The sequence below is a fragment of the Streptomyces sp. NPDC006372 genome, from assembly GCF_040612515.1.
Taxonomy (GTDB): Bacteria; Actinomycetota; Actinomycetes; order Streptomycetales; family Streptomycetaceae; genus Streptomyces.
Genome location: NZ_JBEXQJ010000035.1, coordinates 1 through 54,924 on the forward strand (window position 1 = coordinate 1; position 54,924 = coordinate 54,924).

General features: G+C 71.8%; 55 protein-coding genes (1 of these 55 only partly in view). 22 read left to right on the forward strand and 33 right to left on the reverse strand.

Annotated elements, in window-relative coordinates; genetic code table 11:
• Positions 1–106: 106 nt before the first annotated feature.
• From ABZ016_RS34900 to ABZ016_RS34930, 7 genes are all read right to left on the reverse strand, one after another.
• Entirely contained in the window at positions 107–1,687 is a 1,581-nt protein-coding gene (locus ABZ016_RS34900) for an ABC transporter ATP-binding protein (protein WP_356920722.1), read from the reverse strand.
• Positions 1,684–2,682: an ABC transporter permease gene (locus ABZ016_RS34905; protein ID WP_356920723.1), complete on the reverse strand. Its 999-nt coding sequence runs from the start codon at positions 2,680–2,682 to the stop codon at positions 1,684–1,686. The genes ABZ016_RS34900 and ABZ016_RS34905 overlap by 4 nt, the downstream gene beginning before the upstream one ends.
• On the reverse strand, positions 2,679–3,692 hold the full coding sequence (locus tag ABZ016_RS34910; RefSeq protein ID WP_356920724.1) for an ABC transporter permease: 1,014 nt from the start codon (positions 3,690–3,692) through the stop codon (positions 2,679–2,681). The genes ABZ016_RS34905 and ABZ016_RS34910 overlap by 4 nt, the downstream gene beginning before the upstream one ends.
• A 23-nt stretch (positions 3,693–3,715) precedes the next feature.
• Positions 3,716–5,434, reverse strand: coding sequence for an ABC transporter substrate-binding protein (locus ABZ016_RS34915; RefSeq protein ID WP_356920725.1), 1,719 nt, complete (start codon positions 5,432–5,434; stop codon positions 3,716–3,718).
• 184 nt (positions 5,435–5,618) lie between these two features.
• Positions 5,619–5,711, reverse strand: coding sequence for an Ms4533A family Cys-rich leader peptide (locus ABZ016_RS34920; RefSeq protein WP_311774658.1), 93 nt, complete (start codon positions 5,709–5,711; stop codon positions 5,619–5,621).
• A gap of 80 nt (positions 5,712–5,791) precedes the next feature.
• Positions 5,792–7,318: a DUF3152 domain-containing protein gene (locus tag ABZ016_RS34925; RefSeq protein ID WP_356920726.1), complete on the reverse strand. Its 1,527-nt coding sequence runs from the start codon at positions 7,316–7,318 to the stop codon at positions 5,792–5,794.
• Between the two features lie 8 nt (positions 7,319–7,326).
• Positions 7,327–8,367 (reverse strand): alpha/beta hydrolase, encoded by a 1,041-nt coding sequence (locus ABZ016_RS34930; RefSeq protein ID WP_356920727.1) that lies wholly within the window; start codon positions 8,365–8,367, stop codon positions 7,327–7,329.
• Between the two features lie 232 nt (positions 8,368–8,599).
• Between ABZ016_RS34930 and ABZ016_RS34935 the strand changes: the two genes are divergently transcribed.
• From ABZ016_RS34935 to ABZ016_RS34950, 4 genes are all read left to right on the forward strand, one after another.
• Complete coding sequence (locus ABZ016_RS34935) at positions 8,600–8,824, forward strand: hypothetical protein (RefSeq protein WP_356920728.1); 225 nt, start codon at positions 8,600–8,602, stop codon at positions 8,822–8,824.
• Between the two features lie 204 nt (positions 8,825–9,028).
• Positions 9,029–9,676: a TetR/AcrR family transcriptional regulator gene (locus ABZ016_RS34940; protein WP_356920729.1), complete on the forward strand. Its 648-nt coding sequence runs from the start codon at positions 9,029–9,031 to the stop codon at positions 9,674–9,676.
• Positions 9,677–9,811: 135 nt separating this feature from the next.
• A complete protein-coding gene (locus ABZ016_RS34945; RefSeq protein ID WP_030232462.1) occupies positions 9,812–10,039 on the forward strand; it encodes a DUF3107 domain-containing protein in 228 nt (75 codons plus the stop codon).
• A 206-nt stretch (positions 10,040–10,245) separates the two neighbouring features.
• On the forward strand, positions 10,246–10,515 hold the full coding sequence (locus ABZ016_RS34950; protein WP_356920730.1) for a hypothetical protein: 270 nt from the start codon (positions 10,246–10,248) through the stop codon (positions 10,513–10,515).
• Between the two features lie 112 nt (positions 10,516–10,627).
• Here ABZ016_RS34950 and ABZ016_RS34955 read toward each other — a convergent pair whose 3' ends face one another.
• The gene (locus ABZ016_RS34955) at positions 10,628–11,377 is read right to left on the reverse strand and encodes a ferritin-like fold-containing protein (RefSeq protein WP_356920731.1); all 750 of its coding nucleotides are present in this window, start codon (positions 11,375–11,377) and stop codon (positions 10,628–10,630) included.
• 475 nt (positions 11,378–11,852) lie between these two features.
• Between ABZ016_RS34955 and ABZ016_RS34960 the strand changes: the two genes are divergently transcribed.
• Together ABZ016_RS34960 and ABZ016_RS34965 are read left to right on the forward strand one after the other, a co-directional pair.
• Positions 11,853–14,498 (forward strand): DEAD/DEAH box helicase, encoded by a 2,646-nt coding sequence (locus ABZ016_RS34960; protein ID WP_356920806.1) that lies wholly within the window; start codon positions 11,853–11,855, stop codon positions 14,496–14,498.
• A gap of 121 nt (positions 14,499–14,619) precedes the next feature.
• Positions 14,620–15,492, forward strand: coding sequence for an alpha/beta hydrolase (locus ABZ016_RS34965; RefSeq protein WP_356920732.1), 873 nt, complete (start codon positions 14,620–14,622; stop codon positions 15,490–15,492).
• Here ABZ016_RS34965 and ABZ016_RS34970 read toward each other — a convergent pair.
• Positions 15,489–16,382 (reverse strand): NYN domain-containing protein, encoded by an 894-nt coding sequence (locus ABZ016_RS34970; protein ID WP_356920733.1) that lies wholly within the window; start codon positions 16,380–16,382, stop codon positions 15,489–15,491. The genes ABZ016_RS34965 and ABZ016_RS34970 overlap by 4 nt on opposite strands.
• A gap of 205 nt (positions 16,383–16,587) precedes the next feature.
• Here ABZ016_RS34970 and ABZ016_RS34975 point away from each other — a divergent pair, with 205 nt between their 5' ends.
• Together ABZ016_RS34975 and ABZ016_RS34980 are read left to right on the forward strand one after the other, a co-directional pair.
• The gene (locus ABZ016_RS34975) at positions 16,588–16,764 is read left to right on the forward strand and encodes a hypothetical protein (RefSeq protein ID WP_167545766.1); all 177 of its coding nucleotides are present in this window, start codon (positions 16,588–16,590) and stop codon (positions 16,762–16,764) included.
• Positions 16,765–16,899: 135 nt separating this feature from the next.
• Complete coding sequence (locus tag ABZ016_RS34980) at positions 16,900–19,017, forward strand: serine protease (protein WP_356920734.1); 2,118 nt, start codon at positions 16,900–16,902, stop codon at positions 19,015–19,017.
• Here the strand turns inward: ABZ016_RS34980 and ABZ016_RS34985 are convergent.
• The 3 genes from ABZ016_RS34985 to ABZ016_RS34995 form a co-directional block, all read right to left on the reverse strand.
• Positions 18,992–19,597 (reverse strand): MarC family protein, encoded by a 606-nt coding sequence (locus ABZ016_RS34985; protein ID WP_356920735.1) that lies wholly within the window; start codon positions 19,595–19,597, stop codon positions 18,992–18,994. The genes ABZ016_RS34980 and ABZ016_RS34985 overlap by 26 nt on opposite strands.
• Positions 19,598–19,739: 142 nt before the next feature.
• Complete coding sequence (locus tag ABZ016_RS34990) at positions 19,740–20,600, reverse strand: PHP domain-containing protein (protein WP_356920736.1); 861 nt, start codon at positions 20,598–20,600, stop codon at positions 19,740–19,742.
• A gap of 191 nt (positions 20,601–20,791) precedes the next feature.
• Positions 20,792–21,433, reverse strand: a complete 642-nt coding sequence (locus ABZ016_RS34995; RefSeq protein WP_356920737.1) for a DUF6758 family protein — start codon at positions 21,431–21,433, stop codon at positions 20,792–20,794.
• A gap of 158 nt (positions 21,434–21,591) precedes the next feature.
• Between ABZ016_RS34995 and ABZ016_RS35000 the strand changes: the two genes are divergently transcribed.
• Entirely contained in the window at positions 21,592–22,815 is a 1,224-nt protein-coding gene (locus ABZ016_RS35000) for an MFS transporter (RefSeq protein ID WP_356920738.1), read from the forward strand.
• A 30-nt stretch (positions 22,816–22,845) separates the two neighbouring features.
• On the opposite strand, the gene ABZ016_RS35005 is transcribed toward ABZ016_RS35000, so the two are convergent.
• The gene (locus tag ABZ016_RS35005; RefSeq protein ID WP_356920739.1) at positions 22,846–23,430 is read right to left on the reverse strand and encodes a suppressor of fused domain protein; all 585 of its coding nucleotides are present in this window, start codon (positions 23,428–23,430) and stop codon (positions 22,846–22,848) included.
• Positions 23,431–23,888: 458 nt separating this feature from the next.
• On the opposite strand from ABZ016_RS35005, the gene ABZ016_RS35010 reads away from it, so the two are divergent.
• Positions 23,889–25,007 carry a magnesium and cobalt transport protein CorA gene (locus ABZ016_RS35010; RefSeq protein WP_356920740.1) on the forward strand — a complete coding sequence of 373 codons (1,119 nt, stop codon included), beginning with the start codon at positions 23,889–23,891 and terminating at the stop codon, positions 25,005–25,007.
• A gap of 23 nt (positions 25,008–25,030) precedes the next feature.
• Positions 25,031–25,543 (forward strand): hypothetical protein, encoded by a 513-nt coding sequence (locus tag ABZ016_RS35015; protein WP_356920741.1) that lies wholly within the window; start codon positions 25,031–25,033, stop codon positions 25,541–25,543.
• Positions 25,544–25,584: 41 nt separating this feature from the next.
• Here ABZ016_RS35015 and ABZ016_RS35020 read toward each other — a convergent pair whose 3' ends face one another.
• Positions 25,585–26,340: a hypothetical protein gene (locus ABZ016_RS35020; RefSeq protein ID WP_356920742.1), complete on the reverse strand. Its 756-nt coding sequence runs from the start codon at positions 26,338–26,340 to the stop codon at positions 25,585–25,587.
• Between the two features lie 225 nt (positions 26,341–26,565).
• On the opposite strand from ABZ016_RS35020, the gene ABZ016_RS35025 reads away from it, so the two are divergent.
• Genes ABZ016_RS35025 through ABZ016_RS35035 form a run of 3 tightly spaced genes read left to right on the forward strand, consistent with a single transcriptional unit; the run spans position 26,566 to position 29,611 of the window.
• Positions 26,566–27,849: a CBS domain-containing protein gene (locus ABZ016_RS35025; protein WP_356920743.1), complete on the forward strand. Its 1,284-nt coding sequence runs from the start codon at positions 26,566–26,568 to the stop codon at positions 27,847–27,849.
• Positions 27,839–28,435 carry a DUF1003 domain-containing protein gene (locus tag ABZ016_RS35030; RefSeq protein ID WP_356920744.1) on the forward strand — a complete coding sequence of 199 codons (597 nt, stop codon included), beginning with the start codon at positions 27,839–27,841 and terminating at the stop codon, positions 28,433–28,435. Before ABZ016_RS35025 ends, ABZ016_RS35030 begins: the two co-directional genes overlap by 11 nt.
• A gap of 42 nt (positions 28,436–28,477) precedes the next feature.
• Complete coding sequence (locus ABZ016_RS35035; RefSeq protein ID WP_356920745.1) at positions 28,478–29,611, forward strand: Mrp/NBP35 family ATP-binding protein; 1,134 nt, start codon at positions 28,478–28,480, stop codon at positions 29,609–29,611.
• A 135-nt stretch (positions 29,612–29,746) separates the two neighbouring features.
• On the opposite strand, the gene ABZ016_RS35040 is transcribed toward ABZ016_RS35035, so the two are convergent.
• From ABZ016_RS35040 to sigE, 5 genes are all read right to left on the reverse strand, one after another.
• A complete protein-coding gene (locus ABZ016_RS35040; protein ID WP_356920746.1) occupies positions 29,747–30,418 on the reverse strand; it encodes a hypothetical protein in 672 nt (223 codons plus the stop codon).
• Positions 30,419–30,667: 249 nt separating this feature from the next.
• On the reverse strand, positions 30,668–31,117 hold the full coding sequence (locus ABZ016_RS35045) for a sec-independent translocase (protein ID WP_356920747.1): 450 nt from the start codon (positions 31,115–31,117) through the stop codon (positions 30,668–30,670).
• Between the two features lie 192 nt (positions 31,118–31,309).
• Positions 31,310–33,199, reverse strand: a complete 1,890-nt coding sequence (locus tag ABZ016_RS35050) for a trypsin-like peptidase domain-containing protein (protein ID WP_356920748.1) — start codon at positions 33,197–33,199, stop codon at positions 31,310–31,312.
• Positions 33,200–33,329: 130 nt separating this feature from the next.
• On the reverse strand, positions 33,330–34,355 hold the full coding sequence (locus tag ABZ016_RS35055) for a zf-HC2 domain-containing protein (protein WP_356920749.1): 1,026 nt from the start codon (positions 34,353–34,355) through the stop codon (positions 33,330–33,332).
• Complete coding sequence (sigE, locus tag ABZ016_RS35060; protein ID WP_356920807.1) at positions 34,352–35,053, reverse strand: RNA polymerase sigma factor SigE; 702 nt, start codon at positions 35,051–35,053, stop codon at positions 34,352–34,354. Before sigE ends, ABZ016_RS35055 begins: the two co-directional genes overlap by 4 nt.
• Before the next feature lie 235 nt (positions 35,054–35,288).
• Here sigE and ABZ016_RS35065 point away from each other — a divergent pair, with 235 nt between their 5' ends.
• Positions 35,289–35,987: an O-methyltransferase gene (locus tag ABZ016_RS35065; RefSeq protein ID WP_356920808.1), complete on the forward strand. Its 699-nt coding sequence runs from the start codon at positions 35,289–35,291 to the stop codon at positions 35,985–35,987.
• A gap of 118 nt (positions 35,988–36,105) precedes the next feature.
• On the opposite strand, the gene ABZ016_RS35070 is transcribed toward ABZ016_RS35065, so the two are convergent.
• On the reverse strand, positions 36,106–36,273 hold the full coding sequence (locus ABZ016_RS35070; protein ID WP_003966491.1) for a DUF3117 domain-containing protein: 168 nt from the start codon (positions 36,271–36,273) through the stop codon (positions 36,106–36,108).
• A gap of 380 nt (positions 36,274–36,653) precedes the next feature.
• On the opposite strand from ABZ016_RS35070, the gene ABZ016_RS35075 reads away from it, so the two are divergent.
• The gene (locus tag ABZ016_RS35075) at positions 36,654–37,457 is read left to right on the forward strand and encodes an enoyl-CoA hydratase-related protein (protein WP_356920750.1); all 804 of its coding nucleotides are present in this window, start codon (positions 36,654–36,656) and stop codon (positions 37,455–37,457) included.
• Positions 37,458–37,525: 68 nt separating this feature from the next.
• Here ABZ016_RS35075 and ABZ016_RS35080 read toward each other — a convergent pair whose 3' ends face one another.
• Both ABZ016_RS35080 and ABZ016_RS35085 read right to left on the reverse strand, forming a co-directional pair.
• Positions 37,526–38,113 (reverse strand): DNA-3-methyladenine glycosylase I, encoded by a 588-nt coding sequence (locus ABZ016_RS35080; RefSeq protein ID WP_356920751.1) that lies wholly within the window; start codon positions 38,111–38,113, stop codon positions 37,526–37,528.
• Positions 38,110–38,484: a DivIVA domain-containing protein gene (locus ABZ016_RS35085; RefSeq protein ID WP_356920752.1), complete on the reverse strand. Its 375-nt coding sequence runs from the start codon at positions 38,482–38,484 to the stop codon at positions 38,110–38,112. Before ABZ016_RS35085 ends, ABZ016_RS35080 begins: the two co-directional genes overlap by 4 nt.
• Positions 38,485–38,652: 168 nt before the next feature.
• On the opposite strand from ABZ016_RS35085, the gene folP reads away from it, so the two are divergent.
• Positions 38,653–39,513: a dihydropteroate synthase gene (gene folP, locus ABZ016_RS35090; RefSeq protein WP_356920753.1), complete on the forward strand. Its 861-nt coding sequence runs from the start codon at positions 38,653–38,655 to the stop codon at positions 39,511–39,513.
• 45 nt (positions 39,514–39,558) lie between these two features.
• Here folP and ABZ016_RS35095 read toward each other — a convergent pair whose 3' ends face one another.
• Entirely contained in the window at positions 39,559–40,317 is a 759-nt protein-coding gene (locus ABZ016_RS35095) for a TIGR00730 family Rossman fold protein (RefSeq protein ID WP_356920754.1), read from the reverse strand.
• A gap of 131 nt (positions 40,318–40,448) precedes the next feature.
• Positions 40,449–41,528, reverse strand: a complete 1,080-nt coding sequence (gene dapE / locus ABZ016_RS35100) for a succinyl-diaminopimelate desuccinylase (RefSeq protein WP_356920755.1) — start codon at positions 41,526–41,528, stop codon at positions 40,449–40,451.
• 86 nt (positions 41,529–41,614) lie between these two features.
• Here dapE and ABZ016_RS35105 point away from each other — a divergent pair, with 86 nt between their 5' ends.
• Both ABZ016_RS35105 and ABZ016_RS35110 read left to right on the forward strand, forming a co-directional pair.
• Entirely contained in the window at positions 41,615–42,598 is a 984-nt protein-coding gene (locus tag ABZ016_RS35105) for a heavy metal transporter (RefSeq protein WP_356920756.1), read from the forward strand.
• Positions 42,599–42,940: 342 nt separating this feature from the next.
• Positions 42,941–43,387: an ATP-binding protein gene (locus ABZ016_RS35110; protein WP_356920757.1), complete on the forward strand. Its 447-nt coding sequence runs from the start codon at positions 42,941–42,943 to the stop codon at positions 43,385–43,387.
• Positions 43,388–43,491: 104 nt separating this feature from the next.
• Here the strand turns inward: ABZ016_RS35110 and ABZ016_RS35115 are convergent, their stop codons facing one another.
• On the reverse strand, positions 43,492–44,583 hold the full coding sequence (locus ABZ016_RS35115; protein WP_356920758.1) for a bifunctional succinyldiaminopimelate transaminase/glutamate-prephenate aminotransferase: 1,092 nt from the start codon (positions 44,581–44,583) through the stop codon (positions 43,492–43,494).
• A gap of 122 nt (positions 44,584–44,705) precedes the next feature.
• Positions 44,706–45,026 (reverse strand): ferredoxin, encoded by a 321-nt coding sequence (gene fdxA, locus ABZ016_RS35120; protein WP_018089397.1) that lies wholly within the window; start codon positions 45,024–45,026, stop codon positions 44,706–44,708.
• A 140-nt stretch (positions 45,027–45,166) separates the two neighbouring features.
• Between fdxA and ABZ016_RS35125 the strand changes: the two genes are divergently transcribed.
• Together ABZ016_RS35125 and ABZ016_RS35130 are read left to right on the forward strand one after the other, a co-directional pair.
• Positions 45,167–46,186 (forward strand): GNAT family N-acetyltransferase, encoded by a 1,020-nt coding sequence (locus ABZ016_RS35125; RefSeq protein ID WP_356920759.1) that lies wholly within the window; start codon positions 45,167–45,169, stop codon positions 46,184–46,186.
• A gap of 171 nt (positions 46,187–46,357) precedes the next feature.
• Entirely contained in the window at positions 46,358–47,209 is an 852-nt protein-coding gene (locus ABZ016_RS35130; RefSeq protein WP_356920760.1) for a transglutaminase-like domain-containing protein, read from the forward strand.
• A 92-nt stretch (positions 47,210–47,301) separates the two neighbouring features.
• On the opposite strand, the gene ABZ016_RS35135 is transcribed toward ABZ016_RS35130, so the two are convergent.
• The 4 genes from ABZ016_RS35135 to ABZ016_RS35150 are packed head-to-tail and all read right to left on the reverse strand — an operon-like array spanning position 47,302 to position 50,727.
• Complete coding sequence (locus ABZ016_RS35135) at positions 47,302–47,916, reverse strand: response regulator transcription factor (protein WP_356920761.1); 615 nt, start codon at positions 47,914–47,916, stop codon at positions 47,302–47,304.
• Complete coding sequence (locus ABZ016_RS35140) at positions 47,913–49,082, reverse strand: histidine kinase (protein WP_356920762.1); 1,170 nt, start codon at positions 49,080–49,082, stop codon at positions 47,913–47,915. Before ABZ016_RS35140 ends, ABZ016_RS35135 begins: the two co-directional genes overlap by 4 nt.
• Positions 49,079–49,819, reverse strand: a complete 741-nt coding sequence (locus ABZ016_RS35145; protein ID WP_356920763.1) for an ABC transporter permease — start codon at positions 49,817–49,819, stop codon at positions 49,079–49,081. Before ABZ016_RS35145 ends, ABZ016_RS35140 begins: the two co-directional genes overlap by 4 nt.
• Entirely contained in the window at positions 49,816–50,727 is a 912-nt protein-coding gene (locus ABZ016_RS35150; protein WP_356920764.1) for an ABC transporter ATP-binding protein, read from the reverse strand. Before ABZ016_RS35150 ends, ABZ016_RS35145 begins: the two co-directional genes overlap by 4 nt.
• A 78-nt stretch (positions 50,728–50,805) precedes the next feature.
• Between ABZ016_RS35150 and ABZ016_RS35155 the strand changes: the two genes are divergently transcribed.
• Entirely contained in the window at positions 50,806–51,135 is a 330-nt protein-coding gene (locus ABZ016_RS35155; RefSeq protein WP_356920765.1) for a hypothetical protein, read from the forward strand.
• A gap of 69 nt (positions 51,136–51,204) precedes the next feature.
• On the opposite strand, the gene ABZ016_RS35160 is transcribed toward ABZ016_RS35155, so the two are convergent.
• The 3 genes from ABZ016_RS35160 to mshB all read right to left on the reverse strand — a co-directional run.
• The gene (locus ABZ016_RS35160) at positions 51,205–53,700 is read right to left on the reverse strand and encodes a hypothetical protein (protein WP_356920766.1); all 2,496 of its coding nucleotides are present in this window, start codon (positions 53,698–53,700) and stop codon (positions 51,205–51,207) included.
• 156 nt (positions 53,701–53,856) lie between these two features.
• The gene (locus ABZ016_RS35165) at positions 53,857–54,267 is read right to left on the reverse strand and encodes a DUF6113 family protein (protein WP_356920767.1); all 411 of its coding nucleotides are present in this window, start codon (positions 54,265–54,267) and stop codon (positions 53,857–53,859) included.
• Positions 54,264–54,924 carry the 3' portion of an N-acetyl-1-D-myo-inositol-2-amino-2-deoxy-alpha-D-glucopyranoside deacetylase gene (mshB, locus tag ABZ016_RS35170; RefSeq protein WP_356920768.1) on the reverse strand. Its footprint extends 200 nt past the window's final position, so the window shows 661 of its 861 coding nt (coding positions 201–861); its start codon lies off the right edge, out of view — the gene reads right to left on this strand; its stop codon occupies positions 54,264–54,266. The genes ABZ016_RS35165 and mshB overlap by 4 nt, the downstream gene beginning before the upstream one ends.

The following is a 54,924-nucleotide window of genomic DNA, read 5'->3' on the forward strand; positions in this document are numbered from 1 at the left end:
GTGCGACGGACGGTTGTCCGTCGCACCACCAAAAGGGGTGAACGGTCGTAACTTTCCCGTGCGGGTCGCGTTTTGTCGCGCTAGGGGATCAACCGGACACGGCTCGTCACACCGCGGCCAACTCCCGCCGGGCGGCCCGCCGCCGTGCCGCGAGCTCCGGGTCGAGCGCCGGTACGGCGGCCAGGAGCTGCTTGGTGTACGGGTCCTGGGGCTCCTCGTAAACCTGGTCGGCGGGGCCGGACTCGACGATCCGGCCGCGGCGCATCACCGCGACCCGGTCGCTGACCTGGCGTACGACGGCCAGGTCGTGTGCCACGAAGACCAGCGCCAGCCCCAGCTCGCGCTGCAACTCCCCGAGGAGGGCGACCACCTGCGCCTGGGTGGTGACGTCGAGCGCGGAGACGGGCTCGTCGCAGACGATGACGCGCGGGTCGGCGGCGAGCGCCCGCGCGATGCCGACGCGCTGGCGCTGACCGCCGCTGAACTCGTGCGGGTAGCGGTCGTGGTGTGCCGCTTCGAGCCCCACGCGCTCCAGCAGTTCCCGTACGCGCTCCCGGACGCGCCCCTCGTCCCGCTCCCCGCGCGCCCGCAGCGGGTCCGCGATGGACTCGCCCACGCTGCGGCGGGGGTTGAGGGAGGAGGCCGGGTCCTGGAAGACCATCTGCACGTCGGGGCGTACGCCTCCGCCCGGCTCGATCCGCCCCGCCGTGGGCTCCAGCAGCCCCACCAGCATGCGGCCCAGGGTCGTCTTGCCGCTGCCGCTCTCGCCGACGACACCGAGGGTCTCACCGCGGTGCAGGGTCAGGGACACGTCGTCCACGGCCGTGAACGCCCGTTTCCCGCGCCCGAACTCGCGCCGCAGACCGGTGGCCCGCAGGACCACCTCACCGGACACCTCGGAGGGGGTGCGCGGCGCGTCCACGCGCGGGACCGAGGCGAGCAGGTCCCGGGTGTACGGCTCCGAGGGCGCGCCCAGGACGGCGGTGACCGGCCCGTGCTCCACCGCCCGGCCGTGCCGCATGACCAGCACCTCGTCGACGCTCTCGGCGGCGACGCCCACGTCGTGCGTGACGAGGAGCAGGCCCATGCCGGTCTCCTCGCGCAGGGTGTGCAGCAGGTCGAGGATCTGGGCCTGCACGGTCACGTCCAGGGCCGTGGTCGGCTCGTCGGCGATCAGCAGGTCGGGCCGGCAGGCGAGCGCCATGGCGATCAGGGCCCGCTGCCGCATGCCGCCGCTGAACTCGTGCGGGCGCGAGCGGGAACGCCGCCGGGCGTCCGGGATGCCGACCCGGTCGAGGACCTCGACCGCACGTGCGCGGGCCTCGCGGCGCGAAGCGCGCGCGTGGGCGCGGTACACCTCGGCGATCTGGTCGCCGATCGCGTAGTACGGGTCCAGGGAGGACAGCGGATCCTGGAAGACCATCGCGGCCTTCCCGCCGCGCAGCCGCCGCAGTTCCTCGTCGGAGGCCCGCCGGACGTCGGTGCCGGCGACCTCGACCGAGCCGCCGACCCGCGCCCCGGTGCCCCGGTGCAGGCCCAGCAGGGCGGAGGCGACCGTGGACTTGCCGGAGCCGGACTCGCCGACCAGGGCCAGGGCGGCGCCCTGTTCCAGGCGGAAGGAGAGCCCGTCGACGGCGCGCAGCTCGCCGAACTCGACAGTGAGGTCGGTCACTTCGACAAGACTCATGTCAGCACCACCCGTCGGTCGGCCACCGCGTACAGCACGTCGGCGACGGCGCCCGCGAGGACCACGAAGAAGCCGGTCACCAGGACCATGCCGATGACCACCGGCAGGTCGACGACCTTGACCGCCTGGACCATCGCCTGTCCGATCCCCGGCAGCCCGAAGAGCGTCTCGGTGAGGACGGCCCCGCCGAAGAGCACCCCGAGGTTGTTGGCGTTCACCGCGATGAGCGGCGCCACCGCGCCCCGCAGCGCGTGCCGCCGGATGATCGTCCGCTCGGCGATGCCGTAGGCCCGGAAGGTCCGTACGTGGTCCTCGGCGAGGGTCTCCAGCATCGAGGCCCGGGTCAGCCGGGCGTACGTGGCGGACTCGATCAGCGCGAGCGACAGCCAGGGCAGCAGCAGGTTCCAGGCCCACTGCTCGGGGTCGTCGGTGAAGGCGACGTACTCCGGAAAGGGCAGCAGTCGCAGCTGTCCGCAGACGACGATCATCAGGACCAGGCCGATGACGAACACGGGTGTGGCCGTGCCGGCGAGCGTGAGGCCGGTCAGCAGCCGTTCGGTGAGCCGGCCGCGCCGCCACACCGACAGCACTCCGGTGCCGATGCCGATGATCAGCCACAGCACCATGGCGCCGGCCGCGAGGGAGGCGGTGACCGGCAGCTTCGTCAGGATCAGGTCCATCACCGGCTGGTCGCTCTGGTAGGACAGGCCGAGGCAGGGCGCCGGGCAGTGCAGCACCGACGTACCGGTCGAGTAGTCCTGGCCGGCGAGGATTCCCGCCAGGAAGTGCAGGTAGCGCTCGTACAGCGGGTCGTCGAGCCGTAGTTGCTGGGCGACCTGCTGGACCTGTTCCGGTGAGCAGCGGGGCCCGCAGGTGATCTGGGCGACGTTGCCGGGCGTCACGTAGAAGACGACGTAGATGATCACGGAGAGGGCGAACAGCGTGACCAGGGCGCCGAGAGCGCGGCGCAGCACGAATCCTCCGAAGCCGGTCATGAGGCACCTCCCTTGTCCGCCTCGGCCTCCCGCTTGCGGCCCGTTCCGACGCGCAGCCGCGAGGCCGCACGCGGGTCGAGGGCCGTGCGCACCCCGTCGCCGAGGACGGTCAGCGCGAGCACGGTGGCGAAGAGCGCCGCCGCGGGCAGCAGCAGGTACTGCGGGGCCGCCTGGTACCAGACGTTGGCGGCGGTGAGCATCTGCCCCCAGGAGGGAGTCGGAGGTTTCACACCGACTCCGAGGAAGGACAGGGCCGCCTCGACGGTGATGTTCGTCGGGACGAGCAGCGCCGAGTAGGTGATGACGGGTGCCGCCAGGCCGGGCAGCAGCTCGCGGCGGGCGATCCGGGCCGTGCCCCAGCCGCTCAGCCGTGCCGCGGAGACGTAGTCCAGCTGCTTGAGGGTGAGTGTCTGGGCGCGCACCATCTTGGCGAGCGTGCCCCAGCCGGAGACCAGGCCGACGACGAGGGCGACCAGGACCGGGCGCGGGAAACCGGCGGGCACGATGGCGAGCAGGGCCAGCGCGATGACCATCAGGGGCATGGACACGAAGATGTCGGCGATCCGGGTCACCACCAGGTCCACCCAGCGGTTGCCGAGCCCGGCGACGATGCCCAGGACGACGCCGAGCAGCAACTGCACCACGGTGGCCGCGAGGGCGACGCCCAGCGACACCCGGGCGCCGTACACCAGCCGGGCGAACAGGTCGCGCCCGGTCTGCGGTTCGACGCCGAGCCAGTGGTCACCGCTGACGCCGCCGAACGAGCCGATGGGCACGCCGCCGCGCGCGGAGTCGACGAGCGACGGGTGGTACGTGGTCGGGTCCTGGCCCTCGAAGGCGGTGAGCAGCGGTGCGGCGAGCGCGACCAGGACGAGCAGCGCGACGACGGCCGCCGCGACGAGGGCAGCGCGCTGCGTCCGCAGCCGCCGCCAGAACGGACGGGCCCCCGAGGCCGCCGGGACGGACGGGTCCGTCCCGGCGGCCTGGGAGGCCAACAGGGCCTCACTCATGATTGCTTGACCAGACCCGTCGACTACTTGACCGCGACCTGCGAGATGTCCAGCACCCCGGTCCAGTCGCTGATCACGATGTTCTTGACGTCCTTGCCGTACAGGCGCTTGTAGACGGGGTGGAACAGCGGGACGGTGAGGGCCTTCTCGCCGATCTTCTTGTCCAGCGCACCCCACCTCTTGGCGGCCTGGTCAAGATCCGTCAGCTTGTTGATCGCGTCGATCTCGGCATTGACCGACTTGTCGTTCAGCAGGCCGGTGTTGAAGTTCGCGCCGTCCTTGACGATCTGCCGCCCGTCGAAGATCGGAGCGAGGAAGGGACCGCCCGAGGGCCAGTCGGCTCCCCAGTGGGCGAGGAAGAGGCCCGGCTCCGTCTTCACGCTGTGGATCTTGTCGGAGTAGTCGTTGTCCTCGAGACCCTGCAGCTTGACCGTGATGCCGGCCTTCTTGAGCGCGTCCTGGATCGCGGTCGCGATCTCCGGGCTGGTCTCGAAGTCCTTGGCGTTGGAATGCGTCAGCGTGATGGTGAGCCCGTCGGGGTGACCGGCCTCCTTCAGGAGCTCCCTGGCCTTGGCCGGGTCACCGGTCTTGCCCGCCGGGAAGAGGTCGTACGGCGTGTACCCGAAGGACTTCTGGTCCGGCAGGAAGGTGGTGGCGGGCTCGGCGAGCGCGGAACCCCCGGCGGCGTTGACCACGGACGACCGGTCGATGGCGTACGAGATCGCCTGCCGGACCTTGACGTCGTCGAACGGCTTGACGGTCGGATTGAACGCGAGGTAGTTGGTGTAGCCGAAGTGCCCGGTGCCGACGCGCGAGGCGAGGTCCTTGTCACCGGTCACCTTGGCCAGCTCGGCGGGGCCGAGATTGGTGTCCGTGGTGACCGCGGCGGCGTCCGCTCCCTGGGACGCGGACAGCCGCTGGTTGATCACGGCCGAGTCCAGGCCGGACCGTACGTCGATCTTGTCCGGGTAGGCCTTGCGTTCGGCGTCCGTCGAGGCGGACCAGTGCGTGTTGCGCTCCAGGACGACGCGCTCACCGTCGTTCTCGTTCCGCACGACCTTGTACGGCCCGGACGAGACGGGGTGCTCCTCGTACTTCGTGCCCGTGTCCTTGCTCTTCGGGACGGGCGTGAACTGCGTCTGCGTGGCGAGGTAGGGGAACTCGCCCTCGGGCTTGTTCAGATGGAAGACGATGGTCCGCTCGTCCGGCGTCTCGATGGCATCGAGGCCCTTCTTGTCCTTGTACGGACCCTGGTAGCCGGCGGCCCCGACCAGCCAGTCCCGCAGGTAGGGGGCGCCGCCGGAGAGCTCGGGGGCGAAGGAGCGCTCGATGCCGTACTTGATGTCGGCCGAGGTGATCGGGGTGCCGTCCTCGTAGGTGAGGCCCTTCTTCAGGGTGTACGTCCACACGGTCGCGTTCTTGCTGGGGCGCCCGGTGTCGGTGGCGAGGTCGGGGACGACCTCGGTGCCGGCGGCGCCGTTCTCGCGGTTGCGGGTGGTGAGCGTGCGGAAGACGAGGGACGGGACGTTGCCGCCGCCGGAGGTGTACAGCCGGGCCGGGTCGAAGTCCTCCTGGGGGGTGGCGTTCAGCACCGTGAGGGTGCCGCCCTTGTGGGGCGTGGAGTCGCCGCCGGCGCCCTTGGCATCGTTGTCCTTCGGCCCGCAGGCGGCGGCGCCCGCTGCCAGGACCAGGCTGACGGATGCCGCGGCCACGCGGCGCGCTGTGACGGACGGTTGGCGCATCGGAATGACGACCTCTCGGATGACGTCTCGGATCGCGAGACGAAGAGACGAAGGGTGAGACGGAGTTGGGCAGACGTCTCCCCGGGCGCCGGGTCGTCGAAGGTGCCGCGACCGAGGTCACGGAGAAGCCGTGACGGAGGTCACAGCGAGGGGGTGCGTTCGCGACGCGCGCCTGGGGCGGGCGTCAGCAACAGTGGATGTCGGCCACGCAGAGCGGGGTCACGCCGATGAGCGCCAGCTCGATGGCGGCGCGAACGGAGACGTGACGGGGCGACATGCCCAGAAATATGAACGAACTTTCGGCCCCTGTCAACGCGCGAGGCAGCGCCCGGCGTGGGCCGATCCCTGTGACGCCTGTCAACTCCTGGGATACGGCCAGGGATTGGCCCGGCAGTGGATGCCGTCGTGGTCGAGGAACTTGGTCTGCTGCTGCATGACCGGGGCGAGGTCGCCGTCCTTGTCGCAGGTGACGTGGTTGTAGCCGAGGCGATGGCCGACCTCGTGATTGATCAGCATCTGCCGGTAGGCGTGGATCTTGTCACCGTACGTCTCCGAGCCCTGCGCCCAACGGTAGGCGTTGATCATCACGCGCTCGGTGGCGAGCGAGTCGCAGGAGACGTTGTCCTCGGTGGTGTCCAGGCCGGACTTGGCGCACCAGTCGGCGGTCGTGCCGGGGCTGGCGAGAGTGATCACGAAGTCGGGCTTGCCGGAGTGGATGCGCTCGAAGGTGCGGGCGCCGTTGTGGGCCCAGCTGCGCTGGTCGTTGAGCGTCTTCTGCACGGCCTCGGCGAAGAGCGCGGCGTCGAGCCCGAGCCCCTGCTCCACGTCCACCCGGTAGGTGAACTTCTGCCCCGAGCCCGGCGCCTTGGCGATGCCGGGGACGGCGTCGAACGTCCCCGAGCCCTTGAGCTTGGCGCCGAGCGGGTACGTCCTGGCCATCGCCTCGCCGTACGTCAGCGTCGTGCCGGCCTCCGGGGCGGGCGCGCGACCGTCCGCCCGGGACGCGGAGTCCCGTACGTCGCCGCGGCTCTGGTCGGTGGCGGAATGCGACTGCACGCCGGTCCCGCTGTCGCCGTCGGCGACCTGACCGGCGACGATCACGGCCAGCACGGTGGTGACGGCGGCGGCCGCGATGCCGGTGAAGGTACGGCCCTTGGCGCCCTTGCCCGGCGCGGGTGTCCCCGTCGGCTCCGCGTCGTCGTGGTCGTCACGGCCGTCGGAGCCACCGCCCACCGGGGTGCTCGCGTTCCAGTCCGTGACGGAGGCGTAGGCGTCCGCCGCGTGCGCGGAGGCGGGCGTGCCGGGCGCGAAGACGTCGCCGCCCTCGGCGAAGGCGTCATCACCCTCGACGAAGGCGTCGAGGTACTCCTGCCGCGGCCCCGGCACGGGCGCGCGCCGCTGCCGGGGTATCGGTGGACCGTCAGCCCTCAACTCGCCCCAGCCGCCCCCGGCCTCCCGCTGCTCGGGGTGGCCTCCGCGCGCGTGGGGGAAGCCGTGCGGAGGCGTGCCGCCGGACAGCCGGGGCACGCCGCGCGCGGGGGTGCCGTCCGGAAGCCGCGGACCGCCCTGCGCGGGCCTCCCGTCGGGCAGACGGGGTACGCCTCGCGCCGGCGTACCGTCGTCCGGTTGCCGGCCTCCCTGCGGACGCGGCATGCCCTGCGCGGGCGTCCCGCTCCCCGGGGCGGGGCGTGGCCCAGGCGTGCGCCGAGGGGCCGGGCCCTGTGGGGGCCGGCCGGTCGGTCCGGAGGGTGGCGGTGCCGTGCGGTCCCCCCGGCCCGTGTCCGGCGCCTGGCCCTGTCCCGGCCCGCTCCGGCCGTCCCGTACTGCGGTTGTGTCCGCGGTGTCGCCCTTGGCGACGGGCCCGCGACGGCTGTGGCGTCCCACCTCGCGCCTCAGCCCCCCATGCTCTCGTCCGTGTGTTCCTCGTCGGCGGCCCGATCCGCCCGGGCATCCGCCCGCCGCGCCCGCCGCTCAGCCAACTCTCCCGCATCTTCGAGAAGTTCGCGAAACGCCAGGGCCACCGTCTCCGGGTACTCCATCATGGCCACGTGTCCCGCGTCCGGCAACGTCACGAGACGTGAGTCACGGAAGGCCCGGGCCGCCCGCTGCGCCATGCGGAAGCCTACGAGCTGGTCCCGGCCGCCGTAGACGAGGAGCGTCGGCGCGAGGACCCGTTCGGCCTGGCGCCACAGCCCCTGCTGGCCACCCAGCGTGTACGCGTTGACGATGCCGCGCGCGGAACGCGCCATCGCGTCCCAGAAGTACGGCAGCCGCAGCCGCCGCTCCATCTCCTGAACGGCGTTGCGGAATCCTTCCGGCGTCACCCGGCCCGGATCGCCGTAACACAGCGCCATCACACCGCGGACCCGCTGCTCCGCCGTCCACCCCCGGGTCAGCCGGGTGAAGAGCAGGGCGACACCGGGCACCGCGAGCAGCCCCGTCGGAACGGCGGAGCGCTGCACACGGATCTCGGGCAGAGCGGGCGACACGAGCGTGAGCGTACGGACGAGATCGGGACGTACCGCCGCGACACGAGTGGTGACGGCGCCGCCGAGCGAATTCCCGAACAGGTGCACGGGGCCGCGCCCCGTGGCGTCGAGGTAGCGGATCACCGCGCGCGCGTGCCCGGTGACGGAGTAGTCGCCGTCGTCCGGTGGCGGGGAGTCACCGAAGCCCGGCAGATCGAGAGCCTCGCTGTCCACGATGTCGTCCAGCAGCGGCATGAGCGCCGACCAGTTCTGCGAGGAACCCCCGAGCCCGTGCACGTACAGCGCGGGAGGCAGCCCCTCGCGCGCGGGGCGTCGCGACCGCACGGACAGGGTGACCCCGGCAAGCTCGACCGACCTGAGCCGCTCGCCCTCGGCGACCCTGATGGCCCCCACCTTCGGCAGCACATTGGCAGGCGGCACGAACGGCAGCTCGGTCGAAGACATGCGGCAATGTTACGAGACGATCACGTAGTGGCTCATGTGTTCGCCGTCACAGGAATCGGCCATTGAGGAGCGCGGAGTGGGCATACGAGAAGCAGCCGACGGGATGCGCACCGCGTCACGCCCCGGACGCGCATCGCATAGCGTCCGGATCGGGTGTCTCCTAGGCTCGTACAGAGGGCACCCGCGTGTGGCCCCTGTATTCCCAGGGACGTTCGTAGGAAGGGAGCCCAGCATGGCCGTCGACCCCACCGACCCGGAGACGTTCGAGGCCGAGAACGCGCCGGAAACGCCGGAGTACGACGTCGAGGCCCCGGAGGTCGACGCGGCCGAGCAGCACGCGGACATCGCGCCGGACCGCGACGACCCGCTGACCGGCGTCGACCCGGACCGCGCCAACGAGGCCGATCTGGTCGAGCAGGCCCGGGTCGTCTCGCTCGACGAGGACGACTATCGCTGACGCATGCCGCCGGAGGGCGACACGGAGCACCAGTGAGCAGGAAGGGAGCCGCATTTTGCCCGCTCTATCCCTGTTTGAAACCTTCTCAACCACTTTCGTAACCGTCCGGTCCGTGAAATTCTGCGCTCTCACCGCGCACACCACGGTTACCGAAAAGTACGATGGCGACGCGGCCAGATCCGCAGGACGACTATGGGAGGCGGCGTGACAGCCATCGAGCAGACAGAGGCGGTTCGCCCACGGGGCACACGCCTGCCACGCCGTGCCCGACGGAACCAGCTCCTGGGCGCCGCCCAGGAGGTCTTCGTGGCCCAGGGCTACCACGCGGCCGCGATGGACGACATCGCCGAGCGTGCCGGTGTCAGCAAGCCCGTGCTCTACCAGCACTTCCCGGGCAAGCTCGACCTCTATCTCGCGCTGCTGGACCAGCACTGCGAGTCGCTCATCCAGTCGGTACGGAGCGCGCTGGCGTCGACGACCGACAACAAGCAGCGCGTGCGCGCCACGATGGACGCCTACTTCGCGTACGTCGAGGACGACGGCGGCGCCTTCCGCCTCGTCTTCGAGTCGGACCTGACGAACGAGCCCGCCGTGCGCGAGCGCGTCGACAAGGTCACCAACGAGTGCGCGGAGGCGATCTGTGACGTGATCGCCGAGGACACCGGCCTCTCGCGCGCGGAGTCGATGCTGCTCGCCTCGGGCCTGGGCGGTCTCGCCCAGGTGGTGGCGCGGTCCTGGCTGCACAGCGACCGCAGCGTGCCGCGCGACCAGGCCGTGCAGCTGCTCACCTCGCTGGCCTGGCGCGGTATCGCGGGCTTCCCGCTGCACGGGACCGACCAGCAGCACCACTGACGGCTCCTTTGTTCCCGCCCGATGTTCGCTCGTGGCGTTCTCGGGCGGAGCATGCGGATCCCCTCACCGGGCTAATGTGTGCTGCGTACGGCGCGGAAGGTCGCGCACATCACTGACCGTCGGAGGGACATAGCCGTGGAGGTCAAGATCGGCGTGCAGCACGCGCCCCGCGAGATCGTTCTGGAGAGCGGTCAGAGCCCGGAGGAGGTCGAGCGCGTGGTGGCCGAGGCACTGGCCGGGAAGTCGCAGCTGCTCAGCCTCGTGGACGAGCACGGCCGCAAGGTCCTCGTTCCGGCCGACCGTCTCGCCTACGTCGAGATCGGCGAGCCGGCCCCGCGCAAGGTGGGCTTCGGCGCGCTGTAAGGCGCACCGTGCGGTACGGGGCGGGGCGGCTTGTGGGCCGCCCCGCCCCGTTTCGCGTTCTCCCCACCCGCCCTCCAGCGCGGCACACGGGTTCCTCCACGGATGGAGCACAGGTTGCCCACAGGGGTGGATTGGATTCCGCAGGTCAGGGGTAAGACGGGCTACGACCGATTTGGGCAGGCCGGCCATGTGGGAGGGACCCCGACATGCTCCTGGAAGCGCTGAGCTCCGCGATCCTCGGCCTGGCTCTGGCGTGGGCGGCGTCGTACCGCCTGCCGCACCGTCTCCCGGCGCGCCCGCTGGTGCTGTCGACCGGCGTCGCCGGCGCGCTCTTCGGCGCGTTCGTCATGCACAGCGCGCTGGAGGCCGGGCACCTGCTGGTGGTCCTGCTCGGCGCTGTGATCGTCTCGGTGGCCTCGCTGTCGCTGCTGCTGCGCCCCGCGGGGCGCCTGCGCCGACGATCAGCGACGGCGTAGCCGGAGCTGTCAGGGGCGCGTGGCTGCGACCGCCGTGCGGCCGCGCCGCGTGCGCGTCCGCCCGACTGCATCCGGCGGACGCGCCCCGGCCGGGGCCACCCGGTGACGAGCGCTACGCGGCCAGGCCCAGCGCGGCCATCCGCTTGGTGTGGGCCTCGGTGATCCGCGAGAACATCTTGCCGACCTCCGCCAGGTCGAAGCCGTCGGCGACGCCGCCCACCAGCATGGTCGACAGCGCGTCCCGGTCGGCGACCACGCGCTGGGACTGCGACAGGGCCTCGCCCATCAGACGCCGTGCCCACAGCGCGAGCCGGCCGCCCACCCGGGGGTCGGCGTCGATCGCGGCCCGCACCTTCTCCACGGCGAAGCCGCCGTGCCCGGTGTCGTCGAGGACCGCCAGCACCAGGGAGCGGGAGTCGGAGTCCAGCCGCGCGGCCACCTCACGGTAGAAGTCGCTGGCGATCGAGTCGCCGACGTACGCCTTGACGAGCCCCTCCAGCCAGTCCGAGGGGGCCGTCTGCTTGTGGAACCCGTCGTACGCGGCGACGAACGGCTCCATTGCCCGCGTCGGCTCCTCACCGATCTCCGCGAGCCGGTCGCGCAGCCTCTCGAAGTGGTGGAACTCGGCCGACGCCATCTTCGCCAGCTCCGCCTTGTCCGCCAGCGTCGGGGCCAGCTTGGCGTCCTCCGCGAGCCGCTCGAACGCCGCCAGCTCCCCGTACGCGAGCGCACCGAGCAGGTCCACGACCGCGGCGCGGTACTGAGGGTCGGCGGAGGCCGTCGCCCAGTCCCGGGCGGCGACTCCGGTGTGTTCTGCGGGGGTGGTTTCCGAGGCGTTCGCAGGCTTGTCAGAGCTCGTCATGAAGCGCACAATAGCCCGCTTGCCGGGAGGCGTAAGGACCTGGTCATTCACTGTGACGACGACTACGTGACCAAATCGGCCATCGCATGTGCGGGATTCCGGGGTATGGTGGTAATGCGCCTGCTGGTACGTCGACGTACCTCGACAGGCCGCACGTATGAGGATGCCCGGTCGGTGGCCCGATCGGCTCCGACCCGACAGCCCTCCCCGGCCGTCCGCCCCAGTGCGTACGAGCTCCGGAGGGGGACACCCTCAGCGGCATGAGCGCTAGAGCGTCGGCGCGGTCCCGTGCTCTACGGCCCGCCCGTAGGCAGCCGACGTCCCCGGCACGGTCTGACACGACCCCGCGCTCGCCTCGCGCCGCCCACACAGAAGAGGCAGCACCCTGACTACGTTCCGAGAGCTCGGAATCCTCCCCGAGACGGCCGAGGCCCTGGAGGCCGTCGGCATCATGACCCCCTTCCCCATCCAGGAGATGACGCTTCCCGTCGCCCTGTCGGGCAAGGACGTCATCGGCCAGGCCAAGACCGGCACCGGCAAGACGCTGGGCTTCGGCCTCCCGCTCCTCGAGCGCGTCACCGTCCCCGCCGACGTCGAGGCCGGACGCGCCAAGCCCGAGGACCTCACCGACGCCCCGCAGGCACTCATCGTCGTCCCCACGCGCGAGCTGTGCACGCAGGTCACCAACGACCTGCAGACCGCGGGCAAGGCACGCAACGTGCGCGTCCTCGCCATCTACGGCGGCCGGGCCTACGAGCCCCAGGTCGAGGCCCTGAAGAAGGGCATCGACGTGGTCGTCGGCACCCCGGGCCGGCTGCTCGACCTCGCCGGGCAGAAGAAGCTGAACCTGAAGCACGTGAAGTGCCTGGTCCTCGACGAGGCCGACGAGATGCTCGACCTGGGCTTCCTGCCCGACGTCGAGAAGATCATCAACATGCTTCCGGTGCGGCGTCAGACGATGCTGTTCTCGGCCACCATGCCCGGCGCGGTCATCGGACTGGCGCGCCGCTACATGTCGCAGCCCACGCACATCTCCGCCACCTCGCCGGACGACGCGGGCGCGACGGTCGCGAACACGAAGCAGTTCGTCTACCGCGCGCACAACATGGACAAGCCCGAGATGGTGGCGCGCATACTGCAGGCCGACGGCCGGGGACTGGTCATGGTCTTCTGCCGTACCAAGCGCACGGCGGCCGACCTGGCCGACCAGCTCAAGCAGCGCGGCTTCGCCTCCGGCGCGGTCCACGGCGACCTCGGCCAGGGCGCGCGCGAGCAGGCCCTGCGCGCCTTCCGCAACGGCAAGGTGGACGTGCTCGTCTGCACCGACGTCGCCGCCCGCGGTATCGACGTCGAGGGCGTGACCCACGTCATCAACTACCAGTCGCCGGAAGAGGAGAAGACGTACCTGCACCGCATCGGCCGGACCGGCCGCGCGGGCGCGAAGGGTACGGCGATCACCCTGGTCGACTGGGACGACATCCCGCGCTGGCAGCTGATCAACAAGGCGCTGGACCTGGGCTTCAGCGACCCGCCGGAGACGTACTCCACCTCTCCGCACTTCTACACGGACCTCGGCATCCCCGAGGGCACGAAGGGCGTCCTGCCGCGCTCGGAGCGCACGCGCGCCGGGCTGGACGCGGAGGAGCTGGAGGACCTGGGCGAGCCGGGCGGCCGGGGGCCGCGCGGGCGCGGAGACCGGAGCCGTGGTGGTCGGGACGAGTCCCGCTCGGCCGACCGCGAGCGTGCGTCGCGTACCCCGCGTCGTCGCCGCCGCACCCGCGGCGGTTCGCCGCTGGAGGGGGCGCCGGAGTCCGCCGGCACCACCACGCCGGAGACCACGGTCACGGACGGCGCCGCCGAGGCGGAGGCCGTCACGGCACCTCGCACCCCGCGTCGTCGTCGCCGCACCCGCGGCGGCGCCCCGTCCGGGTCCGCGCCGGTCACGGCGGTCGAGACGCCCGCGTCCGAGCCGGCGGAGAACGCCGTGGCGACCGCGGAGGGCACGGGCGCGGAGGCCCCCGAGGCGGCGACCAAGCCGCGCCGGCGCCGTACGCGCAGGTCGGAGCCGCTGGTGGAGACGCCGGTGGTGGAGACCGAGGCCGCGGTGACGCCGTCGGCCACGGAGCCGACGGCCGCGACGGAGGCCCCGGCGGACGCGGATGCCGCGTCGGTCGCGACCGCCGCCAAGCCGCGCCGCCGCACTCGCAAGACCACCGCGGCGTCCGCGGCCGAGGCCGCGGTCGACACGGCCGAGGGCACGGAGGCCGCTCCGGAGCCGGCGGAGACGAAGCCGCGGCGCACCCGCAAGGCCGCGGCGAAGTCCGTGGCCCCCGCCGCCCCGGCCGAGGCCACGGAGACCAAGCCGCGCCGCACCCGTAAGGCCGCCGCCGCGGCGGAGGACGCCGTGGACACGGCCGAGACCACCGAGGCCAAGCCCAAGCGCACCCGCAAGGCGACGGCAGCGACGCCGGCAGCGGCCGAGACCGCCGTCGACACCGCCGAAGCCACGGAGACCAAGCCCCGCCGCACGCGCAAGGCGACGGCAGCGGCGACGGCAGCGGCCGAGAGCGCCGTCGACACCGCCGAGGGCACGGAGGCCAAGCCCCGCCGCCGCACCCGCAAGGCCACCGAGAGCGCCGCGACCACCGCCGAGATCCCGGCCCAGGCGGCCCAGGAGCCGGAGGCCGCCGAGGCCAAGCCGCGGCGCACCCGCAAGGCGACGGCCAAGGCCGAGGCGAGTGTCGACACGGTTGAGGCGACCGAGGCCAAGCCGCGCCGCACGCGGAAGACGGCTGCCGCGGCTCCGGACGCGGAGGCCGCCGAGGCCAAGCCCCGCCGCACGCGGAAGACCGCCGCAGCGGCCGAGGCCGCGGTCGACTCGGCCGAGGGCACGGAGGCCAAGCCGCGCCGCCGCACCCACAAGGCCACCGACAGCGCCGCGACCACCGCCGAGATCCCGGCCCAGGCGGCCCAGGAGCCGGAGGCGGCCAAGGAGACGAAGCCGCGCCGCACGAGGAAGTCCACGGCGTCCGCCGAGGTCTCCGAAGACGCGGCCGAGGCGAAGCCGAAGGCCCGCCGCACCCGCAAGGCCACGGCCACCGCGGAGCCCACGGAGGGCTGACACGCACGCCGACGGCCCGGTCCCACCCAGCGTGGGTCCGGGCCGTCGGCATTCCCCGCGGCGCGGGCCGGTGCGAACGGCGCACACCCCCGACCACGCCCCCACCCGTTACCCTCACCCCGTGACCAGGCAACCCACCTTCACCCCGCCCCCGGGCGCCCGCGCGTACCCCCTGCGCACGACCCGCGGCGAGTTCGCCGTCGTCGACTCGTCGCCGAGGGCGGGCGCGGAGGTCAGGGGCGTCGCCCTCATGCTGCCCGGATTCACCGGGAGCAAGGAGGACTTCGGGCTGCTGCACGAGCCGCTCGGAGCGCGTGGGTACCGGGTCGTCGCCGTGGACGGGCGGGGACAGTACGAGTCGGACGGTCCGGCGGACGACGAAACGGCCTACGCCCAGCGGGAACTGGCGCGGGACGTGCTCGCGCAGGCCGCGGCGCTGGGCGTGCCCGTGCATCTCGTCGGCCATTCGCTCGGCGGACAGATCGCCCGTGCGGCCGTACTGCTCGACCACTCCCCCTTCCTCTCCCTCACCCTCGTCTCGTCCGGCCCGGCGGAGATCTCCCTCTCGCAGCGGCAGCGCGTGAAGCTGCTGCGGGACGCACTCGCCGTGATGTCGATGGAGAAGGTGTGGGAGGCCATCGAGGCGATGGGCCCTCCGGAGGAGGTCGGCGGGCCCGCCCGCGGCCTCGGCGACCAGGCGCAGTTGCGCCGCCGCTGGCTGGGCCACAAGCCCGCCCAACTCCTCGCGACGGGGCGCCAGTTGTGCACCGAGCCGGACCGTGTCGCCGAACTGGCGGCCGTGCCGCTGCCGTTCCACGTCCTGTCGGGGGCGCACGACGACACCTGGCCGGTGGCGATCCTCGACGACATGGCCGCACGGCTGTCCGCGCACCGCACGGTCGTCATGGGCGCCGAGCACTCCCCCAACGCCGACCAGCCCCTGCCCACGGCCCGGGCCCTGGCCGACTTCTGGGACAGCACTCGCGTGGCCTAGTACAGGGTCTGCAGATGCTCCCAGAAGCCGTCCCGTAGCGCACGCCGCAGGTCCGCCTGCCCGCGCAGCGAGTACTGCAACAGCCCCTCCGCCTCCACCAGCAGATCCTGGTCGACCGAACCGGGCAGGTAGGGGTGGCCGGGCAGCAGCTCCACCAGCGTGTCCCGGCCGCGCGCCGCCATCCACTTCGCGGCGATCTGCGCACCCACGAACCGCACGTCCTCGCGGGTGGGCCGGCCCGTGGTCGCCTCGTAGGCGGCGGCCGTGCGGCGGGAGACGTACGGCTTGAAGAAGTCGAGGTCCAGGGTGCGCTGGCTGTCGACCTCCCACAGCAGCGGCTCGGCCTGGTTGCGGCCTTCGGGCGCCTCGATGCCCCAGAGGTGGACGCGGGCGCCGTACCCCTGGGCCGCCTCCACCGCCGACACCAGGTCCTCGTCGCCGCCGAGCAGGGCGGCGTCGCTGATGGCGCGGTGCCGGGCGAGTGACTCCAGGTCGGTGCGGATGAGCGAGTCGACGCCCTTCTGCTGGTTGTTGGCGTTCAGGTTGCCCAGCCGTACCTTCACGTCGGGCAGCTCGGCGATGCTCTGCTGCTCCGCCGTGTGGATGCGGCGGCGGGCACCGTCGTACCAGTAGACCCGCAGCAGCCTGCTGTCGGCGAAGATCGTGCGGGCTCTGTCGATGAGCGCGTCGATCAGGCCCTCGGCGTCCAGGTCGAAGGCGCGGCGGTCCTCCGTACCGGCGACGAGCCGTCCCGCGGCGGCGTAGAGGTACCCGGCATCGACGAAGATCGCATGGGTCGAGGGTGTCTTCGCCACCTCGGCGAGCATGCGCTGGAGCAGCTCGTTGGTGTGGTCGATGCGGGCGCCGAGGGCCGCGAGGTCGTCGTTCATCCCCTCCATTGTCCCGGTGGTCACGCTGCGAACACAACCGGTCCCGGTCGGTCCTGTAACGACACTCTTACGGCTCAGTAATTAGCCGATCGAAAAATTTCCTTAGCGTAGGGAATGTTTGAACCATCCAGCCCTGTTGACCCATATGGAACACCGAGCGCCGCAGCCTGGTGGGCCACTCACTCAAGTAGTTCTCCTCAGGAGGATGACCAGACGAAGGGAGAAGCCCTTGCGCTTCGAAATCATGCGACTCGACGACGTCGACGGCACGCCTGTGGACTCGACCGTTGTGGACGCCGCCTCCGTCAACCGCATCGTTCAGCAGGCCGCCGCCATCGGACAGCGCCTGTGGATCCGCCCGGCCGAGACCACGGCCTCATAACAGCGCGGCTCTCCCCACACCTCGAAGCCCCCGCCCGGCATCGGCCGAGCGGGGGCTTTGCTGTTGCGGACCACCGTGACCGGGGGCGTACTGGCCGAGAGGCACGGCGAGAGCGGGAAGAGGACGGTGGGCCACATGTCGGTGACGGGCCGGTCGCACGCGGAGCTGCACGAGCAGGCCGCCGCCGAGGCCGCGCGACGGTACGAGGACTCGGCCGCCGAGCGCGAGCGGGTCGAGGGCCGGCTGGCTTCCGGCGTGCGCTTCCCGGACACCCCGGACGCGCTCGCCGTGCGCGCAGACCGGATCCTGGGCCTCGGCGGTCTGTCGCCCTCGGCGGTCGTGGCGGACATCCACCGCGAGGCCATGGGCCTGCCGGACGCCAACGAACGCATCATCGACCTGTCCAACGAGCTCCAGGCCTGGAGCTTCCTGCCGCGCGGGGTCAGGGCCGGGGCCACGGTCGCCCGGATCACCCTGCGCCGCGACGGCCGTGAGCTTCCGCACGGCACCGGCTTCCTGGTCTCGCCCCGGCTGCTGATGACCAACCACCACGTGCTGCCCGACGAGGGCTTCGCCCGCGGCTGCTTCGCGGAGTTCAACGCCCAGGTCACCGCCGACAACCTGCCCGACACCGTCGTCCGGATGGAGTTCGACCCCGGAACCTTCTTCACCGCCGACAGACGGCTCGACTTCGCCCTGGTGGCGGTCGCGCCCGCCGTGGACGGCCGCCCGCCGGGGGAGATCTTCGGATGGAACCGGCTGAGCGTGCAGACCGGCAAGCTGGTGCTCGGCGAGAAGGTCAACATCATCGGTCATCCACTGGGACGGCTGAAGGAGATCGCCCTGCGCGACAACCAGGTGCTGGTCCGGCTCGACGACTTCGTCCACTACACGACCGACACCGAACCGGGCAACTCGGGCTCCCCCGTCTTCAACGACCAGTGGGAGGTCGTGGCCCTGCACCACAGCGGTGTACCCAAGAAGGACGACCAGGGCCGCGTCCTGCGCAAGGACGGCAGTCCCTGGACCGAGGGCGACGGCGACGACGCCATCGAATGGATCGCCAACGAGGGCGTGCGGATCAGCTCGATCCTGAAACACCTGTCCCAGCTGGAGACCGACCCGGGCCGACGCGCGCTGCTGACCGAGATGGGGCCGGACTCGGGCCTGGACCAGAGCACGGCGGCACCCGCGCCGCAGCCGGGGACAGCCACACCGGCCGTACCCGTCGTCACGACACCGTCGGCCCCCGCCACCCCGGCAACGGTGACCAGGGCCGAAGCCGAGGCCGGGACCGGGACCGGAACCGGGACCCGGAGACCCAAGACCGGACTCCGAGCCCGCGCCACCGCCTTCGGCGGCCGCCGCCACCTGGTCTTCCTGCACGGCCGGGACCAGCAGAGCAAGGAGCCCGACGACCTCCGCCGGACCTGGACATCCGGCCTCAACCGCGGACTCACCCTCGCCGCACTGCCCACCCTCGACCCGGAGGACGTGTGGTTCCCGTTCTACGGAACCCGACTGGCCGATCTCGTCAGCGGACGGGAGACCACGGCCGAGGCCGTCGGCCTCGACCAGGTGAGCGCCGCCACCGCCGCGGAGGTCTTCGCCGCCGCATCACCCACCGGGTCCTACGAGCGACTGCTCCACGAGGCGGCCGTCCGGGCCGGCATGCCGCAGGACGGGCCGGCGGCCACCGAGGGCTTCGGGGCGGGACTGGTCGGCGCCCTGCACCGGCCGCTGAGCTGGCTCGCCGCCCGGTCCGACCTGGACGAGTGGACCATCGCCACGTTCCTGCGGGACGTCGACCGGTACCTCGACGACGGTGCCGTGCGGCAGGCCGTGCTGGACAGCGTCCTGGAGACCATGCCCACCACCGGCGAACTGGTGCTGGTGACCCACAGCCTCGGCACCGTGGTGGGCATGGACCTTCTGACCCGGCTCCCGGACGGCCTCGACCCCGTACTGCTGGTCACCGCCGGCAGCCCGCTCGGGCTGGACGGCGTCAACGAGCGGCTCCTCGCCCACGGCCCGCACCGGCCCCCCAAGGTGCGTGACTGGGTCAACGTCTGGTGCCCCACCGACGCGGTCGCCATCGGCTGCCCCCTGGAGGACGAGCGCTGGGGGAAGCTCACCCAACTGGCCGTCGCCAACAGTCGCGACCACGTGCACAAGATGGACGAGTACCTCGGCCACACGGGTCCGGCCAAGGAGATCGGCTCGGTGCTCAGCTCCCCTGGATCACCTGCGTGACCCCGTTGATGATCTGCTGCACGGCGATCGCGGAGAGCATCATGCCCGCGAGCCGCGTCACCAGGACCACGCCGCCGTCCTTGATGATCCGGATGATCACGAGTGAGTAGCGCATCACCAGCCACAGCACGACATGGATGGCGAGGATCGCCGTCCACACCGATACCTGCGCGGCGACGCTGTGCGCCTTCTGCACGGCGAGGATGACCGACACGATCGCCCCCGGCCCGGCCAGCAACGGCATGCCCAACGGCACGAGGGCGACGTTGACGTCCTTGGTCTGCTTCGGCTCGTCGGTCTTGCCGGTCAGCAGATCGAGCGCGATCAGCAGGAGCAGCAACCCACCCGCGATCATGAGCGCGGGCACGGAGACGTGCAGGTAGTTCAGGATCTGATGCCCGAGCAGCCCGAACACGGCGATCACCCCACCGGCGACACAGACGGCCTGAAAAGCCATCCGCTTCTGCACCTTGCCGGGCCGCCCGGCGGTGAGCGCGAGGAAGATCGGGGTGATCCCGGGGGGATCCATGATGACGAAGAGGGTGAGGAAGAGGGAGCCGAAGACGGCGAGGTCGAACATGAGTGAGCCTTGCGGGAGTACTGAAACGCGCGGTGGGCAGCAGCGAGCCGCAACCGCTGTGGGCAGACGTTCCGCTTGGCGGAACGGGTGGGCACAGCGGGCAACGCCGAGTGCCTGGGAAGAGACCTGAAGGAGAGGAACCTCAGACAGCCCCGCCGGCCCCCGGCACGGGAAACGCCCCGAAGGCCCGCCGCGTGATCTCCCCGTACACCTCGGGATCCGTCGTGTACTCCCCGAGCACACACGTCTTCCGACTGCCGTGGTAGTCCGAGGACCCGGTCACGAGAAGCCCCAGCTCCTTCGCCAGCCCCCGCAGCCGCGCACGCGTGTCCGCGTCATGGTCCATGTGGTCGACCTCGATGCCGTCCAGCCCGGCCACGGCCATCTCGGCGATCGCGGCCTCCGGCACCGTACGCCCCCGCTTGCTCGCCCCGGGGTGGGCGAACACCGCGACCCCGCCCGCGCCCTTGATCAGCCGGATCGCCTCGAAGGGGTCGGTCTCGTGCTTCTCCACGTAGGCGCGGCCGCCGTCGGCCAGCCAGTCCTGCGTGAAGGCGTCGTTCACGCTCGGTACGACCCCCAGCTCGACGAGCGCGCTCGCCACGTGCGGACGCCCGACGGACCCGTCACCGGCGATTCGCGCCACCTGCTCCCAGGTCACCGGCACACCCAGCTCCCGCAGCTTGGCGATCATGCCCTTGGCCCGGGGCACCCGGTCGTCCCGGACGAGCTCACGCTCGGCGAGCAGCGCCGGTTCCTCGGCGTCGAAGAGGTAGGCCAGCATGTGCATGCTGATCCCGTCGAGGCGGCAGGAGAGCTCGGCCCCGGTGACCAGCGTGAGCCCCTCGGGCAGCGCGGCGATCGCCTCGGCGTGCCCACGGGTCGTGTCGTGATCGGTCAGCGCGACGACGTCCAGCCCGGCCGCCGCGGCCTTGCGCACCAGCTCGGCAGGCGCGTCTGTACCGTCGCTGGCAGTGGAGTGGGTGTGCAGATCGATACGCACGACACGAACTCCAGACACAGACGACACGACAGGGCCGTCCTAGGGTAACCGGTTTTTCAACGCCTACTGTCACACCCGAACCAGGGATTCGCCCCCTACAGCAACGCCCCTCAAGGGGCGCGGGGAACTGCGCGCCCAGCCACAACGCACCCGCAGCCGCCGGACACACCGAACCCACCCGCTCAGAGGCGCTACGGCTCAAGCAAGCGCGGCGACAACGCCCCGCACGGCACCAGCTCCACCTCGGCCCCCGCCTCCCGCAGGTCCGCCAGCACGAGCTCGTCGTACATCAACAACCCCGACTGCTCCGGCCACACCACGGCCCACAGCCACATCCCCAGCGCCTCTCCGGCGAAAACGGCCCGGTCGTCCGGCGCCCCCGACACATGCCACAACGGCGTCGGCCGCCCCGCGGCGAGCACCTTCGCCTGAGCCGGCTTCCCGACGTCCATGTAGGGCCCGGGATCAGGCCCGTCCGTCCCCGCGTACCGCGCACCGAGGCCGACGCCCAACTCCTCCGCGACCAGGATCAGCTCGCCCATCCCGCCGAGCGGACCGGGCCCGGTGCAGGCCACCGCCGTCGCGCGTCCGCCCGTACGGTCGTCCCCCGCGCAGGCCACACCGGTGAACAGCCAGCCGACCGGCAGCGGCCAGGGCATCCACACCGGCACCTGGGTGCGGTGCACCACGACGTTGAGGGCGTCGACGCTGGGCGGTATCACGGGCTGCACCGGATGGACGGTGCCGTGCACATCGCACTGCCAGGAGTCGGAGAAGAGGCCGGGAGCCCTGACCCGGCCACCGCACTTCGGGCAACTGGGTTCGCCCCTCATAGGGCCCCACGGTCCTACCCCCGCCCCGTCGCGTCAAGGACGATCACCCAACCGGACGGAAGCCTTCACCCAGGGACTAGATGTAACTTGCATTAATTAGCCAGACTAACTTAGTATGTGTATACACCAACTAACTCGACTCGGAAAAGGGAGCAAGCATGGACCCCTTCGACGCCGGAGCGGGCGGCCTTCTGAAGCAGCCCAAGTCCGTCTGGGCGACCGCCGGGGCGTCGGTCGTCGCCTTCATGGGCATCGGGCTCGTCGACCCGATCCTGCCGTCCATCGCCCAGGGCCTGCACGCCACCGCGAGCCAGGTCTCCCTGCTCTTCACCTCGTACTTCCTCATCACCGCCGTCGCGATGCTGGTGACGGGCTTCGTCTCCAGCCGGATCGGCGGGAAGAAGACTCTGCTGCTCGGCCTCGCGTTCGTCGTGGTGTTCGCCGGTCTCGCCGGCACCTCCGGATCCGTCGGTGAACTGGTCGGCTTCCGGGCCGGCTGGGGCCTCGGCAACGCGCTGTTCGTCTCGACGGCCCTCGCGGTGATCGTCGGCGCGGCGGCCGGCGGCAGTGCGGCGGCGATCCTGCTGTACGAGTCGGCCCTCGGCCTCGGCATGGCGTGCGGCCCGCTGCTGGGCGCCCTGCTCGGGGACGCCAGCTGGCGCTACCCGTTCTTCGGTACGGCTTTCCTGATGGCCGTCGGCTTCCTGTGCATCACGGTGTTCCTGAAGGAGCAGCCGAAGCCGGCCCGCAAGACCTCGCTGCTGGACCCGATCAAGGCCCTCGGCCACGGCGGTCTGGCATCCGCGGCGGTCTCGGCGTTCTTCTACAACTACACGTTCTTCACCGTGCTGGCCTTCACCCCGTTCGTGCTGAACATGAGCCCGTACCGGTCGGGCGCGGTGTTCTTCGCCTGGGGCGTGCTGCTCGCCGTCTTCTCGGTGATCGTGGCACCCCGGCTGCAGAAGCGGTTCGGATCGCTGAAGGTACTCGGCGGGTCGCTGGTGCTGCTCGCGGCCGACGTGCTCGTGCTCGGCTACGGCTCCCACACCACGGCCGTCGTCTGCACGATCCTGTCCGGTGCCTTCATCGGCGTGAACAACACCGTCTACACCGAGCTGGCCCTCGGCGTCTCGGACGCGCCCCGGCCGGTGGCGAGCGCGGGCTACAACTTCGTCCGCTGGTTCGCGGCCGCGGCCGCCCCGTACTTCGCGCCGAAGATCGAGGAGTGGACCGACCTCCACATCCCGTTCGTGGTGGCGGCGGTCACCGCGCTCGTGGGCGCCGGCGTGGTCGTCGTACGGCGCAAGGCCCTCACACACGAGGCAGAGGAGCTGGAGCCGCGGCACGCGACCGAGGACAGCGTCACCGTCTTCGCCAACTGAGGCTTTCCAGCCCGGGGTTGGTGAGCTTCCTCACTCCAGCGGGACGGACTTCCGGGACGGGTCCCGGAGGTCCGTCCCCTGGTTCAGCCACCGTTCCTGGAGCGCCTGGGCGCCGTGCACGCGCTTCCAGGCGGCCTCGTTCGGGGTCATGGGAAGCAGCGGCAGGAACCGTACGGGGTCGAGGGGCTCGTCGAGCTCCAGGTCCTCGACCAGGCCGCCCGGCTCGGCCACCAGGACCGAGGTGAAGGGCGCGCCGGGCCACAGCGGCTCACCGACGTCGAGGGAGGCGCCGGGAGCCACGACCAGACCCTCCACCTGCGGAGACGCGGCGAGCACGGCGAGCGGGCGGAGCACCTTGCCGGTGTCGGCGTGGCCGGTGCGGACGGAGAGGACCAGCTCGGCGCGCGGGCCCTTGACCGGGTCGGCGACGACCGCCGTGGGGTCCGTCATGGGGTGCGCGGACATGCCGAGCGTGGCGTAGCGGACGATGTCGCCCTCCTGGAAACGGAGCACCTCGATGCGGTCCGTGCCCAGGAAGGTGACCGCGGCGCGCGCGTCCGGTTCGCCCAGCGCGGTACGCAACCGGGCCTCGACCAGAGGAAGAACATCTGCCATGCGGCGAGCATAGAACTCGTCAGTAGCGGGCAAACAAGCGCCTTGACACGTCGGGCGGCTGATACTCTTGCCCGGTGGTTCGGGGCAGCACGCAGCAGCGTCGCGATCAGGCCCCGACGCCGATGGAACTCCCTTACGAGGGACCGGCCGGAGGAGGTGGGACTGCAATGGATCGAAGTCGACCGTGCAGTAGCACCACGCTCTTCCCGCCGCTGACGTAGCTGTTCTGGCTCTGGCCGGCTGCCACCTCTCGCACTCGCTCCACCGCGGAAGAGCGCCTCGTTTCGCTTTGCCTGATCTGCCTCAGTAGCTGAATCAGTAACGAGACTCGCCACCTCGACGGTGCGGTGCTCCCCGCTTTGTGGACGTGCCAAACATCATCACTCCCGACGTCCTCATTCCGGGTAGTTCCACCCGTCGCCGGCGCCTTTCGTTGCCCGCCCGCGAAGGAGCCCGCCATGTCGATGATCCGCGACCTGCGCGCCGTCGTCCGCCCGTCCCGTGTGTCGCTGCGCAAGGACGGCGGGACCTACGACGCCACCCGCAGCCCCGCGACGCCCTCGGCCGTCGTCGACTGCGCCGTCTACCGGGACGGCCGCCGCGTCGAGACCGGGACCCCGCTGACCCCGCACGAGGCGGTGCTTCTGGCGCGCCGCGACGGGGGCTTCGTGTGGATCGGCCTGCATGAGCCGACCGAGGCCGAATTCGCCGGGATCGCCGGGGAGTTCGGGCTGCACCCGCTGGCCGTGGAGGACGCCGTCCAGGCCCACCAGCGCCCCAAGCTGGAGCGGTACGACGACTCCCTGTTCACGGTCTTCAAGACCATCCACTACGTCGAGCACGACCACCTGGACGCCAACAGCGAGGTCGTCGAGTCCGGCGAGGTCATGTGCTTCACCGGACGGGACTTCTTCATCACCGTCCGGCACGGCGGAAAAGGCTCCCTGCGGGCGCTCAGGCACCGCCTCCAGGACGACCCCGAGCTGCTGGCCAAGGGCCCCTCGGCCGTGCTGCACGCCATCGCCGACCACGTGGTCGACGGGTACATCGCGGTCGCCGACGCGGTGCAGGACGACATCGACGAGGTGGAGACCGAGGTGTTCTCCCCGGGCCGCCGCAAGGGCACACCGCGCGGCACGGACGCCGGCCGGATCTACCAACTCAAGCGCGAGGTACTGGAGTTCAAGCGGGCCGTGTCGCCGCTGCTGCGGCCCATGCAGCTGCTGAGCGAGCGGCCGATGCGGCTGATCGACCCGGACATCCAGAAGTACTTCCGGGACGTCGCCGACCACCTGGCCCGTGTCCAGGAGCAGGTCCTCGGTTTCGACGAACTGCTCAACTCCATCCTCCAGGCCAATCTCGCGCAGGCCTCCGTGGCCCAGAACGAGGACATGCGGAAGATCACCTCGTGGGCCGCGATCATCGCCGTGCCGACGATGGTGTGCGGGGTCTACGGCATGAACTTCGACTACATGCCGGAGACGCACTGGAAGTACGGCTACCCGGTGATCATGGGCGTCACGGTGACCATCTGTCTGGGCATCCACCGCATGCTGAAGCGGAACGGGTGGCTGTGAGCAGCCTGGATAGGCTGGGCCCCATGACGGATGAGCTGCTCGGTCACGCCCTCGTCGAGGAGGCCACGAAGAAGTCCGGCCTCGTCTGGGTCCAGGGCCCCGACGGGCCGGCGCGTGCGCTGTGGCACGTGTGGCACGAGGGTGCCGCGTGTCTGGTCGGCGACGGGCCCGGCGAGCAGCCGCTGCCGGGGCTGGCCGACGGGGCCGAGGCCCGGGTGACGGTCCGCAGCAAGGACAAGGGCGGCCGGCTGGTCTCCTGGACCGCGCGGGTCAGGCAACTCGAACCGGGCTCCGAGGCGTGGGACGCGGCGGTCGCCGAGCTCAAGGGCAAACGGCTGAACGCGCCCGACGGCGAGGCCATGCCCGCCCGCTGGGCCCGCGAGTGCCGGGTGCTGCGCCTGGAGCCGACCGGCGCGAGGGCACCGATGCCCGACGGCTCCCTGGCGGAGGCCCCGCTGCCGTCCCCGGCGATCACCCGCCGGCCGGTCCCGGCGGGGCTGCCCCGACTGCTGCTCAGGAAGCGCAAACGCAGCTGACGCGCGAGGTGCGCGCGGCAGCCGCACGCGCGCAGCGGTCGCTACGACGTCGGCAGCTGCTTGCCGTAGTCCACCGTCTCGTTCCGCTCCGGCCGGCGCAGGGAGAAGTCCTCCCCCCAGGCGGAGAAGGTGAGGGTGCCCGCGCCGCCGGCCCGCTCCAGGCGCAGCGGGTACGGCGTGCCCTCGAGGGAGACCTCCAGGGCGCCGCCGGAGCCCTTGTCGCCGGTGATGCGGATGGTGCGGATCCCCGCCTGCTCGTCGTGGCCGTCCGTCGCGAGTGTGCCGTGCAGGGTCAGCAGACCGTCGAGGAGGACACCCTTGTCCGTGAAACCGCTGAACTTCTTGTACGAAGGGTCGCCCTGCGGCACCTTCACGAACTTGCCGCCGAGCTTGGAGGCCGCGGCCGCGTCCGCCGTGCCGCCCTTGCCCTGGCCGTCGCCATGACTCCAGAACTCCGCGTCGGCCTTGACGAAGAGCTGCTCGCCGACGCGCAGCAGCCGGAAGGTCGCCCCCTCGGTGGTGACCGACCCCTCGCCGCCGTCGTCCTTCAGACGCATGTCGAGGGCGTACGTGCGCTCGCCGCTGACGACGTTGCCGTGCACCCGGACCGCCCCGGCGGACTCGGCGGCCGTGCGGGTCTTGGCCTGGATCTTCCCGGCGGGGAGCTTGCCGACCCCGTTGGTGCCCTCGTCGGGATCCTCCGAGCAGCCGGTGAGCACCGTTCCCGTCACGAGCAGTGCGCACATTGCGCTCGCGAGTGCGGCCCTGCGGCCACGGCCCTGGCGAATCGGAGTCACAGGTGGGGCTGCCTCTCTGACGGGAGACCTGAACGGCGTACCGCAGGGTACCGGGGTCGTGCGGGCCGCTCGGAGCCAGTCCCTCCGGACGGTCCGCCGACGCACCCCCGATCGGGACGGGCTAGCCTGAAGCCCACCCGAGCGGGCAATTCGGAAAGAACAGGCACACAGACAGGCACAGAGACAGACAGCACGGAACACCCCGCACGAAAAGGAGCCGCGGCCATGGCAGCGGGCGCCCCCCGGATCTTCGTATCGCACCTCTCCGGTGTCGCCGTCTTCGACCCCGCCGGCGACCAGGTGGGGCGGGTGCGCGATCTGGTCGTCATGCTGCGGGTGGGACAGCGGCCGCCGAGGCTGCTCGGCCTGGTCGTCGAACTCGCCACCCGCCGCCGCATCTTCCTGCCCATGACCCGGGTCACCGCGATCCAGTCCGGCCAGCTGATCACCACCGGCGTGCTCAACGTCCGGCGCTTCGAGCAGCGGCCCACCGAGCGGCTGGTCTTCGGGGAGCTGCTGGACCGGCGGGTCACGCTCACCGAGACCGGCGAGGAGGTCACCGTCCTCGACCTGTCGGTGCATCAGCTGCCGGCCCGCCGGGAGTGGGAGATCGACCGGGTCTTCGTCCGCAAGGGCCGCAGGAGCAGCGCCTTCCGGCGGGCCAAGGGCGAGGCGCTGACCGTCGAGTGGACCGCCGTCACCGGCTTCTCCCTGGAGGAGCAGGGGCAGGGCGCCGAGAACCTGCTCGCCACGTTCGAGCAGCTGCGCCCCGCCGACCTGGCCAACGTCCTGCACCACCTCTCCTCCAAGCGCCGGGCCGAGGTCGCCGCCGCCCTGGACGACGACCGGCTGGCCGACGTCCTGGAGGAGCTCCCGGAGGACGACCAGATCGAGATCCTCGGCAAGCTGAAGGAGGAGCGCGCAGCCGACGTCCTGGAGGCCATGGACCCGGACGACGCGGCCGACCTGCTGGGCGAGCTGCCGACGGACGAGCAGGAGCGGCTGCTGAGCCTGATGCAGCCCGGCGACGCGGCCGACATGCGGCGCCTGATGTCGTACGAGGAGCGCACGGCGGGCGGTCTGATGACCACCGAGCCGATCGTGCTGCGCCCGGACGCCACCGTCGCCGACGCCCTCGCCCGCATCCGCAACCCCGACCTCTCCCCCGCCCTCGCCGCGCAGATCTACGTCTGCCGGCCACCCGACGAGACGCCGACCGGGAAGTACCTGGGCACGGTCCACTTCCAGCGCTTGCTGCGGGAGCCACCGCCCTCCCTGGTCAGCTCGATCCTGGACAGCGACCTGCAACCGCTCGACCCCGAGGCGGAGCTGCCCGCCATCGCCGGGTTCTTCGCCACGTACGACATGGTCGCGGCCCCCGTGGTCGACGAGGCCGGGGCGCTGCTCGGCGCGGTGACCGTGGACGACGTGCTGGACCACATGCTTCCCGAGGACTGGCGGGAGTCCGAGTTCCACCTGGACGAGGAGGTGACCACCGATGGTTCCTGAGCGGGAGAACGCACGCGAACGCACGCCGTCCGGCGCCACGGCCGCCTCCAGGCCGCGCACCCGCCTCGACCAGCCGCTGCCGCCCCGGCGCCGGTTCCTGCCCGAGTACGACCCGGAGGCCTTCGGCCGGCTTTCGGAGCGCATCGCGCGCTTCCTGGGCACCGGGCGGTTCATCGTCTGGATGACGGTCGTCATCATCGTGTGGGTGGCCTGGAACATCCTCGCCCCGAGCCACCTGCGCTTCGACGAGTACCCGTTCATCTTCCTGACCCTGATGCTGTCCCTCCAGGCCTCCTACGCCGCCCCGCTGATCCTGCTCGCGCAGAACCGGCAGGACGACCGTGACCGGGTCAATCTGGAGCAGGACCGCAAGCAGAACGAGCGGTCGATCGCGGACACCGAGTACCTGACCCGCGAGATCGCCGCCCTGCGGATGGGCCTGGGCGAGGTGGCCACCCGCGACTGGATCCGCTCGGAGCTCCAGGACACGATCAAGGAGATGGAGGAACGGCAGAACGGCCACCGGCACGACCCCGTCGTACTCCCGGCGGAACGGTCACGGGGACGTGACGCAGACGACCGCTGAGACGCTTTCCTACGCACCGGTACAGCGCCGTACCATCGTCCTATGGCTACGGAAGACGCGGTGCGCGAGGCACTGGCGACGGTGAACGACCCCGAGATCCACAAGCCCATCACCGAACTCGGGATGGTCAAGTCGGTCGAGATCGGCGCGGACGGGGCGGTCGCGGTCACCGTGTACCTCACGGTCTCGGGCTGTCCGATGCGGGAGACGATCACGCAGCGCGTGACCGACGCGGTCTCCGGCGTCGAGGGCGTCACCCGCGTCGACGTCACGCTCGACGTGATGAGCGACGAGCAGCGCAAGGAGCTGGCGAGCGCCCTGCGCGGCGGCCAGACCGAGCGCGAGGTCCCCTTCGCCAAGCCGGGCAGCCTGACCCGCGTCTACGCGGTCGCCTCCGGCAAGGGCGGCGTCGGCAAGTCCTCGGTGACGGTGAACCTGGCGGCGGCGATGGCCGCCGACGGCCTCAAGGTCGGTGTCGTGGACGCCGACATCTACGGCCACTCCGTGCCGCGCATGCTGGGCGTCGACGGCAGTCCGACCCAGGTCGAGAACATGATCATGCCGCCGTCGGCGAACGGCGTGAAGGTCATTTCGATCGGCATGTTCACCCCGGGCAACACCCCGGTCGTGTGGCGCGGCCCGATGCTGCACCGTGCGCTGCAGCAGTTCCTGGCGGACGTGTACTGGGGCGACCTGGACGTCCTGCTGCTGGACCTGCCGCCCGGCACCGGAGACATCGCGATCTCCGTGGCCCAGCTGGTCCCGAACGCCGAGATCCTGGTCGTGACGACCCCGCAGCAGGCGGCGGCCGAGGTCGCCGAGCGCGCGGGTTCCATCGCCGTCCAGACCCATCAGAAGATCGTCGGCGTGGTCGAGAACATGTCCGGCCTGCCCTGCCCGCACTGCGACGAGATGGTCGACGTCTTCGGCACGGGCGGCGGCCAGGTGGTGGCCGACGGTCTGACCCGTACGACCGGTACGTCGGTCCCCGTGCTGGGCAACATCCCGATCGACGTCCGCCTGCGCGAGGGCGGCGACGACGGCAAGCCGGTGGTCCTGACCGACCCGGACTCCCCCGCGGGCTCCGCCCTCCGGGCCATCGCCGGAAAGCTGGGAGGCCGTCAGCGCGGCCTGTCGGGCCTGTCCCTGGGGATCACCCCGAAGAACAAGTTCTGATCACAACGCCGCTGGTGGCAGCGCCCCGTGAGGGGCGCGGGGAACCGCGGGAACAACCACGGACGTCCCGCAGCCGCCGGACGGCATGAATCGCCACGACGAAGGGGCGCCGAAAACCAATCGGCGCCCCGGAACTCACGCGTACGCGGCGATGTCCTTGACCACGGCAAACCCCAAGCCGTACGCACTCATGCCCCTGCCGTACGCCCCGACATGAACCCCGGCCGAGGTGGACCCGGCCAGCACCCACCCGAACTCGGACTCACGGTAGTGAAACGCCGTCGGCACGCCATCCACGGGAAGCGACAACGTCGACCAGTCCGCCCCGTCGAGGTCGTCCGCCAGCACCCACGCGGTCTCCGTCTGCTGCTCCAGCCAGTCGTCCCGCAGGGAGTGATCCATCTGCCCGGGCCAGGTGAAGGACAGCAGCCCCACACCGGCGAGCCACGCCGCCGAGGACACCGACGTCGCCTCCAGCAGGCCGGTGCCGTCCGCGCTGCGCCGTGAGGGACTCGCCGCCACGGTCACCACGACCGCGAACTTCTCCTTGGCGTCCTGATCTGCCCCGGCGGCGTGCTCGTTGCGCACCGTGGGCTCGTCACCGTGCCCGATCGACCCGTGCTCCACGACCCCGTCGGCCGTCGTACCGACCTGCATCAGCCAGCGCGGCCCCGTGAAGGCCTCGTCGAGTCCGTACCACGGGAAGGGCGCGCGCAGGTAGCCGTCGACCGTGCGCCGGGCGGCGGGGGCCTGTCGCCCTCCCTCCGCGGTCGGCGCCTGTGCGACTCCCCGACTCGTCGTCTCCATGTTCCCGGACGCCTCCTCGCTCTAGTCGGACCGGAACGGCCCGCCCCCCTTCGGACGGTGCCGCTGGTTCAGTACGGCCCGCCCAACAACTCGGCAGCATAGCCACACCGCTGCGAGCAGCAGGGAAAACGCCCGGCGCGTGGGCCGCACGGGCGCCTGATCAGGCCGTACGCAGCCCGACCGGAGTATGAAACGCGTCACGCCCGCCGGGGCTCACGCCCCCGCGGGCGTCGCTCGGGTAAGTGTCGCTCAGGTGGCGTCCGCGTCGAAGGGCGGCCGGTCGTCCCGGTCCGTGGTCTCGGGCTTCTTCGTCATGTCGACGCGGCCACCGGAGGAACCTGATGACGAAGAGGACGACGAGGAGGTCGTGTCGGAGTCACGGCTGTGGACGGCGTCGGTGACCTCGGCCATCTCCTTCTTCAGGTCGAAGCCGTTGCGGATCTCCTTGAGCCCCAGGTCCTCGTTGTCCAGCTGCTTGCGGATGAAGGTCTTGGGGTTGAGGTCCTCGAACTCGAAGTCCTTGAACTCCGGGCCGAGTTCCTCCCGGATGTCGTTCTTGGCGCTCTCCGAGAACTCACGGATCTTCCGGATCGTGCGTGTCACGTCCTGGATGACTTTGGGGAGCTTGTCCGGACCGAAGACGAGCACGGCAAGGACTATGAGCGTCACCAGCTCGAGCGGTCCTACGTCATTGAACACCTGAAGCTCCTTGCGATGTCCTCGGTCCTCGGCCCTCTGTGGTCATGGGGTCTTGCCGTGGTCCGGGCCGGATCCACGGTACCCGGCGATCCTGTCCGACCGGTACCGTCCCGAGACCTCCGAGTGCGGGGAGTGGGAGCGCTTTCCCGAATGTTTGCCCTCTTCGTCCCCGTACATCCCGGACTTCACGTCTCATCCACCGGAGGACCCGAGGACGAGCGTGACCGTCCGCTCCTTGCCACCCCGCTTCAGGGTCAGCTCCAGCCGGTCGCCGGGGCGGTGGGCGCGGGTCTTGACGATCAGTTCCTCGCCGGAGTGGACGCGCTGCCCGTCGACCTGAGTGATGACGTCACCGGCCTTGAGCCCGGCCTTGGCGCCCGGCCCGACCGCGCTGACCGGCGGCCCACCCTCACTGCCCTCGGTGGCGACGCGGGCGCCGTCGCCCGTGTAGTCCATGTCCAGGGTGATGCCGATCACCGGGTGGGTGGCCTTGCCGGTGTTGATCAGCTCCTCGGCGACGCGCTTGCCCTGGTTGATGGGTATGGCGAAGCCGAGGCCTATCGAGCCGGCCTGGCCGCCGTCCGGGTCGGAGCCGCTGTCCGCCGACCGGATGGCCGAGTTGATGCCGATGACCCGGGCCCTGGCGTCGAGCAGGGGCCCGCCGGAGTTGCCCGGGTTGATAGGAGCGTCGGTCTGCAGCGCGTCGACGTACGACACGTCGCTGCCGTCGCCCTTCTCGCCACCGGCCGTGATGGGCCGCTGCTTGGCGCTGATGATGCCGGAGGTGACGGTGCCGGCCAGGTCGAAGGGGGCGCCGATGGCCACGACCGGGTCGCCCACCTGGACATTGTCCGAGTTGCCCAGGGGCAGGGGGGTGAGTCCGCGCACGCCCTTCACCTTCACCACGGCGAGGTCGTAGCCGCTGTCCCGGCCCACGAGTTCGGCCTGGGCGGTCTCGCCGCCGTTGAAGGTCACGGTGATCTCGCCGCCGGAGCCTGCGGACTGCACGACGTGGTTGTTGGTGAGGATGTGCCCCCGGGTGTCGAGTACGAAGCCGGTGCCGGTGCCCTGCTCGCCGGAGCCGCTCACATGCAGGGTGACCACGCTGGGCAGCGCGCGTCCTGCGATCCCCGCCACGCTGTCCGCGTCCCGGGCGGCGGGCTCCTTACCGGCCTGCGGCAGCTCGACGGTCCCGACTCCTCCGTTGCGCTCCAGATACGTCCCTGCGAGTCCGCCGACGCCCCCGGAGACGAGCGCGATCAGCACGGCACCGACGATCAGCCTCTTCCTGCCCCGCCGTCGCCGCTGCTCCGTGCTGAGCACGCCGGCCCCGTTCTGCTGGAGCGGGCCGACGCCTCCGGGGGCCACCGGAGCGGCCCAGGGGTCGTACCGCTGCCAGGGGTCGGCGGCCGGGGCGGGAGCGGGTACCGGGGCACTGGGTACCGGGGCACTGGGTGCCGGCACCTGCACGGCCGGCCCCGGCACCACGGGCGGAACGGGCACGGTCGCCGTGGGCGGAACGGGCGCGGCCGGTGCGATCTGCCCGCCCGGTACCGCCACACCCTGCGCGGGTGTCGCCGCCGGATGCTGGACAGGCGGCGCGGGCGCCCAGGGTCCCGGTTCGCCGTAGGGCGGGGTGCTGTAGGGGTCGGGGTCGTGCAGCGGCTTGGGCGCACCCTCGACGGGCACGCCTGACGCGACTGTCACGACATCTCCGGCCACCTGCGCAACGGACGCCTCGCCCACGGCCTCCCGGGCAGCGGGCACCGTGTCCAGGGTCCGTCCGGCAGGTGCGTCACCGGCACCGTCGGTTGCCTCGGTTTCGTCGGCTGTCGGTGCCGGGTCGGGGCGCCTCAGTTCGTAGTCGCCCTCGTCGTCGATCCGGCGGGCAGCGGGCCGCGCCAGTTCGAAGTCGCCGTCGTCGGAGCCGGTCGGGCTCACCACCTGCCCCTCCGGAACCCGGACCTCGTCCACGCCCTGGCCGGCCTCCTCGGCCCCGGCCGTCCCCTCCGGTCCCCCGGAGGCGCCCTGCGGCCGAGGACGGCTCCACCACTTGGCCTTCGTGGGCTTCCCCTCGTTCATGCTCTCCCCACAGCCGCGGCACGGCTCGACGACGTGGCCGCAGTTCGTCGAATCGGCGCCCGGCCATGCCCAGGCCGACGGCGCCACCCCCGGATTCAATCAGGTTCGCGCGCCGCTGCGCAGAGGCCGGTCAGCGGGCCGTGCGCGAGGAGGCGGAGGGAGAGGCGGACGCGGTCGTCTCCGGGAGCGGCACGGCGAGCAGGGGTGCCGTGATCTCGGGGACCGAGGACCACGAGGTCAGGGCCGCCGACGGGGCCGCCTCGAGCGGGCGTATCAACGGGGACACGGCCGCGGCACCGGCCAGCACCGGGGCGGTCAGCGCATGCACGGCGGTCTGCTGTGCGGTGGGGTGCACAAGCCCGGGCAGCAGCGGTGCGGACACCTCGGTCGGGGCGACCGGGGTGTGGCCGAGTGTGCTCTGCCCTTGCAGCTGTCCGAGCAGCGGACCCGTGCCGCGGCGTCGCTGGGGTTCCGGCTGGGTCGCCGCGCCCGTGCCCTGCGTGCGCATCGGCGTCACGTTGCTCCCCGTGCCGGCGCCGCCGCGGGCCTCCGTGTCGGCCGGGGTGCCGACGGTGACGCCGCCCAGTGCGATCGCGGCCAGGGACACGGCCCCGGCCGCCGCGAACGCGAACCGCAGCCGCGAGGAGGACCGGTCGCCCTCGTGCCGGCTGACGTCATGGATGCGGAAGCCTGGGCCGGCCGTGGGAAGGCCCCGGCCACCGGCGGGCAGGACCCCGTTGCCGGAGGACGGCAGCACGGGCAGGTGCGACCGGGACGGCGCGTACCCGAACTCGAACCGCTCGCCGCGCTTCATACCGAAGGCCCCGGACGATCCGAACCGTCCGGACAGTCCGCCGGGCAGCCCTCCCCCACCCAGCGGCGTGCCATCACCGTCCGGGTCGCCTCCGCCCGGTAGTCCCTGCAGGCGGGCCAGGAAGCTCTCGGACGGGGGCGGCGGGGCCGCCTCGGCGAAGACGTTCTTCAGCCGGCGCTGGGCGTCCACCTCCGCCTTGCACTTCGGGCAGGTGGCCACATGCGCCAGTACGCGTTCACGCGCGTCATGACCGAGCTCTCCGTCCACCAGGGCGGAGAGTCGGTCTCCCAGGTGCTGCTCTGCGAGGTGTCCCTCGGAAGGCTTCGGCCGTGATCCGCTCACGCGCTCGCGCCCCCTCCTCCCAAGGCGGGAACACGGGGCACGAAGGAGCGGCGCGAGGCACGCGCCTCCGGCGAGCGGTGCGCGAGGGCCTTGCGCAGCTGGGAGCGGCCGCGGTGGATCCGCGAGCGCACCGTGCCGAGCTTGACACCGAGGGTCGCGGCGATCTCCTCGTACGACAGTCCCTCGATGTCGCACAGCACGACCGCGGCGCGGAACTCGGGGGCGAGGGTGTCGAGGGCCTGCTGGACGTCCGCGTCGAAGTGGGCGTCGTTGAAGACCTGCTGCGGGGTGGGCTCCTTGCTGGGCAGCCGCTCGGCCGCGTCCTCGCCGAGCGCGTCGAAGCGGATGCGCTGCTTGCGGCGGACCATGTCCAGGAACAGGTTCGTGGTGATGCGGTGCAGCCAGCCCTCGAAGGTGCCCGGCGTGTAGGTCGACAGGGAACGGAAGACACGGACGAAGACCTCCTGCGTGAGGTCCTCGGCGTCGTGCTGGTTGCCGGTGAGGCGGTAGGCGAGCCGGTAGACCCGGCCGCTGTGCGTGCTGACGATCTCCTCCCAGGTGGGCGGAGTCCACGCCTGCCCGTCCGCGTCGGTGGTGAAGGTCGCGGTCTGGGCGAAGTCAGCGGCGTGACTGTGGTCAGCAGCGGTGTCGTTCACGGATGTCGGCCTGCCCGCTGATCCGAAGAAGCGCCGGAGCACTCCTGTCCGATCCACAGACGTAGCCGCACCTCCCCTGTCAGCTCTGGTGGTGTCCAGTGGAGCCCCTACCATAGCCACCTCGCCCGTTAGGACCGGATAAGCGGTTTTACGAGAATTTGATCTGTGCTGATACGCCTCGTACTGCTGCGTCGGCACTTGCTCGGTGTCCTGGCCCACCGCCTGCCCCCCATCCCGGCCCACGCCGCTTTGCTCACCCCTTTAAACGACCGGTCCCATCTGCGGGTTCCCGCGCCCAACGGATACAGTCACGCCCAGGCATTCACGGGGACAGGAGAGGGTCATTACCGGCAACCGGCAGACGAGCTGGGCGTTCGCCGACGCCTATGTCGCCGAGGACGAAGCGCTGCGCTGGGCCCGTGACCGGGCCGGCGACGCAGGGCTGCGCTCGGTGTCGCCCGGCACGGGCGCCGCGCTGCGGTTGCTGGCCGCCTCCGTCGACGCGAAGGCCGTCGCGGAGATCGGGACCGGCTGCGGTGTCTCCGGCATCCACCTCCTGCACGGTATGCGGCCCGACGGCGTCCTCACGACCGTGGACTCCGAGCCGGAGCACCAGCAGTTCGCCCGTCAGGCCTTCCGCGCCTGCGGCTTCGCCAGCAACCGGGCCCGTTTCATCCCGGGGAGCGCCCTGGACGTGCTGCCCCGCCTCGCGGACTCGGGCTACGACCTCGTGTTCTGCGACGGTGATCGCCTGGAGGTCATGGAGTACCTCGCTGAATCGTTGCGGCTGCTGCGCCCCGGCGGGCTCGTGGTCTTCGAGGGCGCCTTCGCGAACGGCCGGACCGTGGACTCCGGCCCGCAGCCCACGGAGGTGCTGCGGCTCCGGGAGCTGCTGCGCGCGGTGCGCGAGAGCCAGGAGCTGGTGTCGTCCCTGCTGCCGGTGGGCGACGGTCTGCTGTGCGCGGTGAAGCGGTAGCCGGGCGGCACGTTAGCGGAACGCGAGCCGGGGCAGGCGATGGGCAGCGGTGAGAAAACAGCAGCCCCGGCACCTCGTGTGATGCCGGGACAGCTGAAAGGGTATGGTCGCTTGCGCGTCAGCCGACGACCTTCTTGAGGGCGTCGCCCAGCGCGTCGGCCTCGTCCGGGGTCAGCTCGACGACGAGCCGACCGCCGCCTTCGAGCGGAACGCGCATGACGATGCCCCGCCCCTCCTTGGTCACCTCGAGCGGGCCATCACCCGTTCGCGGCTTCATGGCCGCCATGCTCGTTCCCCTTCCTGAAACCCAGCTCATCGTCAAAGCCGCCGGCCCCGAGAAGGGCACACGTGCGGTCCTTGAGGCAGGACACGCGCCACCGGCATCGAACACATTGCTTCCAGGCCATTATCCCGCATCCCAGGACCCGATGACCAACATCAGTAGGCATCGCTTGGGCAACGCACGCGAGCAAAACCACTCAATTCGGCGATGAGACTGCGATACTCCGCCGCCGCACACAGATCCGCCGAAGGAATCCGAACGGGAATTGTTTGACGCAGGTCACATGTCCGGTCCGGTCCCTCGTCGACGATCTCCGTCATGCTGTGCTGCAAGCGGGGCGTACCGGCCGGTACGTCCTCGAGCCGCGACGGAGGGGATACGCCATGGCCGACACCGTGCTCTACGAGGTGAGCGACGGGCTTGCGACGATCACGCTGAACCGCCCGGAGGCGATGAACGCGCTGAACGTGGAGACCAAGGTCGCCCTGCGGGAGGCGGTCGAGTCCGCTGCGGGCGACGCCGCCGTGCGTGCGGTGCTGCTGACCGCCGCCGGTGACCGGGCGTTCTGCGTCGGGCAGGACCTCAAGGAGCACATCGGGCTGCTGGTCCAGGACCGGGAGACCGGCTCGGGGCAGACCATGAACACGGTCCGGGAGCACTACAACCCGATCGTGCGCGCCCTCACCGGGGCGGCCAAGCCGGTCGTCGCCGCCGTGAACGGGGTGGCGGCCGGGGCGGGCTTCGGTTTCGCGCTCGCCGCGGACTACCGGATCGTGGCGGAGACGGCCACGTTCAACACCTCGTTCGCCGGGGTGGCGCTGACCGCGGACTCGGGGATCTCGTGGACGCTGCCACGGGTGGTCGGCCCGGGTCGTGCTGCTGACCTGCTGCTTTTCCCGCGGAGCATCTCCGCGCAGGAGGCGTACGAGCTGGGTGTCGCGAACCGGGTGGTGCCCGCTGCCGAGTTGCGGGCGGAGGCGGAGAAGGTGGCGCGGTCACTCGCCGAGGGGCCGACGGTGGCGTATGCGGCGTTGAAGGAGTCGGTGGGGTTCGGGCTGACGCACTCCCTGGAGGAGGCGTTGGAGAAGGAGGACGAGTTGCAGACCCGGGCCGGCTCCTCCGAGGATCACGCCATCGCGGTGCAGGCCTTTGTGAACAAGGAGAAGCCGAAGTATCTGGGCCGGTGAGCTCGGGGGTGTAGCGCCGTCGGGGGCTGCGGGTTCTATGTGGTTGATCGCGCAGTTCCCCGCGCCCCTTAGGGGGCGCTTCTCGCCACGCAGGTTTCCAGGTGATCGTCGACCAGGCCGCACGCCTGCATCAAGGCGTACGCCGTCGTCGGGCCGACGAAGCGCAGGCCTCGCTTCTTCAGTGCCTTGGACAGGGCCGTCGATTCCGGTGTGACGGGTGGGACGTCGGAGAGAGTCTTCGGGGCCGGGCGGGTGCCCGGCTCGGGGGCGTGGGACCAGATCAGGTCGTCGAGTTCGCCCGGGGACCACTCGGCCAGCACCCGTGCGTTGGCGAGGGTCGCGTCGATCTTGGCGCGGTTGCGGATGATGCCCGTGTCGGCCAGGAGGCGCTCGCGGTCCTCGTCGGTGAAGTCGGCCACGGACGCGATCTTGAAGTCGGCGAAGGCGGCGCGGAAACCCGGGCGGCGGCGCAGGATCGTGATCCAGGACAGGCCGGACTGGAAGGCCTCCAGGCTGAGGCGCTCGTAGAGCGCGTCGTCGCCGTGGACCGGGCGGCCCCACTCCTCGTCGTGGTAGGCCACGTACTCGGGGGCGGACAGGGCCCAGGGGCAGCGCAGTGCCCCGTCCGGGCCGGCCAGGGCGGTGCCGTCGCTCACGGTCGGTCCTCCGGGCGCGGGGCGGGCTTGTCCATGGAGACGTGGTGCTCCGGGGGGTGTGTGGCGGCCGCTCGGGCGCCGGCCAGGGCCGACTCCAGGTCGGTGATGCGGGCGTCGCGCTCGGCGAGCTCGGCGCCCAGGCGGCTCAGGGCGTCGTCCACGTCCGCCATGCGGTAGCCGCGCGCCGCGAGCGGGAAGCGCAGGGCCTCCACGTCGGCGCGGTCGACCGGGCGGTCCGGGGGCAGCGGGTCCCGCAGCCGCTCGGGGGCGGCCTCGGGCAGCGGGCCGTTCTCGCCGCCGCCCACCACGGCCAGGGTCACCGCGGCGACCACGACGACCAGCGCGACGACCAGGAACAGGAACATAACCATCGCGGAGCCCCCACGGTCGGATGTGTCGTTGTCTTCGAAGGCCCGGAGTCTGCGGAGTCCCCGAAGCCCTCGGAGTCTGATGTTGTCAGGCTCCGATCGTGCCATGCGAGTCCGACCGCTAGGGTCGCAGGCGGCGGAAGACGGGTCGTACCAGGGAAGGTCACAGGGATGCTCAGGCTGGGCAGGCGGGAATTCGAGCCGCACGAGCCGGTGGTCATGGCGATCGTGAACCGGACGCCGGACTCCTTCTACGACCAGGGGGCCACCTTCCGTGACGAGCCGGCCCTCGCCCGCGTGGAGCAGGCGGTGGCCGACGGTGCCGCGATCATCGACATCGGCGGGGTCAAGGCCGGGCCGGGCGAGGAGGTCACGGCCGAGGAGGAGGTCCGGCGGACGGTCGGCTTCGTGGCGGAGGTACGGCGACGCTTCCCGGACGTGATCATCAGTGTGGACACTTGGCGGGCCGAGGTCGGGGCGGCCGTGTGCGAGGTGGGGGCGGACCTGCTGAACGACGCGTGGGGCGGAGTGGATCCGGGGCTCGCCGAGGTCGCCGCTCGCCATGGCGTGGGTCTGGTGTGCACCCACGCCGGGGGTGCGGAGCCGCGGACCCGGCCGCATCGGGTGCAGTACGACGACGTCATGGCCGACATCCTGGAGGTGACGGTCGGGCTGGCCGAGCGGGCGGTGGAGCTGGGGGTGCCGCGGGAGTCCGTGCTGATCGATCCCGGGCACGACTTCGGGAAGAACACGCGGCACAGTCTGGAGGCGACCCGGCGGCTGGACGAGATGGTCGCCACGGGGTGGCCCGTGCTGGTGTCCCTCTCCAACAAGGACTTCGTGGGAGAGACGTTGGACCGGCCCGTCAAGGAGCGGGTGGTGGGGACGTTGGCGACGACCGCGGTGTCGGCGTGGCTGGGGGCGCAGGTGTACCGGGTGCACGAGGTCGCCGAGACGCGGCAGGTGCTGGACATGGTGGCGGCGATCGCGGGGCATCGGGTGCCGGCCGTGGCGCGGCGCGGGTTGGCCTAGCCGAGGTACCAGGGGGCTCCGCCCCCTGGACCCCCTGACCTGTGCCTACAGGCCCGCTTCCTTCGACACCAGCGCCACCGCCTCGTCCACGTCGTCCGTCACGTGGAACAGCAGCAGGTCCTTCTCCGCCGCCTTCCCCTGTGCGATGACCGTCTTGCGGAGCCAGTCGACCAGTCCGCCCCAGTACTCGGTGCCGAAGAGCACGATGGGGAAGCGGGTGACCTTCTGGGTCTGGACGAGGGTGAGGGCCTCGAAGAGCTCGTCGAGGGTGCCGAGGCCGCCGGGCAGGACCACGAAGCCCTGGGCGTACTTGACGAACATCATCTTCCGGACGAAGAAGTAGCGGAAGTTCAGGCCGATGTCGACGTACGGGTTCAGGCCCTGCTCGAACGGCAGCTCGATGCCGAGGCCGACCGAGATGCCGCTCGCCTCGAGGGCACCCTTGTTGGCCGCCTCCATCGCGCCCGGGCCGCCGCCCGTGATGACCGCGAAGCCCGCCTCCACCAGGCCCCTGCCCAGCTGGACACCCGCCTCGTACTCGGGCGAGTCCGCCGGGGTCCGGGCCGAGCCGAACACGCTGATCGCCGGGGGGAGTTCCGCGAGTGTGCCGAAGCCCTCGATGAACTCCGACTGGATGCGCAGCACGCGCCAGGGGTCGGTGTGGACCCAGTCGGACGGGGCCCGCTCGTCCAGCAGCCGCTGGTCGGTCGTGCTGGCCTGCACCTGGTCCCGCCGCTGGAGGACCGGGCCCAGGCGCTTTTCCTCCGGCGGCTGCTTCTTCCCCTCGGGGTTGCCGGTCGCCATGTGCGCTCCCTCCGTCGTGCTGGTCGTTCCACCTCAGCGTAGATCTACGCGGGTTACGAACGAGGGACGTGAGCATGTCCGCGATGGAGCGGCGTAAACACGACCGCGTCCCTGCGAAGTCGAAGGGCCCCCTAGGCGGTCAGCCAGTTCCGCAGTCGCTCCTCGCCCGCGAGGATCTTCGCGATCTCCACGCGCTCGTCCCGCTTGTGGGCCAAGTGGGGGTTGCCCGGGCCGTAGTTGACGGCCGGGACGCCGAGGGCCGAGAAGCGGGAGACGTCGGTCCAGCCGTACTTCGGCATCGGGGTGCCGCCCACCGCTTCGATGAACGCCTTCGCCGCCGGGTGGGACAGGCCGGGCAGGGCCGCGGAGCTGTGGTCGACGACCTCGAACTCCTCCACCCCGCAGTCCGCGAAGACCTCACGGACGTGGGCCACGGCCTCCTCCGGCGTGCGGTCGGGGGCGTAGCGGAAGTTGACGGTGACGACGCACTCGTCGGGGATCACGTTGCCGGCCACTCCCCCGCTGACGCCTACCGCGTTCAGGCCCTCGCGGTACTCCAGGCCGTCGATGACCGGCCAGCGGGGTTCGTAGGAGGCGAGGCGGGCGAGGATCGGGGCGGCCTTGTGGATCGCGTTGGAACCCATCCAGCCGCGTGCCGAGTGGGCCCGCTCACCCATGGTCTTCAGCAGAACCCGCAGCGTGCCCTGGCAGCCGCCCTCGACCTGGCCGTCCGACGGTTCCAGCAGGACGGCGAAGTCGCCCTGGAGCCACTCGGGGTGCGCCTCGGAGACGTGCTTGAGGCCGTTCAGCTCCGCGGCGACCTCCTCGTTGTCGTAGAAGACGAAGGTCAGGTCGCGGTTGGGGGCCGGGACCGTGGCCGCGATGCGCAGCTGCACCGCGACGCCCGACTTCATGTCGCAGGTGCCGCAGCCCCACAGCACGCCGTCCTCGTCGAGCCGGGAGGGGACGTTGTCCGCGATCGGAACGGTGTCGATGTGTCCGGCCAGGATCACCCGCTCCGGGCGGCCCAGGTTCGTCCGGGCCACGACGTTGTTGCCGTACCGGTCGACCGTCAGATGGGGCAGTGCGCGCAGCGCGGTCTCGACGGCGTCCGCGAGCGGCTTCTCGGTGCCGCTCTCGGAGCGGAAGTCGACGAGCCGGGCGGTGAGCTCCGCGGCGTCCAGCGTGAGGTCAAGCGAGGTGTCGGCCATGCCGTCGACCCTAACGCGCCAGGCCCGGTGCCCCACTGTCCCCGTCCGGCCCAACACACTCCGTACGCTCCAGTATTTTGTACGACGTGCCAGAGCCGTCCCCCACTCCCAAGCGCCGTGGCCGCCTCCTGCGATGCGGATCCGCTTTCGTGATCCTGCTGGCGGTCGCCGGTTACCTCGTCGTCCAGTACGTCACCGGAGGCACGGGCGAACCGGGCTGCAAGGTCGTCTCCGGCAAGGGCGACGGGGCGTCGTACGAGTTCTCGCCGGAGCAGGCGGTGAACGCGGCGACGATCACCGCCGTGGGCACCGGGCGCGGGCTGCCGGAGCGGGCCGTGACCATCGCGCTGGCGACCGCGCTCCAGGAGTCGGCCCTGCGCAACATCAAGCACGGCGACCGGGACTCGCTCGGCCTGTTCCAGCAGCGGCCCTCGCAGGGCTGGGGCACGCCGGAGGAGATCCTGGACCCGGCGTACTCGGCCGGCGAGTTCTACGACCACCTGGTCAAGGTGCCCGGCTACACGCGGCTGCCCCTCACCGTCGCCGCGCAGCGCGTGCAGCGCAGCGGCTTCCCGCAGGCCTACGCCAAGCACGAGCCGGACGCCGCGCTGCTCGCCGCGGCCCTCACCGGGCAGTCCGCGGCCACGCTGACCTGCGAGGGCCGTCCGGCCGCGACCCGGGCGACGGGCCCCGACGGCGTGCGGGCCGCGCTCGTGCGGGACTTCGGGCGGGATGTCCTGGAGCCGGCCGGCGCCCAGGTGGGCGACTCGCCGGCGGCCACCCCGACACCGTCCCCGAGCGGCACCGAGGGCCCCGGCGGCCGGACCGTGACACTGCCCGTCGCCCCGGAGGCCGGTTCCGCCACCGGGCGGAGCACCGAGCAGCGGGGCTGGCAGCTGGCTCACTGGTCCGTTGCCAACGCCTCCGAGCTGCACATCGCGCGCGTCACGTACGCGGGGCGGGAGTGGGTCGCCGGGAACACCGCCAGCGAGTGGCGGGCCTCCTCCGCGAAGGGCGGCTCGGGTGCGGAACCAGACGTGAACGCCGTCCGTGTCGTCACGATGCGCTAGATCGCGCAGGGGTACGGGAGCTCACCCCTGAGGGCTACCCGCGCGGCTCGGCCGCGACGGGGTGCGCGGATTCGCCCGTCCTCACCCGAAATCCGCGAGGCCCTTGGGAGCAAAGGGCTGGGAGGATTCGGCGGACTTTCCACCGGGGCCTTTTCACCCCTTTTCGTGCAGCCGATTATGCGACGCATTACCAACTTTTTACGTTGCGTCGCCGCAACCTTCGCGGGCTTCGAGCGGTAGTCACTGCGCCCGAGCCGGGGCGATCAACAACCAGTCGATCAAGTCCCGGCCCCGGTCAGGACACTTCACGAAGCTCACTGTTCTCTCCGTCGAAGGAGCACCATGTCCCTCCCCCTGACCCGCCGCATCGCCCGTGCCGCGCTGATCGTCGCTGCGGGAGCGGCAGCCGGGGTCGGTGCGGCCGGTTCCGCCGGCGCGGCCCCCGAGCTGCCGGCCTCCCCGAACGTCGGTGGCCTGACCGCCCTGGACGGGGCGAACGTCGGCAACACCGTCGACAGTGCGGCGCAGAAGGTCACCAAGTCCGCGGGTGACACCGGCGGCAAGTCGGTCAAGAAGACCGTGCCGACCGCGGGCAAGCTCGGCGGCGGGGTGGTCAAGAGTGCCACGCCCGTCGCGCAGAAGGCGGCGGGTGACGCCGCGGGCTCCGCCGGGCAGCTGGTCGGTGACACGGCCGGCTCCGCCAAGGGTGGCCTGCCGACGGGCTCTCTGACGAAGGGCGGGGTGCCGGCCGCGGGCTCGCTGCCGACGAAGGGTCTGCCGGTCGGCTGAGACCGGACTCAAGTACACGGGCGGGGTCCAGGGAGCTTCCCTGGACCCCGTCGCCGTGTCTGTGCGGGCCGGTACGGCCGGGGCGGAACCGCCGCCCCCAGCGGTCACAGCCGGCGTACCGCCGCGGCGATCCGCTCGTCCGTCGCCGTCAGGGCCACGCGGACGAACTCCGCGCCCGCCGGGCCGTAGAAGTCGCCCGGAGCCACGAGGATGCCCCGTTCCGCGAGGTGGGCGACGGTGTCCCAGCAGGACTCGCCCCGGGTGGCCCACAGGTAGAGGCTGGCCTCGCTGTGCTCGATACGGAAGCCGTGGGTGAGCAGGGCCTCACGCAGGAGCTCGCGCCGGGAGGCGTAGCGCGCGCGCTGGACGCGGACGTGGTCGTCGTCACCCAGGGCCGCCACCACGGCCGCCTGCGTCGGCGCGGAGGTCATCATTCCGCCGTGCTTGCGGATCTCCAGGAGCGGACCGAGGACGGCCGGGTCACCCGCGAGGAAGGCCGCGCGGTAGCCGGCGAGGTTCGAGCGCTTGGAGAGCGAGTGGACGGACACGATGCCGTCGTACGAGCCGCCGTTGACGTCGGGGTGCAGGACCGAGACCGGGTCGGCCTCCCAGCCCAGCTCCAGGTAGCACTCGTCGGAGAAGAGCAGGATGCCGTGCTCGCGGGCCCACGCCACGATCCGGGTGAGGTCCGCCTTCGACAGGACCTTGCCGGTCGGGTTCGACGGGGAGTTCAGCCAGAGCAGCTTCAGGCCCTCGGGGTCCAGCTCCGTCGGATCGTCGTAAGCCTCGTACCCGGCGCGGGCCAGGCGGGCGCCGACCTCGTACGTCGGGTAGGCCAGGCGCGGGTACGCGACCCGGTCGCCGGGGCCGAGGCCGAGCTGGGTCGGGAGCCAGGCGACGAGCTCCTTGGAGCCGACGATGGGCAGGACGTGGCGGTGGGTGACGTCCCGGGCGCCGAGACGGCGCTCCACCCAGCCGGTGATCGCGTCGCGCAGCTCCGGCGTGCCCCAGACGGTCGGATAGCCCGGCGAGTCCGCCGCGGCGACCAGCGCTTTCTGGATCAGCTCGGGGACCGGGTCGACCGGGGTGCCGACGGACAGGTCCACGATGCCGTCCGGGTGGGCGGCGGCCGTGGCCTTGTACGGCGTCAGCTTGTCCCAGGGAAAGGTGGGAAGGCGGTCGGAGACTGCGGACACGGGTTCTGGCTCACTTTCTGGCACGTACCAGCCGGGTCACGGCAAACGCCTCGGTCCCCTACGGCGATCAGCGGGCTGATCGGGGCCGTACGGGACCGAGGCGGCGCTGGTACGGGCCGCTCTTACTGGTTCTGCGGCGGCAGCGCGGCGATGAAGGGATGGTCGCGCTCGATCAGCCCCAGCTTGCTGGCGCCGCCGGGCGAGCCGAGCTCGTCGAAGAACTCGACGTTCGCCTTGTAGTAGTCCTTCCACTCCTCCGGGGTGTCGTCCTCGTAGAAGATCGCCTCGACCGGGCAGACCGGCTCGCAGGCACCACAGTCGACGCATTCGTCCGGGTGGATGTACAAGGACCGGGAGCCCTCGTAGATGCAGTCGACCGGGCACTCCTCGATGCACGCCTTGTCCTTGACGTCGACACAAGGCTGCGCGATGACGTAGGTCACGCTGTCGTTCCTCCTCGATAGGGCGCTGGCGGGCCTCCGTAGGCTCCGCCGCCTGGCGCGCGGGAGCGCGGCGTCGTCGATGCCCGCCTCTAGTATCTCCGTTCTTGGGCATGATCCGAACAGGAGGGGTGAACTGACCTGTGGAAATCTCTGCCGCCGGGCGACTCGAGGTCCGTATCACCGCTGCTGACGTGGGAAAACGGGTCTCCGTCCGGAGCTTGATCGAACACGCGGCTCCGGGTGAGAAGTTCACCGACACGGTCGGTGTTCTCACATCATGGGACAACGGTGTGCTGCTGATCACACGGAAGGACGGCCAAAGCGTCCGCATCGCGGAATCGAAGCTGGTCGCGGGCAAGGTCGTGCCCTCCGTCCCGGCGCGTCGCCGCGGTCCGGCCGCCTCCTACGGCGAACTGGCCCGGGTCGCCGCCCGCGCCTGGCGGTCCGTGGAGAGCGAGCGGCTCGGGGACTGGGAACTGCGGGCCGCCTCCGGGTTCACACGGCGGGCCAATTCGGTGCTGCCGCTCGGTGACCCCGGAGTGCCTCTCGACGAGGCGCTGGGGGCGGTGCGGCGGTGGTACGACGCCCGCGGGCTGCCCGCCTACGTCCAGACCGCTACCGGCGCCGAGGGCACCCAGGAGTCGCTGTGTGCCGAGCTGGAGGCGCGGGGCTGGGTGCGGGAGGTGACCGCCGAGATGTGGGTCGGACCGCTCGCGCCGGTCGCCGACCGCGGCGATCCGTCGGGGGTCGCGCTGTCCCGGACCGCCGACGAGGCGTGGCTGGCCCGTTATCAGCGCAAGGGCGTGAGCGAGGTGGCGCTGCGGGTGCTCGGAGGGGGGCCGTCGGTGTGGTTCGCGACCGTGCCGGGTGCCGCGGAGGGGGCCGCTCCGGCCGCCATCGGGCGCTGTGTCGTCGACGGGCGGTGGGCCGGGTTCGCCGCAGTCGAGGTCGACCCGGCGCTGCGGCGGCAGGGGCTGGGCACGGCCGTGATGGCGGCGCTGGCCCGGCAGGCCCTCGACGAGGGCGCGTCGGCCGCGTGGCTCCAGGTCGAGGCCGAGAACGAGGGGGCGCGGGCGTTGTACGCCGGCATGGGCTTCGCCGCGCACCACGCCTACCACCACTACCGGGCGCCGGAAGCGGACCGTCCGGGTCGCCGCTGACGGACCACCGGTGACGGACCACCGGTGACGGACCGCCAGTGACCGACCGACGGTGACCGACCGACGGTGACCGACCGACGGTGACCGATCGCCGGTGACCGATCGCCGGTGACCCGCCGCGATATCGGATCATTGTGATACCGGACCACTGTGAGAGGGCACGAGCCAGCTATGCGTCCCCCGTATCCCCCGTCCCCGGAGCGTTCCGCCGAGCTGCGGCGGAGGTTCTCCGAAGAGGCCCGGTCCGAGCGGCCCGACCTGTCGACGCTGTGCCTGCTGGTGGGCGCGGAGGCGGACCGGGAGCTGGACGAGGGGGGCCTGGACGCGGCGCAGGTCGAGCTCGACCGGCTGGCCGGGCTGCTGCCGCATCGGCCCGGCGGGCCGCGTGCGTGGGCCGTCGCCCTGCGGGAGCTGCTCGGTGAGCGCATGGGGTTCCACGGCACCCCGGCCGACTACCGGCGACTGGAGTCCTCGCTGTTGCACGAGGTGCTGGTGCGGCGGAGGGGGTTGCCGATCCTGCTGTCCGTGGTGTGGATGGAGGTGGCCCGGCGGGCCGGTGCGCCGGTGTGCGGGGTGGCTCTGCCGGGGCACTTCGTGGTCGGGTTCGGGTCCGGTGCGGAGCAGGTGCTCGCCGATCCGTTCGACGGGGGGCGGGTGCTGACCGGAGCGGATGCGGAGTTGCTCGTCGTCGGGGCGACCGGGGCGGGGCTGGATCCGGCGATGTTGCGGCCGGCCGATCCCCTGGACGTGGTGCTGCGGATCCTGAACAACGTGCGGGCGTGGGCGGTGGCCCGGCCGGAGCGGTCGGACGTGGCGTTGTGGGCGGTCGAGTTGTCGTTGCTGTTGCCGTCGCATCCGGCGCGGTTGCGGTACGAGCGGGCGCAGTTGCTGGTGCAGCGGGGGGATTTCCTGGGCGGAGCCGTGGAGTTGGAGGCGTACGCGGAGATCGTCTCGGGGGTGGATGAGGCGGCTTCGGAGCGGGTGCGGGGGGAGGCTTCGGCGGCCCGGGCGATGTTGAACTGACGCCTCTTCGCCATGGGGGGTTTCGCTCTCGGGCGTGGGCGGGTTGTTCGTGGTTGATCGCTCAGTTCCCCGCGCCCCTTGAGGGGCGCGTTCTACAGCCAGCCCTTTTCTCGGGCTACTCGGACCGCTTCCGCCCGGTTTCTCACGGCCAGCTTCTGGATGGCGGTGCTGAGGTAGTTGCGGACGGTGCCCTGGGAGAGGTGCAGGGTCGTCGCCAGTTCGGCGTTGGTGGAGCCGTCGGAGGCCGCTCGCAGGACTTCTCGTTCGCGGTCCGTCAGGGGGTTGGCGCCGTCCGCCAGGGCCGCTGCCGCGAGGGTGGGGTCGATGACGCGTTCGCCGGTGAGGACCTTGCGGATCGCTTCGGCGAGCTGGGCGGCGGGGGCGTCCTTCACCAGGAAGGCGTCTGCGCCGGACTCCATGGCGCTGCGGAGGTAGCCGGGGCGGCCGAAGGTGGTGAGGATGACCAGTTTCACGGCCGGGAGTTCGGCGTGCAGCAGGGCCGCGGCCTCTATGCCCGTCGCACCGGGCATCTCGATGTCCAGGAGGGCCACGTCGACGGCGTGTGCGCGGGCCGCCGGCACCACCTCGTCGCCGCGGGCCACCTGGGCCACGACCTCGATGTCCTCCTCCAGACCGAGCAGGGCGGCCAGGGCCTCGCGGACCATCGACTGGTCCTCGGCGAGCAGGACCTTGATCGTACGGCTCATGCCGGGGATCCTACGTGCGCCGGACCGGCCGTGGGCACGCGGGCGACCAGGCGGAAGCCGTGCTTGTGCGGGCTCGCCTCCAGGGTGCCGCCCGCCTTCGCCAGGCGTTCGGTGAGGCCGGTGAGGCCGTTGCCGTGGCTGCCGCCGCTCCGGCCGCCCGAGCCGTTGTCCTCGACGGTGAGTTCGAGCATGGGGCCGTCGAGGGTCTGGCGGTGCAGCAGCTCGACCGTGCAGCGGCGGGCGCCGCTGTGCCGTACGACGTTGGTGATCGCCTCGCGCAGTGCCCAGGCCAGGGCGGACTCGCTCTCCTCGGGGACGCCGACGGGTCCGGGGTCGGCGGGCAGCTCGGCGGTGACGCCGGCCGCGGTGAGGGCGACCCGGGCACCGGCGAGTTCGGCGCTCAGCCGGGGGCGGCGGTAGCCGGTGACGGCCTCGCGGACGTCGACCAGGGCCTGCCGGCTGACCTGCTCGATGTCGGCGACCTGCTGGGCCGCCTTGCCGGGGTGGTCGGGGAGCATCCGGCCGGCCAGCTCGCTCTTGAGGGTGATCAGGGAGAGCGAGTGGCCGAGCAGGTCGTGCAGGTCCCGGGCCAGGCGCAGGCGTTCCTCGTTTGCGGCGAGCTGGGCGACGGTGGCCCGGGCCTCGCGCAGGGCGATGGTCGTCCGGACGAGTTCGCGTACGCCGGTCATCGCGAAGCCGCCGAGCAGGGCCGGGATGAGGAGACCGGCCAGGAAGGAGTGGCCTTCCGGCACCGCGAGCGCGACGGCGGACAGCAGGGCGCACGTGGCCGGGATCGTCCAGCGCGCCATCCGCAGCGGCAGGGCGGCCCCGGAGGCGATCGAGACGTACACGAAGAGCACCAGCCACTCGCGGCCCAGGGTGAGGGCGAGGAGCGTGGACTGGGCCGCGAGGACCCCGAGCGAGCCGAGCACCCGGGCGTTGTGCTCGCCTCGTCCGGTGCGGAAGACCAGCGCCATGTACCAGGCGACGAACGCGACCAGACCGAGCCAGCCGAGGATCGTCACGCCCGTGCTGTGACCGCCGTGCAGCAGGTCGGTGACGGGCGCGCTCAGGTAGACCAGCCAGATGCCGGTCCACAGCGACTTCACCGCCCGCTGCTTGCGGTTGACCGGGCGCTGTCCGATACCTATGCCGACGTCGCTCACGCCTTCAGGGTGTCCTTCCGGTACAGCCAGGCCGCGCCGCCCGCGAACAGGACGAACGACACCACGAGTACGGCGAGGTCCTGGACGTGCGGGGCGCGGCTCTGCTCGATGGCCTGACCCAGGGCAGCGTACGCGTGCGTGGGCAGCCACTTCGCGATGTCCTGGAGCCAGTCCGGGAAGGTCGTGGTCGGCATCCACAGGCCGCCGAGCATCGACAGGCCGAAGTAGGTGATCATCGTGATCGGGCGGACCGCGTCGCCGCTGGCCAGGTAGCCGAGGGCGACGCCGAGCGCGGCGAAGACCAGGCTGCCGGCCCAGATCGCGCCGGTGAGGGCGAGCCACTGCCAGGCGTCCAGGGTCACGTCCTTCACGGCCGCCGCGACGACGAAGACGATGACGATGGACGGCAGGCTGACGACGGCGGCGCTCGCCGTCTTGGCGAGGACGTACCCGCGGCCCGGCAGGGTGGTCAGGCGCAGTTGCCGCACCCAGCCGCCCTCGCGCTCCTTGGCGATGCGCTCGCTGTTGCCCATGAGGACGGCCGTGAGGGCGCCGAAGGAGGCCATGGAGACCATCATGTAGGTCGGCAGGGTCAGGGCGCTGCCGGGGACCTTCGTGGTGCTGTCGGCGTTGCCCGCGATGATCAGGAACAGCACCGACGGGTAGATCACGGAGAAGAAGAGGAACTTGCGGTTGCGCAGGGCACGGGCGAGTTCCAGCTTGATCAGGCTGTTCACTTCGACTTCGCCTCCTCGGCGGCGGTGATGGCGACGAAGGCCTGCTCCAGGCCGAGCCCGGCGACTTCGAGGTTCCTCGGGAAGACGCCGAGGCCGTACAGGGCGTGGACGGTGGCGTCGGCGTCGGAGGACTGGATGCGGACGGTCCGGCCGGAGACGGCCAGGGACGTCAGGAAGGGCAGGCCGTGCAGGGCCGCCTCGTCGACGGTGTCCGTCAGGTCGAAGGAGACGCGGCGGGCACCCGCCTTGGCCTTGATCTCGGCGGCGGTGCCGTCGGCGAGGAGCCGGCCTCGGTGCAGGACCAGGACCCGGTCGGCGACGGCGTCGGCCTCTTCGAGGTAGTGGGTGGCGAACAGGACGGTGCGGCCCTGGTCGGCCTGCTCGCGCATGGTGGCCCAGAAGGCCTGGCGGGTGGTGACGTCCATGCCGGTGGTGGGCTCGTCCAGGACGATGAGGTCGCTGTCGCCGGCGGTGGCGAGGGCGAAGCGGACGCGTTGGGCCTGGCCGCCGGAGAGCTTGTTGACCTTGCGGTCGGCTATCTGCGCGATGCCGGCGCGGGCCAGCACCTCGGAGGGCCGGTACGGCTTCGGGTGCAGATCGCAGGCGAGCCGCACCAGTTCGGCGACGGTGACCTCGTCCATCAGCCCGCCGCTCTGCAGCATGGCGCCCACGCGCCCGGCGACGATGGCGGCCCGGGGGCTGGTGCCGAACAGGCTGACCGTGCCGCTGTCCGGGTTCTTGAGGCCGAGGAGCAGGTCGAGGGTGGTGGACTTGCCGGCGCCGTTGGGGCCGAGCAGCGCCACCGTCTCTCCGGGGTTGAGGTCGAGGGTCAGTCCGTCCACGGCGCGGACGGTGCCGTATGCCTTGCTCACCTGGTCGAACGCGACCACCGAGGCTGTCGTTGTCATGTCCTCATGGTGGTTGCGGGCGGGTCGGCAGGGGCAGTGTCGGGCGTCCGGAGTGCCGCATGACAGTTGTCATGCCGGGTGCGCAAGCTCCTCGCCGGCGCCGCCACCGCCGTGATCGCCTTCGCCGGACTCACCTTCGCCACCCCGGCGCAGGCCGCGACCTCGGGCACGACCTCGGTGCAGGCGATCAACTGCCATGCAAAGGAGAGCGTACGGATCCGGAAGTCCAAGTCGACCAGCTCGGCCTCCCTCGGGCTCTTCCCCAAGGGCGCGGGAGCGGAGTGCGGCGGGGCCTCGGAGGGTGGCACCTTCACCGCCTGCGGCTACACCGACGGGTTCTTCTGGATCGCGATCAACTACCAGGGCATCAGGGGCTACGTGGCTCTGTACTGCATCACGCGTCCGTGACGGCCGCACGCCCGTGAACGACGACGCCCCTGCCCGGACCGGGCAGGGGCGTCGTCGTCGGCGCGGGGATCAGTTCGGGGTGGTGTCGATGACCGCGGTGCGCTCCGCCGTCGTCTTGCCCCGCAGCGCCTTGCGCAGCGCGGAGACGACGTCCTGCGGCAGCACGTCACGCTTCCCGGTGGCGCTCTGGATCTGCACGCCGTCGAACGTCTGGCCGTACGCCTCCTTGAGCGCCTCCAGGTCGTACGTCTCCACGAGCTTGCCGTCCACGGCCTTGAACCCGAGGATCTTCGGCAGCGACAACGCGCCGAACGGGATGCTGTGCGCCGGGTCGGTCTGCACGATGGCCTTGGCCGACATCGCGGGCTGAGCGAAGTCCTTCAGCACGCGGTCGACCTCGGCGTTCGAGACGGTCGGCTGCCGGGTGGTGGTCGGGAGGTTCACCGGGCCGGCCGTACCGGTCTCCACCTGGGTGCGGTACGCCTCCTCGATCGCGGCGGTCGACTTGGCGACGTCGATGCCCTTGCCCGCCTTGCCGTACACGGGGACGGCCTTGCCGCCCTCGAACTTGATGGTGCCGTCGGAGGCCGAACCCGAGCCGCCCGCGGCGCCCTCCAGGGACGCGTGCAGCTTCTCCTCGTCCACGGGCATGACCGGCGTGACGACACGGTGGTTGCCGAAGAGCGAGCCGATCACGGAGACCGGGTTGTAGTCACTCTTCGCCGCCGCGTCGGCCGTGGCGTCCATGTCGAACTGGAGTCCGGCCTTGTCCGGGTCGAGGGACACGGTCTTGCCCTCCACCGACAGCTTCAGCGGCTTGCCCGCGTTGGCGTCGAAGGCCTCGTCGAGCTTCTTGACCGCGCCGTCACGGGTGGTGCCGCCGATGTCGACGCCGAGCACGCTGGTGCCCTTGGGCACATCGGTGCGGTTCATCAGCAGTCCGGCGCCGTAGACGCCACCGGCGAGGACCACCACACCGGCGGCGAGCAGCACGAGCTTGTTGCGCCCCTTCTTCTTGGGCGCCTTCGAGGAGCTCGCCGGGGGCGGGGAGACCGGCTCGGGCAGCTTCGGCGCCGCGTGGGGCGCGGAGCCCTCACCGGGCGCACCCGGGCCGAACGGCGAGGCCGCGCCGGACGGCACGACCGGGATGCCGCTGGTGACGGTGTGCCCGGAGACGTTGTCGTGGCGGGCACCGCCGTAGCCCTGGCCCTCCGGAGGTTCGGGGGCGGGCTTCTGCGGGGTGAGGATCGCGGTGTCGTCGCTCAGACCACCGCCGGGGGCGCCAGGGGTCGCGGGTGCGCCGGGAGAGGGGGCGTTACGAGGGCCGGTGGGGCCGGTGGGAGCGCCGCTCCTCGGGCCGGAGCCGCCAGGGCCACCCGGGCCACCAGGGCCGGTCAGGCCGCCGGGACCACCCGGGCCGCCGGGGCCTCCTATGGCTCCGGGGCCGGAGGGTGCGCCGGGGCCGCCCGGGCGGCCGGGGTCGTTGAAGCCACCAGGGGCACCGGGCCTGCCCGGCTCGGTGAAGCCGCCGGGCCCGCCGGGACCACCGGACCGGCCGGAGTCGTGGAAAGCGCCCGGTCCGCCCGGTCCGCCCGGTCCTCCGGACGGTGGGATCAGTGGGCCGTCCCCGGTGACCGGCCCGCCGGTCGGGCCCGCCGGGCCCGGAGTGCCGTGCCCACCGGGGCCGTCGGTGCCGTTGGGAGCGCCCGGGCCCCCCTGACCACCGTAGGCACCTTGTCCGTTCTGCCCGTTCTGACCCCGGCCGTTCTCCGAGAAGTACGGCAGGTCGTCGCGGCGCGGTTCGCCACCGCCGGGGGCGGGACGCGAACCGTTGCCCAGCGGGCCCGCCGCCAGTGCCTCGGTGACGTCGAAGGAGCCGGTGCCGCCGCCGTGCCCGGGCGCGACGGGCCCGCCGGTCGCACCGCCGGGCAGCCCGGAACCGTTCGTGCCGCCGGGCCGGGAACCACCCGGAGCGCTCATGGAGCCGACCACGCCGCCCGGCCGCCCGGCACCCGGCGCACCGGCGCCGGGAGCGGCCGAACCCGGCCCGCCCGTTCCGGAACCGCCCGCCCCGGGGCCCGAACCGCCCGGCAGACCCGCGCCGTTGGTGGAGCCGCTCCCCTGGCCCGGCTTGCCAGAGCCGGACTTGCGGGGCGCGAACCAGTCGCTGGTGGGCTTGTCGTCGCCGGACCGGGCGGGCTCGGCGGGAGGCTCGGCCGTCGCCGAGCCCACCCCCGGGCCCGTGGACGTGGCGGCACCCGGCGCCGTCGCTTCGCCGCCGGGCCCGGCACTCGCGCCGGCCCCGGTGTCGTCCGCGTCCTGCGCCTCCGTGACGGGCTTGCGCACCACCACCGGCGGAATGGGCCGCGACCCGGGGATGTTGATCCGGATCCGGGTCGTCAGCGTGGTCTCGGTCTTGCGTTCCTCCGGCCGCGAGGCCGAACGGCCCGCGTCCGCACCGGCGTCGGAGACCGTCGGGGTCCCGTACGGCGGCGTACCCGACGGGTAGGCGGCTCCGCCGCGCCCGTTGGGCCCGGAGGACGGAGTGTCAGTTTCACGACTCAAGGCAGGTTCTCCCGGTTGGCTCCGCCGCCCGTCACAACCTCACGCGGGCAGCTCGGCGGCGCGCACCACCATACTGGCCACTTCTCGCCCGTATCCCGTGACCGCTGGGGAAACTCACACCGGACCCCCACGCGCACGTTCTGGCGAAGTGGTACGTCACTTGCCAAGTCGGACGGCATCGCCGTCCGGTTGCCGCCCCGGGCCGAGGGTGGCACACATCACAGCCACGGCGATGCCGCCGAGCAGGTAGAGATAGGAGCCGCTCCCCGCGGCGAAGAGGAAGTCCCCCTCGGGGCGGCTGGCGGTGAGCAGGATGACGGCGAGCATCCAGCCGCCGGCGGCCGCGACGCCCCCGACCCGGCTGCGGGTGAGGCGTGCGGCGCCGAGGACGAGACCGGCCTCACCGGCGAGCGCGAGCAGCAGCCCGCCCGGGAACCACCCGGGCTGCACCAGCGCCCCGGCCGTGCCCACCACGGCACCCAGCAGGAACAGCCCCAGGAAGGCGGCGACCCGTCCGACGGACGGCGGCCGCAGCGGCTGGGCGAGCATCGGGCTCCGGTCGTTCACGAGGCCTCCTCGACACCGGCGAACAGGTCGGTCTCCCGGTCACCGGGGCCCCGCTCGCCCCGCACCAGTTCGTAGTACTCCGTGGTCAGGAGCGGCTGGGCGAGCTCGTTGGACAGCACGAAGTACGGCTCGGCCACGGTGATCTGGGTGGCGTGGGCCCGCATCGCGGCGGCCTTGGCGGCGGCGTGGGCGGTGCCGTCCACGACGGTGGTGACGCTCTCGTCGGCCACGACGCCCGGTACGTCGTCGACGGCGGCGGGCTTGTCGAAGGGCAGCCCGGGCAGATCGTCCTGGAGCCGGGCGAAGGCCTTCTCCACAACGGACCGGGGGACCCGGTTCCAGTAGACCTTGGGGATCTTCCATCCGGCCTCGGCGGACAGCTCGGCGGCGCGCATGGCGACGCGATGGGCCTGGATGTGGTCGGGGTGGCCGTAGCCGCCGTTGTCGTCGTAGGTGACGAGGACCTGGGGGCGTACCTCGTGGATCACCTCGACGAGGTGCGCGGCGGCCTCGTCGACGTCGGCCTGCCAGAAGCAGGCGGGGTCGTCGTTGTCGGGCAGGCCCATCATCCCGGAGTCGCTGTAGCGCCCGGCGCCGCCGAGCAGGCGAACGTCCTGGACGCCGAGCTCGGCCATGGCGGCGTCGAGCTCGCCGCGG

Bases quoted from the DNA above. Each gene is read 5' to 3' on its own strand.
- ABZ016_RS35130 (WP_356920760.1), top strand. From the start codon at position 46,358: ATGCGTCCCCCGTATCCCCCGTCCCCGGAGCGTTCCGCCGAGCTGCGG.
- ABZ016_RS35050 (WP_356920748.1), bottom strand. From the start codon at position 33,199: ATGAACGAGGGGAAGCCCACGAAGGCCAAGTGGTGGAGCCGTCCTCGG.
- ABZ016_RS34960 (WP_356920806.1), top strand. From the start codon at position 11,853: ATGACGCTTCCCGTCGCCCTGTCGGGCAAGGACGTCATCGGCCAGGCC.
- ABZ016_RS34930 (WP_356920727.1), bottom strand. From the start codon at position 8,367: ATGTCTTCGACCGAGCTGCCGTTCGTGCCGCCTGCCAATGTGCTGCCG.
- ABZ016_RS34980 (WP_356920734.1), top strand. From the start codon at position 16,900: ATGTCGGTGACGGGCCGGTCGCACGCGGAGCTGCACGAGCAGGCCGCC.
- ABZ016_RS34935 (WP_356920728.1), top strand. From the start codon at position 8,600: ATGGCCGTCGACCCCACCGACCCGGAGACGTTCGAGGCCGAGAACGCG.
- ABZ016_RS35040 (WP_356920746.1), bottom strand. From the start codon at position 30,418: ATGGAGACGACGAGTCGGGGAGTCGCACAGGCGCCGACCGCGGAGGGA.
- ABZ016_RS35095 (WP_356920754.1), bottom strand. From the start codon at position 40,317: ATGGCGACCGGCAACCCCGAGGGGAAGAAGCAGCCGCCGGAGGAAAAG.
- ABZ016_RS34955 (WP_356920731.1), bottom strand. From the start codon at position 11,377: ATGACGAGCTCTGACAAGCCTGCGAACGCCTCGGAAACCACCCCCGCA.
- ABZ016_RS34975 (WP_167545766.1), top strand. From the start codon at position 16,588: ATGACCAGACGAAGGGAGAAGCCCTTGCGCTTCGAAATCATGCGACTC.
- ABZ016_RS35035 (WP_356920745.1), top strand. From the start codon at position 28,478: ATGGCTACGGAAGACGCGGTGCGCGAGGCACTGGCGACGGTGAACGAC.
- ABZ016_RS34900 (WP_356920722.1), bottom strand. From the start codon at position 1,687: ATGAGTCTTGTCGAAGTGACCGACCTCACTGTCGAGTTCGGCGAGCTG.
- ABZ016_RS35005 (WP_356920739.1), bottom strand. From the start codon at position 23,430: ATGGCAGATGTTCTTCCTCTGGTCGAGGCCCGGTTGCGTACCGCGCTG.
- ABZ016_RS35135 (WP_356920761.1), bottom strand. From the start codon at position 47,916: ATGAGCCGTACGATCAAGGTCCTGCTCGCCGAGGACCAGTCGATGGTC.
- ABZ016_RS34995 (WP_356920737.1), bottom strand. From the start codon at position 21,433: ATGAGGGGCGAACCCAGTTGCCCGAAGTGCGGTGGCCGGGTCAGGGCT.
- ABZ016_RS34950 (WP_356920730.1), top strand. From the start codon at position 10,246: ATGCTCCTGGAAGCGCTGAGCTCCGCGATCCTCGGCCTGGCTCTGGCG.
- ABZ016_RS34910 (WP_356920724.1), bottom strand. From the start codon at position 3,692: ATGAGTGAGGCCCTGTTGGCCTCCCAGGCCGCCGGGACGGACCCGTCC.
- ABZ016_RS35030 (WP_356920744.1), top strand. From the start codon at position 27,839: ATGGTTCCTGAGCGGGAGAACGCACGCGAACGCACGCCGTCCGGCGCC.
- ABZ016_RS35010 (WP_356920740.1), top strand. From the start codon at position 23,889: ATGTCGATGATCCGCGACCTGCGCGCCGTCGTCCGCCCGTCCCGTGTG.
- ABZ016_RS35085 (WP_356920752.1), bottom strand. From the start codon at position 38,484: ATGGTTATGTTCCTGTTCCTGGTCGTCGCGCTGGTCGTCGTGGTCGCC.
- ABZ016_RS35025 (WP_356920743.1), top strand. From the start codon at position 26,566: ATGGCAGCGGGCGCCCCCCGGATCTTCGTATCGCACCTCTCCGGTGTC.
- ABZ016_RS34970 (WP_356920733.1), bottom strand. From the start codon at position 16,382: ATGAACGACGACCTCGCGGCCCTCGGCGCCCGCATCGACCACACCAAC.
- ABZ016_RS35110 (WP_356920757.1), top strand. From the start codon at position 42,941: ATGTCCCTCCCCCTGACCCGCCGCATCGCCCGTGCCGCGCTGATCGTC.
- ABZ016_RS34985 (WP_356920735.1), bottom strand. From the start codon at position 19,597: ATGTTCGACCTCGCCGTCTTCGGCTCCCTCTTCCTCACCCTCTTCGTC.
- ABZ016_RS34920 (WP_311774658.1), bottom strand. From the start codon at position 5,711: ATGTCGCCCCGTCACGTCTCCGTTCGCGCCGCCATCGAGCTGGCGCTC.
- folP (WP_356920753.1), top strand. From the start codon at position 38,653: ATGCTCAGGCTGGGCAGGCGGGAATTCGAGCCGCACGAGCCGGTGGTC.
- ABZ016_RS35075 (WP_356920750.1), top strand. From the start codon at position 36,654: ATGGCCGACACCGTGCTCTACGAGGTGAGCGACGGGCTTGCGACGATC.
- ABZ016_RS35150 (WP_356920764.1), bottom strand. From the start codon at position 50,727: ATGACAACGACAGCCTCGGTGGTCGCGTTCGACCAGGTGAGCAAGGCA.
- ABZ016_RS35000 (WP_356920738.1), top strand. From the start codon at position 21,592: ATGGACCCCTTCGACGCCGGAGCGGGCGGCCTTCTGAAGCAGCCCAAG.
- ABZ016_RS35015 (WP_356920741.1), top strand. From the start codon at position 25,031: ATGACGGATGAGCTGCTCGGTCACGCCCTCGTCGAGGAGGCCACGAAG.
- dapE (WP_356920755.1), bottom strand. From the start codon at position 41,528: ATGGCCGACACCTCGCTTGACCTCACGCTGGACGCCGCGGAGCTCACC.
- ABZ016_RS35070 (WP_003966491.1), bottom strand. From the start codon at position 36,273: ATGGCGGCCATGAAGCCGCGAACGGGTGATGGCCCGCTCGAGGTGACC.
- ABZ016_RS34915 (WP_356920725.1), bottom strand. From the start codon at position 5,434: ATGCGCCAACCGTCCGTCACAGCGCGCCGCGTGGCCGCGGCATCCGTC.
- ABZ016_RS34905 (WP_356920723.1), bottom strand. From the start codon at position 2,682: ATGACCGGCTTCGGAGGATTCGTGCTGCGCCGCGCTCTCGGCGCCCTG.